The 49,946-nt window shown below is 46.9% G+C and carries 43 protein-coding genes and 1 tRNA gene; 27 read left to right on the forward strand and 17 right to left on the reverse strand.

Annotated elements, in window-relative coordinates:
- The first annotated feature begins 748 nt into the window (after positions 1 to 748).
- Positions 749 to 2,296 carry a 2-isopropylmalate synthase gene (locus AKL11_RS22290; protein WP_216636834.1) on the forward strand — a complete coding sequence of 516 codons (1,548 nt, stop codon included), beginning with the start codon at positions 749 to 751 and terminating at the stop codon, positions 2,294 to 2,296.
- Positions 2,297 to 2,582: 286 nt separating this feature from the next.
- On the opposite strand, the gene AKL11_RS22295 is transcribed toward AKL11_RS22290, so the two are convergent.
- A complete protein-coding gene (locus tag AKL11_RS22295) occupies positions 2,583 to 3,575 on the reverse strand; it encodes an IS30 family transposase (protein ID WP_067515034.1) in 993 nt (330 codons plus the stop codon).
- Positions 3,576 to 3,770: 195 nt separating this feature from the next.
- Between AKL11_RS22295 and AKL11_RS22300 the strand changes: the two genes are divergently transcribed.
- From AKL11_RS22300 to AKL11_RS22340, 8 genes are all read left to right on the forward strand, one after another.
- Positions 3,771 to 5,273: an Rcat domain-containing protein gene (locus AKL11_RS22300; RefSeq protein ID WP_157673725.1), complete on the forward strand. Its 1,503-nt coding sequence runs from the start codon at positions 3,771 to 3,773 to the stop codon at positions 5,271 to 5,273.
- A gap of 125 nt (positions 5,274 to 5,398) precedes the next feature.
- A complete protein-coding gene (locus tag AKL11_RS22305; protein WP_067522168.1) occupies positions 5,399 to 6,280 on the forward strand; it encodes a uracil-DNA glycosylase family protein in 882 nt (293 codons plus the stop codon).
- A 57-nt stretch (positions 6,281 to 6,337) separates the two neighbouring features.
- Positions 6,338 to 6,799 (forward strand): ribosomal protein S18-alanine N-acetyltransferase, encoded by a 462-nt coding sequence (gene rimI / locus AKL11_RS22310; RefSeq protein WP_067522170.1) that lies wholly within the window; start codon positions 6,338 to 6,340, stop codon positions 6,797 to 6,799.
- Positions 6,800 to 7,103: 304 nt separating this feature from the next.
- Complete coding sequence (locus tag AKL11_RS22315; protein WP_067584849.1) at positions 7,104 to 8,114, forward strand: GIY-YIG nuclease family protein; 1,011 nt, start codon at positions 7,104 to 7,106, stop codon at positions 8,112 to 8,114.
- 488 nt (positions 8,115 to 8,602) lie between these two features.
- Complete coding sequence (locus AKL11_RS22325) at positions 8,603 to 9,910, forward strand: NCS2 family permease (RefSeq protein ID WP_095210630.1); 1,308 nt, start codon at positions 8,603 to 8,605, stop codon at positions 9,908 to 9,910.
- 50 nt (positions 9,911 to 9,960) lie between these two features.
- Complete coding sequence (trmA, locus tag AKL11_RS22330; RefSeq protein WP_342669739.1) at positions 9,961 to 11,088, forward strand: tRNA (uridine(54)-C5)-methyltransferase TrmA; 1,128 nt, start codon at positions 9,961 to 9,963, stop codon at positions 11,086 to 11,088.
- A gap of 71 nt (positions 11,089 to 11,159) precedes the next feature.
- Positions 11,160 to 12,326, forward strand: coding sequence for a hypothetical protein (locus AKL11_RS22335; protein WP_067522176.1), 1,167 nt, complete (start codon positions 11,160 to 11,162; stop codon positions 12,324 to 12,326).
- 172 nt (positions 12,327 to 12,498) lie between these two features.
- Positions 12,499 to 13,074, forward strand: a complete 576-nt coding sequence (locus tag AKL11_RS22340; RefSeq protein WP_216636835.1) for a SanA/YdcF family protein — start codon at positions 12,499 to 12,501, stop codon at positions 13,072 to 13,074.
- Position 13,075: 1 nt separating this feature from the next.
- Here the strand turns inward: AKL11_RS22340 and AKL11_RS22345 are convergent, their stop codons facing one another.
- The 4 genes from AKL11_RS22345 to AKL11_RS22360 form a co-directional block, all read right to left on the reverse strand.
- The gene (locus tag AKL11_RS22345) at positions 13,076 to 13,783 is read right to left on the reverse strand and encodes a CpsD/CapB family tyrosine-protein kinase (RefSeq protein WP_095210632.1); all 708 of its coding nucleotides are present in this window, start codon (positions 13,781 to 13,783) and stop codon (positions 13,076 to 13,078) included.
- Positions 13,780 to 16,314 (reverse strand): SLBB domain-containing protein, encoded by a 2,535-nt coding sequence (locus AKL11_RS22350; RefSeq protein WP_095210633.1) that lies wholly within the window; start codon positions 16,312 to 16,314, stop codon positions 13,780 to 13,782. Before AKL11_RS22350 ends, AKL11_RS22345 begins: the two co-directional genes overlap by 4 nt.
- A gap of 17 nt (positions 16,315 to 16,331) precedes the next feature.
- The gene (locus tag AKL11_RS25410) at positions 16,332 to 16,658 is read right to left on the reverse strand and encodes a hypothetical protein (protein WP_157673726.1); all 327 of its coding nucleotides are present in this window, start codon (positions 16,656 to 16,658) and stop codon (positions 16,332 to 16,334) included.
- A gap of 220 nt (positions 16,659 to 16,878) precedes the next feature.
- Positions 16,879 to 17,211 (reverse strand): STAS domain-containing protein, encoded by a 333-nt coding sequence (locus tag AKL11_RS22360; RefSeq protein WP_067522182.1) that lies wholly within the window; start codon positions 17,209 to 17,211, stop codon positions 16,879 to 16,881.
- 268 nt (positions 17,212 to 17,479) lie between these two features.
- On the opposite strand from AKL11_RS22360, the gene AKL11_RS22365 reads away from it, so the two are divergent.
- The 11 genes from AKL11_RS22365 to AKL11_RS22415 all read left to right on the forward strand — a co-directional run bounded on the left by AKL11_RS22365 (position 17,480) and on the right by AKL11_RS22415 (position 30,573).
- A complete protein-coding gene (locus AKL11_RS22365) occupies positions 17,480 to 19,552 on the forward strand; it encodes a putative bifunctional diguanylate cyclase/phosphodiesterase (RefSeq protein ID WP_067522375.1) in 2,073 nt (690 codons plus the stop codon).
- On the forward strand, positions 19,545 to 20,660 hold the full coding sequence (locus AKL11_RS22370; RefSeq protein WP_067522184.1) for a glycosyltransferase family 4 protein: 1,116 nt from the start codon (positions 19,545 to 19,547) through the stop codon (positions 20,658 to 20,660). Before AKL11_RS22365 ends, AKL11_RS22370 begins: the two co-directional genes overlap by 8 nt.
- Before the next feature lie 5 nt (positions 20,661 to 20,665).
- Complete coding sequence (locus AKL11_RS22375) at positions 20,666 to 22,096, forward strand: lipopolysaccharide biosynthesis protein (protein ID WP_067522186.1); 1,431 nt, start codon at positions 20,666 to 20,668, stop codon at positions 22,094 to 22,096.
- Between the two features lie 9 nt (positions 22,097 to 22,105).
- Positions 22,106 to 23,503: an O-antigen ligase family protein gene (locus AKL11_RS22380; protein ID WP_067522377.1), complete on the forward strand. Its 1,398-nt coding sequence runs from the start codon at positions 22,106 to 22,108 to the stop codon at positions 23,501 to 23,503.
- 53 nt (positions 23,504 to 23,556) lie between these two features.
- Positions 23,557 to 24,279 (forward strand): acyltransferase, encoded by a 723-nt coding sequence (locus tag AKL11_RS22385; RefSeq protein WP_067522188.1) that lies wholly within the window; start codon positions 23,557 to 23,559, stop codon positions 24,277 to 24,279.
- Positions 24,272 to 25,396: a glycosyltransferase gene (locus AKL11_RS22390; protein ID WP_067522191.1), complete on the forward strand. Its 1,125-nt coding sequence runs from the start codon at positions 24,272 to 24,274 to the stop codon at positions 25,394 to 25,396. Before AKL11_RS22385 ends, AKL11_RS22390 begins: the two co-directional genes overlap by 8 nt.
- 373 nt (positions 25,397 to 25,769) lie before the next feature.
- Positions 25,770 to 26,126: a hypothetical protein gene (locus tag AKL11_RS22395; protein WP_157673727.1), complete on the forward strand. Its 357-nt coding sequence runs from the start codon at positions 25,770 to 25,772 to the stop codon at positions 26,124 to 26,126.
- Positions 26,116 to 27,618, forward strand: coding sequence for a GumC family protein (locus AKL11_RS22400; protein ID WP_067522195.1), 1,503 nt, complete (start codon positions 26,116 to 26,118; stop codon positions 27,616 to 27,618). Before AKL11_RS22395 ends, AKL11_RS22400 begins: the two co-directional genes overlap by 11 nt.
- Positions 27,615 to 28,706, forward strand: coding sequence for a glycosyltransferase (locus AKL11_RS22405; RefSeq protein WP_067522197.1), 1,092 nt, complete (start codon positions 27,615 to 27,617; stop codon positions 28,704 to 28,706). Before AKL11_RS22400 ends, AKL11_RS22405 begins: the two co-directional genes overlap by 4 nt.
- A complete protein-coding gene (locus tag AKL11_RS22410) occupies positions 28,703 to 29,920 on the forward strand; it encodes a glycosyltransferase family 2 protein (RefSeq protein ID WP_067522199.1) in 1,218 nt (405 codons plus the stop codon). The genes AKL11_RS22405 and AKL11_RS22410 overlap by 4 nt, the downstream gene beginning before the upstream one ends.
- Before the next feature lie 11 nt (positions 29,921 to 29,931).
- Complete coding sequence (locus tag AKL11_RS22415; RefSeq protein WP_067522201.1) at positions 29,932 to 30,573, forward strand: sugar transferase; 642 nt, start codon at positions 29,932 to 29,934, stop codon at positions 30,571 to 30,573.
- 5 nt (positions 30,574 to 30,578) lie between these two features.
- Here the strand turns inward: AKL11_RS22415 and AKL11_RS22420 are convergent, their stop codons facing one another.
- Together AKL11_RS22420 and sctC are read right to left on the reverse strand one after the other, a co-directional pair.
- Positions 30,579 to 31,487 (reverse strand): gluconeogenesis factor YvcK family protein, encoded by a 909-nt coding sequence (locus AKL11_RS22420; protein ID WP_067522203.1) that lies wholly within the window; start codon positions 31,485 to 31,487, stop codon positions 30,579 to 30,581.
- Positions 31,488 to 31,570: 83 nt separating this feature from the next.
- Entirely contained in the window at positions 31,571 to 33,694 is a 2,124-nt protein-coding gene (gene sctC / locus AKL11_RS22425) for a type III secretion system outer membrane ring subunit SctC (protein ID WP_067522205.1), read from the reverse strand.
- A 234-nt stretch (positions 33,695 to 33,928) separates the two neighbouring features.
- On the opposite strand from sctC, the gene AKL11_RS22430 reads away from it, so the two are divergent.
- From AKL11_RS22430 to sctV, 3 genes are read left to right on the forward strand one after another with little or no spacing between them, the layout of a single operon-like run.
- Positions 33,929 to 34,324, forward strand: a complete 396-nt coding sequence (locus AKL11_RS22430) for a hypothetical protein (protein ID WP_067522207.1) — start codon at positions 33,929 to 33,931, stop codon at positions 34,322 to 34,324.
- 12 nt (positions 34,325 to 34,336) lie between these two features.
- Complete coding sequence (locus AKL11_RS22435) at positions 34,337 to 34,630, forward strand: hypothetical protein (protein ID WP_067522209.1); 294 nt, start codon at positions 34,337 to 34,339, stop codon at positions 34,628 to 34,630.
- A 46-nt stretch (positions 34,631 to 34,676) separates the two neighbouring features.
- Positions 34,677 to 36,758: a type III secretion system export apparatus subunit SctV gene (gene sctV, locus AKL11_RS22440; protein WP_067522211.1), complete on the forward strand. Its 2,082-nt coding sequence runs from the start codon at positions 34,677 to 34,679 to the stop codon at positions 36,756 to 36,758.
- A 95-nt stretch (positions 36,759 to 36,853) separates the two neighbouring features.
- Here the strand turns inward: sctV and AKL11_RS22445 are convergent, their stop codons facing one another.
- Both AKL11_RS22445 and AKL11_RS22450 read right to left on the reverse strand, forming a co-directional pair.
- The gene (locus AKL11_RS22445) at positions 36,854 to 37,369 is read right to left on the reverse strand and encodes a GNAT family N-acetyltransferase (RefSeq protein WP_067522213.1); all 516 of its coding nucleotides are present in this window, start codon (positions 37,367 to 37,369) and stop codon (positions 36,854 to 36,856) included.
- Positions 37,370 to 37,690: 321 nt separating this feature from the next.
- Positions 37,691 to 38,425, reverse strand: coding sequence for a copper homeostasis protein CutC (locus AKL11_RS22450; protein WP_067522215.1), 735 nt, complete (start codon positions 38,423 to 38,425; stop codon positions 37,691 to 37,693).
- Positions 38,426 to 38,712: 287 nt separating this feature from the next.
- Between AKL11_RS22450 and glpD the strand changes: the two genes are divergently transcribed.
- Positions 38,713 to 40,218, forward strand: a complete 1,506-nt coding sequence (gene glpD / locus AKL11_RS22455; protein WP_067522218.1) for a glycerol-3-phosphate dehydrogenase — start codon at positions 38,713 to 38,715, stop codon at positions 40,216 to 40,218.
- A gap of 32 nt (positions 40,219 to 40,250) precedes the next feature.
- Here glpD and bamC read toward each other — a convergent pair whose 3' ends face one another.
- Both bamC and dapA read right to left on the reverse strand, forming a co-directional pair.
- Positions 40,251 to 41,396 carry an NlpB/DapX family lipoprotein gene (gene bamC / locus AKL11_RS22460; protein ID WP_157673728.1) on the reverse strand — a complete coding sequence of 382 codons (1,146 nt, stop codon included), beginning with the start codon at positions 41,394 to 41,396 and terminating at the stop codon, positions 40,251 to 40,253.
- 26 nt (positions 41,397 to 41,422) lie between these two features.
- A complete protein-coding gene (dapA, locus tag AKL11_RS22465) occupies positions 41,423 to 42,298 on the reverse strand; it encodes a 4-hydroxy-tetrahydrodipicolinate synthase (protein WP_067522379.1) in 876 nt (291 codons plus the stop codon).
- A 252-nt stretch (positions 42,299 to 42,550) separates the two neighbouring features.
- Between dapA and AKL11_RS22470 the strand changes: the two genes are divergently transcribed.
- Complete coding sequence (locus AKL11_RS22470) at positions 42,551 to 43,078, forward strand: peroxiredoxin (RefSeq protein WP_067522222.1); 528 nt, start codon at positions 42,551 to 42,553, stop codon at positions 43,076 to 43,078.
- 36 nt (positions 43,079 to 43,114) lie between these two features.
- Here AKL11_RS22470 and AKL11_RS22475 read toward each other — a convergent pair whose 3' ends face one another.
- Both AKL11_RS22475 and AKL11_RS22480 read right to left on the reverse strand, forming a co-directional pair.
- Entirely contained in the window at positions 43,115 to 44,185 is a 1,071-nt protein-coding gene (locus AKL11_RS22475) for an AI-2E family transporter (RefSeq protein WP_067522225.1), read from the reverse strand.
- A gap of 14 nt (positions 44,186 to 44,199) precedes the next feature.
- Entirely contained in the window at positions 44,200 to 44,430 is a 231-nt protein-coding gene (locus AKL11_RS22480; protein ID WP_067522227.1) for a sulfurtransferase TusA family protein, read from the reverse strand.
- Between the two features lie 197 nt (positions 44,431 to 44,627).
- Between AKL11_RS22480 and AKL11_RS22485 the strand changes: the two genes are divergently transcribed.
- Complete coding sequence (locus AKL11_RS22485) at positions 44,628 to 46,088, forward strand: M48 family metalloprotease (protein WP_095210635.1); 1,461 nt, start codon at positions 44,628 to 44,630, stop codon at positions 46,086 to 46,088.
- Positions 46,089 to 46,252: 164 nt separating this feature from the next.
- Entirely contained in the window at positions 46,253 to 46,594 is a 342-nt protein-coding gene (locus tag AKL11_RS22490) for a hypothetical protein (protein ID WP_067522229.1), read from the forward strand.
- Positions 46,595 to 46,681: 87 nt separating this feature from the next.
- Here the strand turns inward: AKL11_RS22490 and nadA are convergent, their stop codons facing one another.
- From nadA to queE, 4 genes are all read right to left on the reverse strand, one after another.
- Positions 46,682 to 47,719 carry a quinolinate synthase NadA gene (gene nadA, locus AKL11_RS22495; protein WP_067522231.1) on the reverse strand — a complete coding sequence of 346 codons (1,038 nt, stop codon included), beginning with the start codon at positions 47,717 to 47,719 and terminating at the stop codon, positions 46,682 to 46,684.
- 194 nt (positions 47,720 to 47,913) lie between these two features.
- Positions 47,914 to 47,989: transfer RNA gene (locus tag AKL11_RS22500), tRNA-Lys, on the reverse strand.
- 81 nt (positions 47,990 to 48,070) lie between these two features.
- Positions 48,071 to 48,760 (reverse strand): 7-cyano-7-deazaguanine synthase QueC, encoded by a 690-nt coding sequence (gene queC / locus AKL11_RS22505; protein ID WP_067522233.1) that lies wholly within the window; start codon positions 48,758 to 48,760, stop codon positions 48,071 to 48,073.
- Between the two features lie 16 nt (positions 48,761 to 48,776).
- Positions 48,777 to 49,415 carry a 7-carboxy-7-deazaguanine synthase QueE gene (gene queE / locus AKL11_RS22510; RefSeq protein ID WP_067522235.1) on the reverse strand — a complete coding sequence of 213 codons (639 nt, stop codon included), beginning with the start codon at positions 49,413 to 49,415 and terminating at the stop codon, positions 48,777 to 48,779.
- Positions 49,416 to 49,946 lie beyond the last annotated feature (531 nt).

Genomic DNA, 49,946 nt, shown 5'->3' on the forward strand with positions numbered 1-49,946 from the left:
CAAAAAATGATCTGTAATTATACGTCTTGAATCGTTTTTCGTTTCATGCTTTGGATCAATTTATCTGCTCATTTAGAACCGTATGTTTCAAATGAGTTTTGGTTTATTAAGGAAATAGGCTGGACAAGTGAGAATGTAATTAGCAATGTAGATTACAGAACAGCTACCATTTACATCTCCAGAATACTTTCGAGCCAGCTGAGCCAGGCGACAAAACAAGCACTGCTATCTATTGTTTAAAGCTGGTCGGGTCTGTCGGCCTATAAGAAAACACCATAACGGCTTATAAGACCTTCTGTATATGAAACAAGCCAGAGGCATTACCAGCTGGTTAGATCGTCAGCTGATAATGCCTCTGGCTTTTAAAAATGATGGCTTCAAAATGCAATCCGCCTTGTTACCTTCTAACTAAGCCTATATAGTACAATTACCTAGCCAATCTATGTATCACAACTCCCAAGCGAGATGGGCACGATGAACAGGCAAAACCGCAGTAACCCAACAAAAGCAACCTTAATGGGCTTTCCCAGCCTGCCCAGACAACGCTTTGCCCCTGTTCGCCTACTACTCCTACTGCCTTAGGGCATATTAACTTTTTATCTCCCAGACAACGGCCTGATGGCCAGACAGCAACGTCCTTCTTCTGAAGCGCTTTGCCCAGTCGTGTGCTGCTCCTTCATATCGCATCGAAGCGGCATATAAGAACAAAAAACAATCAGCCTTTCCGATTAAAGGGCAGGGATAAATCATGAACAATAATCAAGTCGTTATTTTCGATACCACGTTGCGGGATGGTGAGCAAAGCCCCGGTGCTGCCATGACCCGGGATGAAAAACTGCGGATTGCCAGAATTCTGGAAAAACTGCGAGTGGATGTAATCGAAGCCGGTTTTGCCATGGCCAGTCCCGGTGATTTTGAAGCAGTAAAAGCCATCGCCTCAACGATTACCGAAAGCACCGTTTGCAGTTTATCCCGCGCATTGGAAAACGACATTGATCGCGCAGCGGAAGCGTTGAAACCAGCCAAGCGTGGGCGAATTCATACGTTTATCGCCACATCGCCCATCCATATGAAATACAAGCTGTGTATGGAGCCGGACGATGTGATCAAACAGGCAGTGTTTGCCGTTAAACGCGCCAGAAATCATATTGATGACGTGGAATTTTCCTGTGAAGATGCGGGTCGTTCCGAAATAGACTTCTTGTGTCGCATTATTGAAGCCGCCATCAATGCTGGCGCTACCACAATCAACATTCCAGACACCGTTGGTTATGCTCTACCTCACCAGTTTGGCGACACCATCAAAACGCTGATGGAACGGATTCCCAATGCTGACAAAGCCATTTTCTCCGTGCATTGTCATAACGATTTAGGACTGGCAGTGGCCAACTCCCTGTCTGCCGTGGTGAATGGTGCACGACAGGTGGAGTGTACAATCAATGGTTTGGGTGAACGGGCAGGTAACGCTTCGCTGGAAGAGATCGTGATGGCCATGCGTACCCGCTCCGATGATTTGGGCGTGACCACCGGCATTGATACCACTCAGATTGTGCCAGCATCTCGCCTGGTGTCGTCCATTACCGGCTTCCCGGTGCAACCCAACAAAGCCATTGTCGGTGCCAACGCTTTTGCCCACGAATCTGGCATCCATCAAGATGGCATACTGAAACATCGGGAAACCTACGAAATTATGAAGGCGGAAGATGTAGGCTGGAATACCAACCGGCTGGTGTTGGGCAAACTGTCTGGCCGAAATGCCTTTAAAACCCGCATGGAAGAACTGAGCATTAGTTTTGATACCAAGGAAGAACTGAACGAAGCCTTCCAGCGTTTCAAAGTATTGGCGGATAAAAAATCCGAAATCTACGACGATGACCTGCAAGCTCTGGTCAGTGATGTGCGCAGCAGCAATGAACTGATTGAGAAATACAAACTGATCGCCTTGAACGCTGGCTCCAACATGGGGGAAACCCCGGAAGCACGATTAACCCTGTTGATCAATGGCGAAGAGCAGGAAACTGCCAGTGCTGGCGACGGTCCTGTGGATGCCATTTTCAAAGCCATTGAGAAATGCGCCAACTCCGATGCCAAACTGGTACTGTATAACGTCAGCGCCATTACCTCAGGCACCGACTCTCAAGGTAACGTGAGTGTTCGGCTGGAGAAAAATGGTCGCATCGTCAATGGCGCTGGTGCAGATACTGACATTGTTATCGCTTCTGCCAAAGCCTACATCCATGCGCTGAACCTGCTGGAAGCAGAAAGTGCCAAGGCGAATCCGCAGACTGGGCCTTGATTCAATACTGGTTCCCATGCCTTGCGTGGGAACGAGATGTGTGTAGTTTTGCGACACCCTCTCCGATCGGTAGCCCATGTGGTTGCCGACTGATTGTCATCAAAGCCCTATTTTTTCGGGAATCCTTTCAGAATTACCGACCTCCTGGGTTTTGCGAAAACCCCACTACGAATGGAATCCGATACTCTTCTTCACACAAATACAGAGCTATGCATTCCCACACGCGGGAACGAGGCATATACGCTTATTCCAAAAATGAAACTTTTTCTTTTCAAATAGCTTGAATTCAAGTAATAAATACATAACCCATAACTTTTCTTACATCAATCCCAGTTAACTCTTTGAAAGCCTCATAAGGTGTTTTGTAGTCAAGGCATTTTCTAGGTCTATTATTCAGCTTATCAACCGCTATGATGACTTCTTTTTCTGTAACGTTATTAAGCTCCATCGACTTGGGGAAATACTGCCTGAGTAGCCCATTAGCATTCTCATTCTGACCTCTTTCCCAAGAGTGATACGGAGCAGCAAAGTAACTGTCACACTTCAACGCTTTGGCAACCTCTTCATGCTGAACAAATTCTTTTCCATTGTCGTACGTTATGGTTTTTACAAACTTTTTCAAAGGCTTAAGCACACCGATCATCGCCTGTTTAACCGCTTTTGCTTTCTTTCCAGGCAAGGGAACAGCAAGACGAAGCTTGGTCTTWCGCTCATCCAATGTAGCGATTGCCCCTTTATGGTTTTTGCCAATTATGGTGTCAGCCTCCCAGTCGCCAACACGCTCTCTGTTGTTGACCACTGCCGGACGTTCCTCAATTCCAACCCGATTGGGTATACCGGTTCGGTTATGGGCTGAACCATACCTTTTCCTGTAGGTCTTTTTCTGGTGTCGTAAGTGCTTATAGAGGGTGCCTCCTTTACGTTTATCATCCGCTATATACTGATAAATCGTTTCGTGGTGTAGCTCAATTACCCCTTCTTTTTTAAGTCTTCCAGCCACTTGCTCTGGACTCAAGTCTGCACGGATATCATTAGCTATGCGTCGTTTAATATCATCCGTTAGCTTAACAGCCTTGGTTTTTTCCTGATGACGCTGTTGAGCCATACGGTGGGCCTGCTGGTGTCTGTAACCGCGTAACCCCTTGTTGCGCCCTAATTCCCGTGACAGGGAACTCTGATCGCGCCCAAGTTTTTGTGCAATTTTGTTTTGAGAAGTCCCATTTTTCAGTTCAATTTCGATATAATGTCTCTCTTCAGAGCTCAGGTGCTTAAAGGCCATCCGTGGCATCCTCTGTAGTGTTTAGTAGCTTTACAGAGTACACCTGAGTTCTGATTGAATTCAAAGGTGGCTCTGTAGCAACCCTGTGGTTACAGAGGTTATGCATTTATGATACGAATTCAGGTAGGACTAACAATTATCACTCATTAATAACAAGGGGTGACTCCGACAGTACAGGTTTCAAAGGACATAATTATGCCAACCCCATTTATTGATATTGATAGAAGGACAGCCTCCACCTCTAACCCATCTTCGCACCAGCTTCAAGGTAGCTCTCCACTCGGGCAGTGGCGAAGCATGAACACAACAAGGCACCGCTTCCCAAGTTCGGCCATACAAGGGCTAGAGGGGCACCAGAGTAATCAAGACGATCCTCTTCAGACAAGACGAGTTACCACCTCAAATCAGAGTCCATCCGGTTTTAATACAACCGATCAACATCAGAGTGACACAGACACCCCCGGCAGCTCACAACGCCTATCCCCAGCACCAACTGTGACTACAAGTCATTCTGAAAATACCCAGTGTGTCATTTGTTTTGAGGAAACCCAGGGGAGCATTGAAGATAGTAGAGAACATGCTGTCCCACTGGAGTGCTGCACCCCCACCAAATGGACTCACTTCAGATGTCTGAAGAATCAATTACAGAGCAGAGTCAAGGATAATGAACGACTGGCAGGAGAAGCAGAGCACCGCGGAATACAGTGTCCTGGCAGCACACCGGACCATCAACATACTGTCCCTTTTGATAAGATCAATATGTGGAAATTAGCAAAACATTACCCTGCAGCCGCTGTTGATGTTCAGAATTATGTCACCCGTTTTTTAAGTGCGAATCCGCGGAGTGATGATCAATTTATCCCGAAAGACATCACCTGCCCCAAGTGCGGTTTACAGAACCTGATTAACCTTGCCGATCCACAGCACAGCCGACCCATTATCTGTACCGGAGTCAAAAGTAATGGTGAAGATTGTGCAAACCACTACTGCCCACTCTGTTTTGAACCTCCTCATCCACAGCAGCCATGCAATAACGTATTACAAGTGGAAATTGCAGATTTAAAAGCAAAGTTGGATCTATATCTGCATGTGCGGCATGACGACTCAGCAGTCCACCCCTGCCCGCAGTGTGACGTTCCTCTGGAACGGCGAACCGGCTGCCTTCGAGTTAATGATGATGCCAGCCATGGCCCGACTCGAATCCGGCAAAGTCTTCAGGACCCCTGCCATCATGATGTTTGCTATAACTGCCTCAAACCCTGGTATATCAGTACACAAGATACAGATCCAGCCCGGCATCACACCTATGTCGTTTGCCCGGATAACAATCATCGATTAGAGGTTTACAACCGTAGAATTCAGGAAATAGCCGACCGACTGCAGCAACTGCACGTTGACACGGACAGTATATTTGCCAACATTGAGCGACAAAATCAGGCACAGCCTAATCAGCAAGCACGTTCACACAGCATCACCAGAGAGCAAACGATACGACTGTGCCGTATGACGCTAATGGGCTATACCGAAGAGCAATTTCAGGCATTGCCCGAGAACCAACAGGAGGCATTGATTTCAGACGCCAGTATTCTCGGCAAACTGGGACTACCTCCAAACTGGCGCATGTCTCCAGAGTCACTTGCCTACATGCCTCCAGAACAGATAAGAGCTTTTGACCAGCTTGGACTATTTAATCGTTGAATATGTGTTTACTATTTTTACCAGCCGTCTTTGAAGCTGCCGCCTTATTGAATAGTTAAGCAAATGAAATCATCCTTTCTGAGTGGTACTATTGCCAGTGATCATTGATTATTTAGAGAGCCACCATGCCCGGCGATGCCAACCCAACCACCTCATCTTCTATTGATGAGCAGTACGCTCACCGTGAGCAGTTGAGGCAGGGCTATCTGGATGCCATGGGTATTCAGACCTGGTATCCGCGGGTGCAACTACTCAATGCTCAGGCGCCGCGGCCTTTTGACTGGATTCAGGAAGATGTTCGTGCGCTGAAGAATGAGGCAGCAACATCCACAGAGCCCGTTGCTCAACACACCATCAGCCCAAGCCGCGAACCCACTCCGGATTACACCCCGACTCGAGCGGCGGATATTCTTGGTCAGTTTTTGCCGCCTGCTCCAGAGCAACCGGCCACTGAAGAAAAAGCCGCACTCACCAACACAACGCCGGAACCTGTCAAATCGGTCAACACTGTAGTCAGCAAATTCCGCCTGATTGTTCAGCCGGTCACGGATGAGTGCCTGGTGGTGGCGGAAATGCCGCATTCCGGACTGAATCAGTTCAGCCGCTTTCACCAGCGTTTGTTGGATGATATTTTGCGCGCATTAAATGTCACAACGGATCAGGCACCCACCTTTCGGGAATTCGTCTGGCCCATGGCCGATAATCGAGGGCTGTTGAGCCGGATGAATCAGGACGATCACTCTGCTGCTGATGCAGTTCGTGCGTTTCTCAACAATCAGTACGGATTATCTCGCCGACGCACTATTTTGTTGCTGGGGCAATCTGCCGCCCGATTTGTGCTGGATCCGGAAAAAGATTTCGACCACCTGCGAGGCATTCAGCAAGGCAACCAGCCGAATCAATATTTTGCTGTCACCTATGGCTTGAATGAATTGATGAAACAATCTGTTCTGAAACGGGAAGCGTGGCAGGATATTTCGCCATTGCTGACAATATCCCGTACTTAAAGACCAGTCGCCGTCATTTATCACCTGCCTTTTTTGTTCACCTGATTGCTGTTATTTATGACCACATCCCCACTTACGTTCAGAGCCATACAAACCAGCGATCTTGATCAAGTTGATCAGATTGAACAACGCTCCGCAGAACACCCATGGCGTAGAGCGCATTTTGCCGACAGTTTGACGTCGGGTTATCGCTGCATATTAGTTGAACAAAATCAGCACCCAGTGGGACACTGCATTATGATGATTGCAGCCGGTGAAGCCAGCATTTTGATTTTGACCATAGATAAAAACAGTCAGGGCAAGGGAATTGGCAAGCAGCTGCTGCAACACATGATTATGCAGGCCGGCCAATCGGGCTGCGACACGCTGTTATTGGAAGTGCGCAGGTCAAACCACAGAGCATTCAATCTCTACCTTAATGAAGGCTTCAGCGAAATCGGCGTTCGCAGAAATTATTACCCCACCAATAACGGTTCTGAAGATGCCATTGTAATGGCTATGGATCCATCACTTTACTAAGAAGCTGTTCACAATCTTTCTGCGAGCTGCAAACAATCATGAACAGTTTCTGAGATACTATCGAGATAAATGGCAAACAAGGAATTACGCCTAGTTTGCTTACGCTCCAGCACGTAGTAAACGACACTTTGATCATATTTGCGCAATGGGGCTTCGCCTTCCCAGCATCAAGTTTATTAGCATTCTCAAATATCGTTTTCCATCGTTAAAAAAAACTACAAAATACGAGCTTTCCCCCCCTGCACAGCGGAAATTAGATCGGTATAATCCCGCCCCTGTATCAGTCTTAGCTAGGTTACGAACGTTGATTATCTTCACTGTCACCAACAAAACCACCTCTCAAGTCTATGTTGGTTCTACCCGCAATGACCTGATAGACCAATGGGAAAAAATGGTGGCTGCTGCAGCCGAGCAGAACATGGACTACCCGCTGTACCAGGAGATTCGCATCCACGGTCGTGATGGTTTCGTCGTAGAAGAGTGGGACTTTGTTGAAGATCGCAATGAACTCATGCAGCTGGAACAGGAAGCCATTGACTCCCTGAACGCCAGAAGTCTGCGCGGCTATAAAACCAGTACCGTTAAAATTCAGCCGAAGAAGAAAACCCGTGTCAGAAAATCCAGCCTGGAAAAAGAGCTGGCGACACTGCTAGTGGACTCTGACGACGAGATCGATGCCTTCGAAGATCTGGACATCGGCGGCAAAAAAGAGAAAACCGAACAAACGACGACAACCGTTCAAACACCGGTGGAAACACAGCCACAAACAAATACGGTTAAGCCAACGTCAATCCGGCTGGAAACCACCACAATTGAGCAGCCAAAGCCTGAACCTGTGAAAATCGCTGAGGAAGCCATTATTCGCCCGGACACCGGCTCTCAGGTGAACGCCGTTGTGCAGATGAACGACATCTGTCTGAGTGATGATATTTCTGCCCAGCTGGCGGCTATCACCGCAGCGGCTAATGCAGTTCTGACTGGCGAAGGGGATGCCGTTGAACTGTTGAAGAGCAAACCGGTTGTACAGGAAGTAGTAAAGGAAGACATCACCGAAGGCCTGGCCGAAGCTACAGCTGTCGTTGAGGTGGTTGAACCGGTCAAAGCAGCACTAGAAGTTGCAGCACCAGAAGTGGTGGTTGAGCTTAACCCAAGAGAAAGGCGCATCCGCGACGCCATTGAGCGCCACCGGAAAGTGCGCGCTCAAAAAAATACCGCCAGCCAAACCAATGACCGCCAGCATCTTGAACAACTGCTGGCAGAACTCAATACCCGCGCCATGGGAATGACCAATTCCTCCATCGCCGCTGTCGCCTGATCCGTTTTCCTTCCTATACTGGTGTTTATGGACGACATAAACACCAAATCAACTTCGCACTTCCCAACTGAGCTCTCCAAAAAGCTCGGTAAAACCTGCAATACACTTCAGAAACTGGAACAGCGCATGGCGCTTATTGCTCACAAAAGTCAGCAAATCGCTTCTGAAATGAAACGTATTCGAGAACAGCTTCCTCCGATCAGAACGAAAACACACCAATAAAAAGTTAATCACAAATTCTGTGGATAACTCTGTTAGTGCCTTCAGGAAAACCCTCAACACCTGACAAACCATAGCCCGCTGCAAATCTGCTTATTTTTTAACCAAACCCAGAAAATGCCATAAAGAAAAAATAATTATAAAAATCTATTTTAATTCTCCAAAAACAACTATATATTTCGCGTTTTTCTAACCGTCCGATCAGACAAAAAATCTGAACACCGCTTCAGATTTAACGAACGCAGTACTGATAAAGGCAAAGGTAATTTATGTTCAGCAGGGACTTCCTGGAAAACTACTTTGAGTTAAAAGCCAATGGTACGACCGTCAAAACCGAGGTTATTGCCGGTTTAACCACGTTCATGACCATGGCCTACATTCTCGTGGTCAACCCGTTGATTCTCAAAGATGCCGGCATGGATTTCGGCGCGGTGTTCACGGCTACCGCCCTGTCTGCCATTATCGGCACCCTGATCATGGCCGTTTGGGCCAAGCTGCCTTTTGCTTTGGCGCCAGGCATGGGTCTAAATGCCTTCTTCGCGTACGGCGTTGTGCTGGGTATGGGGTATTCCTGGCAGATGGCGCTGACTGCAGTGTTTCTGGAAGGCATTATCTTTCTGGTGCTGACGGCGTTTAATGTTCGGGAAGCCATTGTTAACAGTATTCCCCTCAGTCTGAAGAAAGCGGTATCCTGCGGTATTGGTTTATTCATTGCATTTATCGGCCTGCAGAATGCCGGTATCGTTGAAGCCAATCCAGCAACGCTGGTTTCCGTTGGCGAGCTGACCGACCCAAAGCCCATGCTGGCGATGATTGGCATCCTGGTCACTGGCCTGCTGCTGGTGAAAAAAGTACGTGGCGCTCTGCTGATCGGTATCATTGCGACCACCCTGATCGGTTTCCCTCTGGGCGTAACTTCCATGCCGGATTTCAGCAATGGTCTGACACCACCGGATATTTCACCCATTCTATTCCAATTCCAGTGGGAGCACGTGTTCACCACGGATATGGCAATCATCCTGTTCACCTTCCTGTTTGTGGATATGTTCGACACCGTTGGCACTCTGGTTGGCGTTTCCACCAAAGCCAATATGTTGACCGAGAAAGGCGAAGTGCCTAACTGCAAACAAGCGCTGTTTGCCGATGCCGTTGCCACCACCGCGGGTGCATGCCTCGGTACCAGTACCGTAACAACCTTTGTTGAAAGCGCTACCGGCGTTTCTGAAGGTGGTCGTACTGGCCTGACAGCGTTGGTGGTTGCCGGCCTATTCCTTGTAGCTTTATTCCTGTCACCACTGTTTCTGATGGTGCCGGGTGCAGCGACGACGCCTGCGCTGGTTCTTGTAGGGCTGTTTATGTTGTCGCCCATCAAAGAAATTGATCTGGCCGATTACAGCGAATCCATCCCGGCATTCCTGACGCTGCTCTTTATGCCGCTGACCTACAGCATCGCCGAAGGCATTATCGTGGGTATTCTGGCGTACATTGTGTTGAAAGTGCTCAGCGGTAACTATCGCCAAGTGTCTGTTGCCTCGTTTATTGTGGGCATTCTCTGCCTAGCCAAGATCGTAATGTAATGACGTTCTGACAATCCGCACTTCAACTCCCTTTCGATACGGCTCATAATATGAGCCGTTTTTATTTGATGCCCGGTACCATGTCCTTAGCAGCAGTCCAACCCGAACGATATGAAGAGCAACTGGCCCAGAAAGCCAGCATGGTTCGCAATGATTTTTCCCATTTCCAGATGCCTGAACTGGAGCTATTTCGCTCCAAACCACAGCATTACCGGATGCGTGCAGAGTTTCATGTCTGGCATGAAGGGGATCACTGCTACTACTGCATGTTTAACCCGGAAACCAAACAGCGTTTTGAAGTGACTGAATTTCCCAGTGGTTCAAAAACCATCAACCGCTTGATGATGCCGCTGATGGAAGCCATCATAGCCAGTGATCACATGAAAAGACGGCTGTTTCAAGTAGAGTTCCTGACCACACAAACAGAAGAAGCTCTGGTTTCACTGATTTATCACCGTCAACTCAATGAAGAGTGGCAACAGGAAGCCCGCGCGCTGCAAGAAAAGTTCGGTATTAAACTGATTGGCCGGGCCAGAAAACAGAAACTGGTGCTGGATCAGGATTTTGTCACCGAAGCACTGACGGTCAATGGCGAAGCCTTCCGCTATACCCAGGTGGAAAACAGCTTCACTCAGCCCAATGCCGGCATTAATGAACAAATGCTCACTTGGGCCAGCACTATTTCCAGAGAGATCACCGCGCAACAACCTGGCGATTTGCTGGAGCTTTACTGCGGGAACGGGAATTTCACCTGTGTACTGGCAAAACATTTTGACAAAGTGCTGGCTACGGAGATTGCAAAAACATCGGTCAACTCCGCCCGGGCAAACTTCGGCCTGAACCAGATAGAGAACGTGCAAATCGCCCGCCTTTCCAGTGAAGAGTTTACTCAGGCCATGAATAAGGAGCGAGAGTTCCGACGGTTAAGTGAGATTGATCTGGATAGCTATCAATTTTCAACCATTCTGGTGGACCCACCAAGAGCCGGCCTGGATGAAGGCACCGAAAAGCTGGTGCAGCGATTCGACAATATTCTGTACATTTCCTGTAATCCAGAGACGTTGCGGAAAAACCTGTCAACCATTTGCCAGACCCATACCATTGAAAAAACGGCACTTTTTGATCAGTTCCCCTACACTCATCACGCTGAAATGGGCGTTCATCTAAAGCGTAAATAAGCCCGACCATGCTCCCCGGCAATCACCTACCTTGAATGTAATGTTCAAGGAAGTTCACCGGGGTAGTCACAGTGAAGAACTCAATTTTTAAAGCCTGCACACTCGCCATTGCTTTTCTGATCAGTGGCCTTTCCATGGCCGCCCAATATCATCAGGACGGCTACATCAAAACCTCCGTACTTTTTGTCGCCTATGACGAGAGTGAAGCCAGAGCCTTTCTGCAAATTCAGGAGCAGCTGAAACGGGCGGGAGTCTCCTACCGGGTTGTGGCCATGGGTAAAGCCGTGCAGTTTTTCCGCAACGATCCGGCGTTAATTGATGAAGGTCGATTAATTCACAATGATGGCATCAGCGACAATCGCAATCATAGGGTAAACCACAAACTGGTTTACAACGTGCTGGATCGAATCAATGTCCGGATTCTTTATACTGGCATGTCCAGCCGGGCTCAGGCTCAGTTTGCCAACGTGGCACAGCTTGAAGGTGCCAAGATCATTGCCTTTTACAATGGCCTGAACACATTCGATCAAGCGTTGCAGGTTAAGCCATTTTTGGATGAAATCCGATACGCTGATGAAGTTCATGTTCCAAGTAAGACGATTGGCTCAAGCTTCAAAGATTTTGCCCGCAGCAAAGGCGCCACCGTAAAAATTACAGGGTTACCCGTACTTGAAGCGGACATGAAGATGCATAAAGACATCGACACCCGACAACTCCGAAAAACTCTAAAAATCAAGGCTAGGCAGAAGGTTGCGCTCTTTCATGGCGGCTACCACAAGCACTACCCTGCCGCTTTAAAGACCTTTCTTCACACGACCCGAATGATGCCAGAAACCCTTTTTCTGGTGACTTTTGACCCTAGATTAAATGGTACGCTGGAAGAAAGCCTGATCAATGCCATTGCCGGAGAAAATGTGCACTTGCTGCACGATGGAAACTATCCCGATGCGGCTCTGCGCTCCATATCCTCCACAGTGATTGTCAACAGTGTTAAAGACGCCATTACTGCCAGTTTTCATGGTAAGCCGGTTATTCTCATGAACATTTCCGGCATGGAGGTCAGTGATCAACAAGTCGCCATGCAGGCAGCCTCGCCGGACGAGTTAGCCAAGTGGCTGTCCTCAAAAAGATCCTCAAAAAGAACAGCCACTCCGACCCAGGATATTCCAACCAATATGGATCAAGCCATTCTTGCCCAGATTATTTACGCCCTGCGGAGAATGGCAGAAGAAAAGTAAATTATGCCTCCCTGTTCTTTATGATTTAAGGACAATGTGGTCTACTCATAATGTGACGGATTTGCTTTGAAGGCCTGCAATGGGTGCTCTAAAACCCACTTTTTCGATGCTTGCAAAAACGGCTGTGTTGTTCACGGCCATACTTAGCGCTCTCATCGTTATTTGTAATCTAGTGATCACCATTTCAACGGATGATGCGCTCTATAGCAATATAAAGTCACTTCCCCATAACGAAGTGGGCGTTTTGCTGGGCACCAGCAAATACTCCCGACAAGGCGGTGTGAACGACCATTATCGTCTGCGGTTAAATGCTGCTCTCACACTGTATCAAGCCGGTAAAATCGACTACATCCTCATCAGTGGTGATAACGCAACTCGTTACTACGATGAGCCCAGCACGATACGCCGAGATCTCTTAAAGCTGGGAGTTCCTCCAGAAAGGATTTATCGCGATTACGCTGGCTTCCGCACTCTGGATTCCGTTTTGCGCGCTCATCACGTTTTCGATCTGGAAAATTTCACCATCATCTCTCAGGCACCCCACAATCAAAGAGCCCTGTATATTGCACGTAATCATGATATCGATGCGATCGCTTTTAATGCCGGGGAAGGAGAAGCATCGGATTTAACCAATAAAACCCGGGAAATCCTAGCTCGGGTACTGGCTGTAATGGAAGTGCATTTATTGAATAAAGGACCAAAATTTCTGGGGCCACAGATCGAAATAGGCGTTACACCGCCAACTTGAATTACAGTTGTATGTTGAAAAAAGAAGACCGCTTGATATATCGACGAACTTTCTCCATGGTGCCTGGAAACCATTTATCCAAGCGGTAAGTTTCCCGATAAATTTCATCGACCATCATTGGATTTTGATAGTCATTGAACACAACGCCCACTAGTGACACATCATTCTGAGTCAAACGATCCAGCGCTGTTTTGAACTGAGTTTGCTGCGTGACACCGGCCATGACCATGAACACCGCACCATCGGCCATTGCGCAAACAGTTTCTGCAGGAATATTATTACGGTTACGGGCATTGACCGGAGAGGTATCAAAGATCACCGCATCGTAATTCTCCAGCCAGTGCTGAATCAGTTTGCTCATGGTGGCAATATTTCTGAAACGAAGTACGTCGCTGTCACAGGGAGCGGGGAGTACATCCAAGTTCAGATCATTCGTTCTCATAATGTTTGCATCTGCAGACTGTGCTGTCGGAAACCAGTCTGTGTGCTGACGTCCTGAAATATCACCCAATTCAGGGTGCAGTATATTCACTTCCACCAGCAGGGTCTTCTTACCATCCAACTCACTGCGCTTGCTCAATGCATAAGCCAGAGTGCTGCATCCTTCACCGGGGTTTGCTGCCGTAATCGCCAGTGAACGCATCCCTTTGCCCAGGCTGTTGCTGTAGATCTCTTCTATTTCAAGGTAGTTAACTGGCAGCTTAATCATGGTGTAAACCATCCCAGGTTGGTTAGCAGTAACAGCACGTTTAGTATCCCTCCGGTATCGGTCACCAGACTATTAAAACTACGCCAGTTAGACTGGGATACCTCCGGAACAAAGATCGTATCTCCAGCTCTTAGCACTGGCAGACTCTCTCCGTCCGGATCTTTCATAAAATCCACCAGATCAAATGTGCTGGCACGACTCTCTTCACAACAGGAATTATTTACTATCAGAATTTTTTCGATATAAGCGGTTTCATTTGGACCTCCCGCTTCCGCCAGTAAGTCGAGAATGGTCATATTCGCGGTGAATTCATAACGTCCGGAAGTCGCCACGGCGCCCATAATTCTGACGGTATCTTCCGGCTCCTGTTCCGTCCATTTACGGGTTCGGGATGCAATGAAAATAGTATCTCCGGACTTTACTTTCGGCAGCAGGCTTTCATCGCCGGTTTCAAAAAAGGTCAGTAAATCTACCTTAGTGACCCTGGGTATACCCTCATTTCGATGAATGACCCTGATGCGGCTTAAATCAGCTTCCTTATTAGGGCCTTCCGCTGCAGAAAGAATGTCTAAAAAACCAAGATTTTTATTAAATGCATAGCGTCCTGGCTGAATCACTGCCCCCATAATATAGATCGAGTTTTCTTTAGGGAGCTTGACCCAGTTAGCGTTATTATCAATGGGGGAATCCGGAAGTTCAGGAATAACCAAGGTACTCCCACCCTTTACAACGGGTAAATCACTCCAATCACCGCCCTGCTCCATAAACTCCTGCATATTAAACTCAGTGACGATTCGTTCGTTATCAGGACCAGGAGTGATAATTTTAATATGAGCAAGATCGGCTCTTTCTGCAGGACCGCCCGCATTACCAATATAATCGATAAAATCGACAGTTTCTGACCATTCATATCGTCCTGGTTTAATGACAGAACCGAGCACCTTAACCGACTGAGATGTGGGTGTTCTGAACCATGATGAATCTTCATTCGCCGGCTTCTCAGGAAAGAATATGGCATCGCCAGACTTAATCGTGGGGACTACTTCTACCCGCCCCTCGGTAAAAGCCTCCAGATCAAAAGGGACGACCTCGCCGCTTCTCCTGAGAATCCTGACGGCCGTTATGTCTGCATAACGATTAGGGCCGCCCGCATCTGAGATTACATCGAGAAAGCTGACATCTTCAGCCGTCTCAAATGATCCTGGTTTTTGTACCTGCCCCATCACATAAACCCTTCGGGGGCTCGCTGATATGGAATCAACCCGTATCGGAACATATACTGTTGCACCAGGCAGTAACTCTGGCAACTCATCGACGGAGCCGCTATCAAGGTATTTTTTGAGGTTAAACATGATCGGTTCACTACCTGAAAGGACGCGTATTTGCTCCACATTGGCGTATCGCGTAATACCCCCACCTTTCAGCATGGCATCCAGAACATTCACACCCTCCTCATAGCCAAAACTGATGGGTTTGATCACTTCACCAAAGACTTTAATAACCTCTCGGTCAGAAATAGAATCTACCTCTTTGTCCTCAAGTGATTTCAGGGGCTTGCCGTGAATATTGCTGAGTTCTGGTGTTGACGGTACAAAAATCTCATCCAGTGACCGAAGGTTTGGCAGGACCTTTTCATCGCCAGTATCAAGATATTTTTTGAAGTCAAACGTGATCGTTTCCCCGTCTCTTCGCAACTGCAAACGACTTAGCAGCGCTCCATCCACAAAGCCACCAGCCTGATTAATGGCAACCTGAATATTGCCGTTACCGGGCAACTCGACATCTCCGGGTTGTTCGACAAAACCAAGCACCGTCACTAAAAGGCGCTTTTCTTTTAAACGGATAGTCAGTTTATCCAAGCCAAGGAATATTTCAGACATCCTTCTGACAATGATTTTTTCAGCCTGTTTCAGCATTAACCCTGCTATATTCAGCTGCCCAATCTCCGGAAGCCGGATAACTCCAGCCCGATCAATTAGAAATTCTTTGTTAAAGCCCTCTTCCCCGGGTAATTCGATAAACAGCACATCGCCGGATTGCAGTTCATAATCACTGAATTTATTCTCTTGCTCCTGAGCTCCACGCTCGATGCTTTGTGAATCCCCATTAGGAACCACTCTTTCTTCTAATAGCTCTTGTAGTTGAGATTCGGTTGATACAGTATCTTCCTCTTTTGAAGACTCCACTCTGACAGAGGCCTTTGTCAGTGAAACAATAACAACATCTCTTTCCTCAAGGACGACGCGTTTATGGCTCTGGCTATTTGAAGCAATATTGAGACCGCCACGAATCACCTGGTACTCCGCCTCAAAGGCATTCCTATCAAACAAGTTGTGGGCATTTTCCAACTGCTCAACCGTTCCACCGACAGACACAGCATACTCACCGGGAGACTCAATATCCCCCATCACGACAACCTTCATCAATTCACTGGTAAAAACAGGGGAGGAAAAGAAAATGCAAAGCAAAAAAACCCTTAAACCGTGATTCACGGCTTTAAGGGTTTTCTGATTTGCACAAGGCATTATCATTACCGACTCCAACCTATTTACGGTAAACTTTCAGGCTTCGCCCACCTGCCCAATCCCAACAAAGACTCTCTTTTGTTTATCCAATTCGGCCTGGCTTTCTTCCGAAGAACGTATTGCAGCGGACAACCTGTGGTTTCCAGCTGATTTTCAAGTCTTATCCGGAGACCATCCAGAGATACGAAAGTCTCTTCCAACCTTTTTAAAGGCTCTACTCGCAACTGAGCATCCAGCGCCAATCGAATTTGCTGATGCTCTTGCTTGAGGAATTGCATCCTGCCAGGTAGGCAGTGCTCTCCACCGACCCTTGCCAATGCCTGATAACGGCTTTCACTAATTCTCAACAACTCGACCAACTCACTCTGGCTAAGATACTCCCCCCTCGATTCCCTCCTGATTTTCAGGCTGTGTTCTCTTTCTGGAGGTGCAGGCCATAAGGGTGCACATGCTGAAACAACAGGCACACTCAAGAAAAAAAGTATTTTTATACTTCTTTTAAAAAAGGTGTAAAAACCATCAACTTTTTTAATCTCTACCAATTAATCTTTCCCAATTAATCTTTCCCAATTAATGCTTCCCAAGATATTCTTCAATACTTTCATATTGCTTGATCGCTTGACTGATCCTGAGCATTGTCAATAATTCGTCAGTCTTACCATTAACGCCAAGCAAACCAAGATTCCGACTATCCATTCTCAGTCGCTTATAAAGAAAAACTAACGCACCCACTCCAGAGGAATCAATTTTACCCATTTCACTCATATCAATAAGCACATCACCGGCACCATCCTCAATCAAACCTTCAAAATACTCTTTAATATCATTCACCGTCCCTGAATCAAAATCATCATGTAATTCAACCACATGACAATCATTCGATTGATAAGTCGAGTAATCCATCACCCATTACCTCAATATCCATAAACATCCAATTAAAACAATCTCCACATAAAATCAGACTAGCCAATCAAAATTTAAAAAACGGCAATCAAAAAATAAATGACGGAAAGAATTATATTTACCCAACCAATAAAACAATCAACAATTTATTAAAAACAAAACCTATAGTTAATTAACAAGACATTTAAGAAGTTAAGATAAAACTTATTCAGACCTCATGACGTGCCCAAGCATTTCTGAATAAATGGCGGAAAGATCATTTCACCTTATGGATACGAAAGAAGGCACTCACGGTCAATCACAGCTTTCCCACCAACTGCTGAAAGTGGTTTTGCTTTGTGCCTGCCTTCTTGGCGTGCTCCTCAGTCTTGTTCAAGTATTTATTGAAGCTCGCCAGACCAGTATCGCCATTGATAAAAGAGGTCAGGAAATTCTGGCCATGATCCATGAGCCTGCTCATAAGGCATTGTCGCGCTTTGATAATAAGATGGCTCAGGAAATCTTGAACGGCGTGATGGAAGTATCATCCGTTCAGGCTGCAGCCATCAGGCTTGAAGATCAATCACTGCTGGCCAGAACGGAAAGACCTTTATCCCATTCCCGCTATCGCCTGCTGACCGATGCCATTTTCACCCCTATAAGAACGTTTCGACACTCAATGAGTGCAGACTCACATGCCCCATCCGCTTCAGGTGAAGTGATACTATATTTTGATACGGCTTATGAAGGAAAGTCGTTTGTTCAACGCTCGGTCACTATCGTTCTGGTGGGTTTGGTCCGCGCGATTACCATGGCGCTGGTATTATTTTTCATTTATTCCACTTTACTGACCAAGCCATTGAACCGACTTATCTTTCACCTCACAGGCATCAACCCTGAACACCCCGGTAAGGCGCAATTACCCATCCCGAAAGGACACGAAAAAAATGAACTTGGCCTCTGGGTGACCACCGCCAATAAGTTATTACATTCCATCGATAAACATTACAGCCTGCGACAGAAAGCAGAAGAGCGCATTATGCGCCTTTCTCAATACGATTATCTGACCCGACTTCCTAATCGACGTTCTCTGCAAAAGCATCTGAACCAGCTCATTAAAAAAGCGAATAGCAACGATAGCATGGCGGTGATCTGCCTGGGTCTGGACGATTTCAAATCCCTGAATATTCAGTTGAACTTCAATGCGGCAGAACACGTACTGGTAAAACTTTCCGATCGCTTAAGAAACCATGTCAATAACGCAACCTATCTGGGTCGGCTGGGAGAAGATCAGTTTGCCATTATCCTGACAAATGTGAGCCAGCCTTATGAAGCGGCCGAACTGACTCAGTCCCTGCTGCAGGAATTTGAAAAACCGTTTGTAATTAATGACGAATTTCTTACCGTCACTGCCACAGCCGGTATCACTCTGTTTCCTAATGATGGGGACAATGTGGATAAACTACTGCAGCAGGCCGAGTTTGCCATGATCATGGCGAAGTCCCGCAACCGCAACCGTTACCAGTTTTATATAGCCACCATCGACAGTGACATCCGTCAACGTAAACGGTTGGAAATGGATCTGCATCAGGCGCTTGAAAATCAGGAACTCAGTCTGGTGTATCAACCACAATTCAGCTGTGAGAATGGTGAGCTGGTCGGTATCGAAACATTGATTCGCTGGCATCATCCTGACAGAGGTTTAATCTCTCCTGACCTGTTTATCCCCATGGCCGAGCAAAGCATGGATATCATTCCCATCGGCAACTGGGTACTGGAAACAGCCTGCCATCAGTTAAAGCAATGGCAAAACAGTGGCTACCATGGGCTGCGAATGGCCATCAACCTTTCCGCCGTCCAACTTCAGGACCCCGATATCGTTGACCGGGTGATTTATCTGCTGAACAAGTACCAGTTTTCCCCGGATGCCCTGGAGCTTGAGGTCACCGAAACCTTCATCATGGAAGATATTGAGATCGCCAAACTGCAATTGAATCAGTTAAAGAGTTTAGGTATCACCCTGACACTGGATGACTTCGGCACTGGCTATTCTTCTCTGGGGTATTTGAAACAATTCCCCTTCGATAAAGTGAAAATTGATAAGTCTTTTATCGAAGGGCTGCCAGAACATAAAGAAAATGGCGCCATTGTTGATGCCATTATCCAGATAGGCAAAAGCTTTGGCATGCTCGTACTGGCGGAGGGTGTCGAGACCCTGGAACAGGAACTTTGCCTGAAAGAAAAAGGCTGTCAGGAAGGACAGGGTTATTACTACGGCAAACCACTGCCTGCAGACGCTTTCATCGAGCACTTAACTAACCTCGACGTATTGCCAAGGATACCTGGGAGAGCCAATGGTTGATCAGCCAATTGTTCTGCTCTTGGACTCACGGCAACCTGGTGGGATTGAGAGTCATGTTTTTCAGCTGGCCAGCGCACTTAAACGCAATCGCTGGCCCATAGAAGTCTGGTTTTACCGACGATATTCAGTACTCCACCCCCTTGAAGTAGAACTCAATGACGCCGGCGTGAAGGTTAGATATCTCAATGGCACACTCCGCGAACTGAACAAAACCATAAAAGACACCCGCCCTCTGGTTCTCCATACCCACGGCTACAAAGCAAACACCCTTGGCAGGGTGGTAGGCCTAATCAATAGAATCCCCGTTGTCTCAACATTTCATAATGGTGACCGGGGCACCGGAAGAGTTCGGCTCTATACCCTGCTGGATGAACTGTCTTCAGTGCTTTCTCAAAATATTATTGTGAATAAAGAGATGGTTCGCCGATGGATTCATCGTCCGATTAAGCTCAGTAACTTTATTCAAATTCCGGAAAAACAGCTCCACTCGGGACAGGCTGTTGCCTTTGTGGGTCGACTGAGTCACGAAAAAGGACCGGATCTTTTTCTGCAACTGGCCAAGCATCAACCGATGCTCTCCTTTCATATGTATGGCTCCGGCCCTATGGCCTCCAAGCTGAAAGAGCAGGAAGTCAGCAATGTTGCGTTTATGGGACAGGTGACTTCCATGAACACCCATTGGCGGGATATCGGTTTGCTTTGCATCACCTCACGGGAAGAAGGGCTACCAATGGTGGCACTGGAAGCCATGGCCAACGGCATTCCAGTCATCAGTTTTCCATTGGGTGGACTGCCAGAGCTGATTACTCAAGGTTACAACGGTTGGACAACACCACCTGGCGATTTAACCGCCATGAGCAGTCTTGTGCAGTTCTGGATGTCGCTGCCTGAGGTGGTGAAACTGCAACTGAGCCAGTCGTGCCGGGATACGATTTCCCGAGAGTATTCTTCACGCACCATTGTACCGGGCATTTTGTCGGTCTACCGGCAGGCCATCGACATCAAGGGACAACCGGTACCGGAACTTTTTTCTAAGCAAACACTCAAAAATTCGGTCAGCCACCAACCGGACAACACGCTTCCTCCCACGTCATCCACCCACGGTTAGGTTTTATGGATACTGGTCGCCACGTTATCAAAGGGTTAAAAGCAGGTGCCGTGCTCAGGCTTTTGGCTCAGGCATTCACCTGGATCAATACCCTGATTCTGATACGACTGCTCACGGAAGATGATTATGGTCTGATGGCCATGACCATGGCGTTTATCGGCATATTCGCCCTGATGGGCGATCTGGGCATGGGGAAAACGCTGATTCAGGCTGAAAGCCTGAGTCCTCTGAAACTTCGCCAAGCGTTCACCCTGAACCTGATATCTGGCTTGACCTTCTTCTGCCTTTTTTATTTTTCGGCGCCGGTCATTGCCATTTTTTTCAATGAACCACAAGTAACATTCCTTATTCAAGTGGCCGCCTTACAGTTTTTGATTCTGATTTTTCATACCCTGCCCAGCGCTTCAGCCAGTCGCGACATGCTGTTTAAAGAGCGGGAAAAAGTTCAGTTTTGGGCAACGCTGATGACCAGTGTTTTGACTCTGGCAATGGCAGCTGCCGGCTTGGGTATCTGGTCGTTAATTTGTGGCCACCTGTTTATGCGATTGGCATTAACCATTGGCTTTAACAAAATTTCACCCTGCTGGGCCTGGCCGACACTTAACTTTCATCAACTGTCGTCTTTGAGCACGTTCGGAGGCATCACCACCACCAATGACCTGCTTCGGTATTTTTTTCATATCTTTGGCAACCTGAGTATCGGACGACTGCTGTCTAAAACAGAGTTAGGTATTTTCTCCGTCGCCCGAAATCTGGCCAACCTACCCAGTGATAAGATCGGTGAATTAGTGAATCACATTGGCCTGTCCTCCCTTGCCAAGCTGCAAAATGATCGAGGATTCGCGGGGCTGTATTTGCAGAAATCCATCCAGCTGGCAGGTCTGATTTTATTTCCGGTCTACTTTGGCTTGTGTGCAATAGCACCGGACTTTATTCCGCTGGTGCTGACGGATAAATGGACGTCAGTCGTCGTTCCTTTTCAGATCCTATGTCTCTCCAGCCCATTTCGCTTGCTCACCGAGCTGCTCTCTACCGGCGTGACGGCTATTGGCAAGCCTGGCTTAAACAGCCGAGCTCTGTTCTACACACTGATGACTTTACCCGTATTTATTGGTGGTATTCAGTTTGGTGTTGAAGGTGCATGCTGGGCATGGCTCGGTATCACTCTCTTCAGTTTTGCCTGCCATTTGCGACTTATTCTCCCGGAATTCAAGGTTCGTACTCTTACCATACTCGCTTGCCTGTTTCCGGGATTTTTATGTTCAGCCGTTATGCTCGCAGGCCTGTTATGGGGAAGAAGCGAAATTACTCAGTCATGGTCTGCACTGGCTTCGATGTTCACGATTGGCAGCGCTGGTCTTTTAATTTTCATATCGATGCAGGTTGTTTTGTTCCGCCCATTTTTTTTCAAAACCCTTCTGTGGTTAAGGCACTAGGTGGTTAATATGCAGCTACCCGGTATCGAGCGACTCTTTCTCAACCGTTACCAAACCATCACCGTTGCCGCCTATTGTCTACTGGCTGCACTGCCTGCCGTGATAATGCCTCACCCTCTGGCATTAATGCCTCTGGCCGTGATTCCTCTGGGAATGATTTTTTTACTGAAAAAACCGTTTGTGGTCTGTCTGATCTTTATACTGTTTTCTTTTTTCCGATTGCATGAAGTGATCCCCCAATTAACGCCTCTTAAAATCCCTTTATTAACCGCCTTGGGTTCTTATTTTGTATTGGCATGGCACATCATCCTGACCCAGAAAGTAAAAGTCTACTGGCGGCAAGAACACTCAAAGTTTGCCCGTTTCTTTTGCTGGGTGGTGGTTGGTATCGCATTTTCCAGCTTTCCCCCCTCATCCTTTGAAAGCTTTACCAGCGTCTATATGAAAATCGGAATCATGGTTCTGGCCATATCATGGTTGATGACGGAGTACTGGCACTTCAAATTGACTCATTTGCTAATCATCTGCTCTGGATTAATTGTGGGTGGCGTCACACTTTATAACAACGCCAATGGTATCGGGATGGTGGAAGAGACCCGTGTCACCATCCCCGGTACCAGCCTCGGTGACCCAAACGACCTTTCTCTGGTACTGAGTTTTCCCATGAGTTATGCCGTGGCGGTCGTTACCACAAAAGGTACCGGACGATTTCTGACACTGCTGGGGCTCATCGGCATTGTGGTTTTCGTAGCATCCATTCTGGCCACCCAGAGCCGGGGTGGCTTGCTGGCAGTTCTGGCGGTCTTTGGCATTTTTGGCCTGCGCATCATCAAATCAAAACTGCTGCTGATGAGTATTGGCAGTTTCGCTATCGTTGTCTTGATGGCTGCGGCGGGCATTAGTGATCGTAAATCCGGCGGAGCCCAGGAAGAAGGCCTTGATGAATCCTCCATGGCCCGTATCCATGCGTGGGAAGCGGCATTTAATATGGGGCTGCGCAATCCGATGACCGGCGTTGGGTTATCGATGTATCTGGATAATTATTGGGATTATGCCACACACAGCCGTTCAGAGGGCAAGGCTCACGTTACCCACAGCACGTGGTTTCAGGTGATGTCCGAATCCGGCTTCGTTGGATTTATTTTATTCATCGGGATGCTGGTTGCCATCTTCCTGTCCATACGACGGTCATTGGCCAAACTGGATAAGCAACAGGAATCGCCGGATTACGATCCCCATATGTCAGCCATTGCCGTTGGCACCTATGCGGGGCTGGCGGGATTTTGTGCTTCTGGTTCATTTTTGAGCATGGGATTTCTCTGGCCCGTTTATATTATGACAGCCATCAGTATTGCCATCGCCCAATATATGGATACTCACCACACTTCTAAAAACACAATAAGTTAAAACTATATTTACTATTGATGGAATTAAAACCGGGTTACAAAGGAAGCACCCCTATGATTAGCAGCCTTAAAGTACGAATAAAAAATAGCAACTTGCCTTTAGCAAAGTTAATCACTTCCAGCGGTTTGTTCATTCGATATTTCACCTTTCCAACCATCAAGCCATTACACGGGGGGCTCTATTGGCTGCACAAGTCAGTCATCGGGCTGACGGGTTATCTGCTGCGTACTTTTTACTGGACACCTCTGTTCAAATCTCAACTCATCAATGACCCAAAATACCTTTACCTTTTTTCAGGAATGCCTCTATTGCTAGGCAACTTTCAAATCTCCATGGGCGATCATTGTCGAGTTTCTGGTCATACAACCTTCTGTGGCAGAAGCTCACCATCCCCTACAACACTGATCATTGGAAACAATGTAAGTATCAATTGGCAAAACGAAATTCTTGTCGGCAATCGTATTGTCATTGGCAACAATGTCCGCCTTGCCGTGAAAGTCCGCCTTGTTGGTTACCCCGGTCACCCAGTTGATCCGGTAGATAGAGCTAACGGTATGCAGGACACACCTGACCAAGTCGGCGATATTATTCTAGAAGATAATGTCTGGCTGGGTGCCGGGGTCTCGGTCATGGGCGGTGTCACCATTGGCGCGGGAACCATTGTCGCCACCGGCAGTGTAGTCACTAAAGACCTTCCTCCGGGTGTTCTGGCAGGTGGCATACCGGCCAAAATCATTAAAAAACTACCGGTAGGATCAGAGGCTTCCCATGACTGACTTTGTTGTTTTTGGGGAAGACTGGGGCGCCTTTCCCTCCAGCACGCAGCATCTTATTCGACATTTAATGCCCAAGCATCGAGTTATCTGGGTTAACTCCATTGGCCTTCGAGCACCAAAACTCACCTTCAGGGATACTAAACGATTATTCCTTAAAGCGTGGTCAATGTTCCGCTATAACCGTCAAAGACCTAAATGTCACAATGACGCAAAGAACCCTTACATCATTGAACCTCTTGCCCTGCCATTCCACCAATTCAGAGTTGTACGAAAACTGAATCAATACTTGTTATCACAACAGATTAACAAAGTAATTAAGCAACAGGACTTTAGCCAGATCACCCTTTTGATATCACTGCCCACCGCTGCTGATTTAGTTGGCTGCTTTGGGGAAAAGAAAATCATTTATTACTGCGGTGATGATTTTGAAGCCTTGGAGCACGTGGATCACCAACCGGTCTCTCTATTGGAACAAGAACTGGCGCACAAAGCCGACCTAATTGTGACAGCCAGTCAGAATATTGCAAAAAAATTCCCTGCCCATAAAACCGTAGCCCTACCTCATGGCGTCGATTATCAATTATTTTCCACACCCACTGATGCACCCAAAGATACGCCAAACTCGGGGTATGTGGCTGGTTTCTATGGAACCATCTCTTCCTGGATTGATACCGAATTATTATCAGCTACTGCCAAAACCATGCCTCAGTGGCAATTCGTTCTGATTGGTCATGTCAAAGTGGATATTACACTGCTGAAAGACCTCCCAAATGTGCATTTCCTGGGTTTTAAGCCTCACCACGAACTTCCTGCGTATGTCCAACATTGGGATGTTGCGCTTCTGCCCTTTCAAAGGAATCCGCAAATTGAAGCTTGTAACCCGCTGAAGCTGAAAGAATATCTGGCTTCTGGAACACCGGTAGCTGCCACCCGATTTCCCGCTGCTGAAGAATACCAACACGCCATTGCGATCCAATCACCGGGAGAGGATTTTTCCAACGTCATTACCCGAGCCTATTTACAACAGAACAAGGCGGCATTCCGACGCCAACTAGTTGCAGATAAAACTTGGCAACACAGAGCTGACCAGCTGGAAGACCTAATAGAAAAACAGTGACTACACTTACAATAATGCATGATAAATAACTGTTTTGTTGAAAGTTTCATCAAGCGCTTTATCAAGAATGTATCAATAAAGGATGGCATTAAAAAAAGAGTGCCATTAAAACAGTCACCTTTATTTATCTCAGCAGGTTCTCTGTCGTCATAGACAGAAAATCGTCTGTTCTGGATGTTCACACAGACTTCAATGTTTTCAAGTGACTAATCATTCAGGAAATCAAGTGGCCAGAATGAATGGATTCAGACAACTCACCTTGGTATGTACCTTAATGGTAACCGGTTGCCAGACATCGCCTGATTTCCAGGAATTGATGAGAAGAGAGCAAGCAAAAACAACGCTGAAAAAGCCCAACGGTGTTATCCATCAAATGCAGGCTGCCGCAGGATTACCCACTGCGGAAAATGTCTATAAACGTCGTTTATCCCTAACATTCCAACCTGACGAATTAACAGCCAGCGAGCAAAATGCTCAGCTGATCCATTTTTTCCTCAGTTCGTTACCAACCAGCATGAGATTAAGTGTTGTTATTTCCGTTGCCCCCTCTTCAGCAAAAGAACCGTTTAAAACATTGAAAGATTCATCCACCCGATTGCAAAGCCTTAAAACGATCTTACACAGTTATACGCCTCATATTGAGTTGGTATATCAGCCAAGCATGACAATTGATACTGCCGGCATTCACGTGACGGGTATCCCTGTTTCAGGAGCACCCCATGTCCAATGAAATCCTGAAAAACCTGTTTAGACTGCTCAATGCTGGCTGGCGTCGGCGATACACTATTTTCATTCCGGTACTGATCATGCCGATGGTTGGCGTTTTCGTCAGTTTCATTGCGCCAAAATACTACGAAGCCCATACCACTATTCTGCTGCAGGACACCACAGCACTGAATCCGATTCTGGAAGACTTTTCCGTTTCAACCAATCTGGAAGAGCGACAGTTAGCCCTGAAATTACTGTTAAAAAGCCGCAAAGTATTGAAAGGCGTTGCCAATGCGGCCGGCTTTATTGATGAAACGTCTTCCCGTGAAGACGTTGATGAAGCCATCGACGAACTTTCCCGTTCTCTCTCTGTAGTATTTGGTGGCGAACTGATCAAAATCTACTACCGAAGCAAACGCAAAACTGACATTAAAGAACTGCTCACCAAAGTGACAAACCACTTTCTGCATCTGGTTCAGGCACCGCAAAAATCCTGGCAATCGGCTTCAACTGAGTTTTTGAAGGAACAGGTGGAACTGCGCCATCAGGAACTCTCCAAATCAGAGTTAAAGCTGTCTTCCTACAAAGCGGAATACGCTCTGGAGCTTCCGGAACTTCATAAAGCAAACGTCACCCGTCTTGCGGAGTTACGTCAGTTATTGATGGAAAAAGAAACCGAACTGGCCGGGGCACAGGCCGCTATGACGGAGTTTAATGGCAACCTCGCACAAACCAACCCGGTCATCGGCAAACTGGAGGAACGGATTATCAATATCCGAACCCAGCTGAGCATGTTGCGCTCCCGGTACACTGAGAAGCACAGTAAAGTTCAGGCAACCGTTCGGGAGCTGGATCGGTTGAAATCAGAACGCCAAAGAATGATTTCCGAAAGCAGTAAATTGAAAACAGAAGATATCCAGCGACTCTGGAATCTTGCAGCGTCCACCCCCACCGTCGCTGGAGAGAGTCAGCAGGGGCAGACCACGATTCTTGCGTCACAGTTACAAGCCGTTCAGGAAGCCAAGGCAAAGGTGACGAGTCTGAAGAATGAGGTTAAAAACATCAAAAACCAAGCCACTCACCTTCAGGAAAAAGTACAAGAATTTGCCACTATCGAACGGTCGCTGATCGAACTCGAGCGAGATTTCACTATCAAGCAAAAACTTTACGATGATTTTCTCAATCGCTATGTGATGGCACAAGTCACTGCCGACCTTAGCGTCTATGAAGAAACAGAAAGAGTTAAAATTATTGATGAGCCGTTCAACCCAAGCAGCCCGAACCAACTGCCCACCGCGCTGTTTGTTGTTGCTGGCTTATTTGCTGGGCTTGGCATTGGCACCGGCTTAGCCGCCATTGCAGAAATTTCTGATACCACGTTACGTTTGCAAGATACCATTGAGCGCATATCCGGCATTCCGGTACTTGCCAGAATTCCGGCTGTGCCAGAAGCCCCCGCTCTGATCTACGATGCTGGAAAAGATGGATTCAATGATGGAGAGGCAGCTTCATGAGCAAACCTTTAGTCATTGCACAGATCGTTCAGCACCTTGCTCCCGGCGGCATTGAAACCATGGCGATTCAGCTTCAACACCATGCTCAAGATGACGACACTGTCCACATCATCAGCTTGCAGGGTAGCCAATCAGTATCCATTAACGCCTGGGATAAATTAGCCACTCTTCAGAATATTCACTTTCTGGATAAATCCAGTGGCCTTAGCCTGAAAACCATTCTGCAATTGAAAACGCTCTTGAAAGAATTGCAGGTGGATATTGTGCACACACACCACACGGGGCCTCTGATTTATGGTGGCATCGCAGCAAAGCTGAGCCAGTGCCGACATATCCATACAGAACATGATGCATGGCACTTGAACCATAAAATAAACAGGCTGTTGGTAAGCAGTTGTTACCATCTTCTGCAGCCAAACGTCGTCGCTGTTTCAAAGCTGATCGCTTCTAAAGTGGAGAAGCTTACCGCTTACAGAAAACCTGCTGTAATTTTTAATGGGGTTGATACCAAGCTCTTTTCTCCAGATAGCCAAACCACAGCCAGAGAACAACTATGCCTACCAGAAAGCGCCACCATCATTGGCTGCGCTGCACGCCTAACGGCAGTCAAATCCCATGATCTATTACTCAACGCGTTAACAGAACTCCCTGATTCAGTGCATGTTGCACTGGCTGGAAATGGCGAACGAAAAGAAGCGCTGCATAATCTCACCAACCTCTTAGGCCTTGAAAAGAGAGTTCACTTTTTAGGCAACCTCGACAACATGCCCGTATTTTATAATGCCATTGATGTTTTTTGCCTGACTTCACGAAATGAAGGGCTTCCCTTTTCTCTGCTGGAAGCTCAAGCCTGCCAAAAAGCTGTAGTCGTCACAGATGCTGGCGCCTGTCGAGAAGGAGTCGATAAAGAGAGTGGTTCAATTATCGCTATTGATCATTATGAAGGCTTAGTTCAGGTGCTCAGAAAACATACACAGCTTTCCACCCCTGTCGGTACAGCAGCATCAGCAAGAGCCTTTATTGAAAGCACCTTTGGTCTGACCAGAATGATCAATGAATATCGCCGTCTTTATCTGGAGGCATCATGACAAATCAGATACTGGTTTCTATTTTCGTGCTGTCCGTAGCCATTATTAGTTACCACTATATTATCTATCCAGTATTACTGTCTTTTATTAATATCACCCGTTATTCATTGCCAAAATACTTCCATCGCAATTACATTCCCTCGCTCAAAGATGAAGCCTTACCTTCCATACACATCATTATCCCCGCCTACAATGAAGAGCGTTATATCAAGGATAGAATTCTCAACCTGGCCATTATCGATTACCCAGAAGATCGATTTAAAATATCCGTGATATCCGATGGCTCAGAGGACGATACCTACAGGGCAGCACTTAATGCAGCATCACTTCCTGAGTGTAAACATCTGAATATTGACATTCACGCTCTGGAAGAAAATATTGGCAAAATCGCTATCATCAATCAGTTTGCATCTTCACAGAATTCAGACATTGTCGTCTTATCAGATGCCTCGGCAATCACATCTATCAACTGTCTTCTGATTATTGCTGCGTACTTCCAACAAGATAAACGTATTGGCGCTATCTGTGGTAACTACCAATTTGTTCCTGCACAAACTTCAGGTGAGCAAGCCTACTGGAACTATCAACGTAGAATTAAAATACAAGAGAGTATGCTGGGTTCAACCATTGGCCTGCACGGTGCATTTTATGCCTTTAAGAGTGAACTTTTTCAGACTATTCCCCATGACACTATCAACGATGATGTCATTTTGCCGCTCAGCATTATTCGTCAAGGATTCAAGTGCCTTTACGACCCAAGACTGATTACCATTGAACTGGAATCCTCCTCAGACCAGATGAATTTTCAACGTCGCATTCGAATTGCGGCGGGAAATTTACAGCAGTCCATTCGGAACATGGATCTTTTATTGCCCAGACATAGACGATTCGCCTTCAATTTTTTCTCTGGAAAATTCCTCAGACCCTTCATCCCACTGTTACTAATTTGTAGCTTTATATCCTCAATTCTATTAGCGACAGAATACCTGTTTTTCTTGTCAGTTATTTTTATCCTGCTAGCCCTGACCACAAGTACTTTATATTACTTACTGATAGACTCTCAACCGGATAGCAAAATTGCGAAAACGCTGTTTTATATTGTGGCCGGCCATATTGCCATGACCCTCGGGGTTTTCAGTTACGCATTTCATTCGCCCCATAAACGATGGCGAAAAATAAAAAGTTCACCCCGTCTTGAAGAACCTCGTACTTAAGGAGTGTACTTATGCATCAAAAGCGCTACGTTCATCCCATGTCAGCGGTGGGAAAAAGATTCTCAGATATTTCCATCGCAGCGATTGGGTTAATCTTTGCACTTCCACTCTATCCATTAATTGCTCTGGCTATTCGTCTCGATAGCCGCGGGCCTGTTTTATATCACCAGATTCGAATTGGCTACCAACAAGACGACTGTGTCTGTTTGTTCATGATGCACAAATTCAGAACCATGAGAGACAATGCGGAATGTGAAACGGGCCCAGTATGGTCGCCCAGAGATGATCCAAGAATTACCCGGGTCGGCCAGTTTTTAAGAAAAACACGCTTGGATGAACTGCCACAATTATGGAATGTACTAGCGGGTGATATGTCGATCGTCGGGCCGCGTCCTGAGCGCCCCGGCATATGCAATAATCTTGACCATGAAATTCCGTTCTACTCCGAGCGCACATTTGATGTGCTGCCAGGCATCACAGGACTTGCGCAAATTAATACCGGTTATGACGAAACGCTGGATGATGTCAAAGCCAAAGTTGCCTACGATCATGCCTACGCGCTTGCACTCAGTAATCCATGGCTGTGGCTGAAGATGGACTTTTACGTAATGTTCAAAACCATGCTGGTGATGATTACCGGTAAAGGGCAATAGCCTGATCACCTGATAATGGACATCGCCAGTTGATCAAGGCTTAACCTGAGGGCTTCGATATTATGAACCCCTTGCTTAAAACCATCCGATAGCGGTGCCACCAAGGTATCACAGCGCAAACCTTCAGGTGCTTGATGCTCCTGAGGCCATAGAACAACATCTGGATACACCGCCGTCATTTGAAACATCCAGTCCAGCGTTTCGTTAACTGACATTCTACCCACTGAAGATGCCTCCTGATTGATATTTGCCACAAACACTTTCAGTGCTTGACTCTGATTGATCGCTTGAGCAAATTCCGGAATAAGCAGGGCAGGTAAAACGCTGGTCATAAAACTACCTGGCCCCAGAATAATCATCTCGGCATCACGCACTCTCTCTATCGCTTCCGAAGTCGCCTTGATCTCTGGTAACAACAATAATTTCTGGGGAGTATCACTTAATCCATCGATCGTACATTCTCCCACTATCTCCTTTTCGTTTGAAACCGCACCCAGTCTTGCTGGCTCTTCTGACATTGGAATAAGCTCAGAAGACACATCCAGCATTTGCCGAATTAAATTGACTGCATCCATTGGGCGGACACACATTTGATCCATAGCCAGAAGAATCAGGTTACCCAGGACATGACCATCCAGCTCACCGCAACCTTTAAAACGATACTCAAAAAGAATACGGGACAAAGCAGGGCCTTCTGCGCACATCTGGTTCAGGCAATTTCTTAAATCCCCCCAGGCAATACAGCCGCTGGCATCCCTGAGTCGACCAGTCGAACCACCATCATCCGTTGTTGCCACAATGCCTGTTAAACGCTCTTCAAGAAAACCGAGAGAGACCATGACTCTTCCAAGACCATGGCCGCCACCAATGGCCACCACCCGTTGCAGTTGATAGAGGGCGCTGATTGATTGCATGTTTAATTCCGGAACGATGAAGAAAAGCGATGATAAGTCAGATGATGTGCTACACAGCCATCGTCTGACTTATCAGGTTGAGCTTAAGTCTGGGTAATACCAATGATTCTGGGAGTGATAAGAAACAAGCGAACCTGCTTATTTTTTGTCGTGCTCTGGGATCGGAACAGATGACCAAGGATAGGAATATCACCCAGTAATGGTACTTTTGAAGAGAGTTTCTGATCACTCTCTTTATAGAACCCGCCCACCAGCAAACTTTCCTGTTCACTGATGATCGCTTGAGTATTGATTGAGCTATTCGTTGTGGTTGGCAGGCTGGACACTTCCTGTGATGTCTGGGCACCATCCTGAATATTCACACTCATGTGAATACGACGCCCATCATCTTCATTGACGATCCGAGGGGTGACCTGAACAACCGTCCCTGAGGTAACCGGGAAGAGTTCGGAATCCTCATTACTTTCCACTTTCACATAGAAGGTACTGCTGCTGTCCAGAATCGCTTCCAGGTTATCCAGAGTCAGAATGGAAGGCCTGGAGATAACCTTGGCCTTACCCTCGTCAGCCAGCAATTTCAGTGTCGCATTAAACGACCCTAAACCTCTGGAAAGAATCGTTGTATAGCTTGGGCTCTCGATATCACCAGGAAATGCGTCAAATGAAACATTTGTATCGCTGCCACTGCCCGTATTATTCCATTGAACGCCCAGGGCTCTGACATCCTGAGTATTAATATCAATAATCGACACACTGATCTCAATCTGCGAAGACGGCTTATCAAGAGAAGCGATGAGTTCTTCATACATCGGCATTTTTGCTTCAAGGTCGTGAACAATCACCGCATTCAATCTGGGGTCAGCATTGATATAAATGTCTTCCGCAACTGCTCCAGCATTGAGTTGCATGCCAGCACCTTTCACTGCTGCCGGCATCATTTCTTCTCCGGCTCTGCTGACACTGGCAGCCGGTGGCAGTGTTGGTGAGCCCACGGCTTTCTTCTCAACCTGAGCTACACCACCACCGTGAATAATATTTTGCAACAGGGTAGCAACGCCGGGAACGGTCAACTCCTGACCTCGGAAGGTGAACGACTTATCCGTGGCCCAGGCGTATTTAAGGGGAAAGGTTTTCACTGTCAGCTTACTTTTCTGGCGATCACCTTCTTTATCATCCAGCAATGTCGCCGTTTCGGACACCAGTTCAATATAACGAGGAGGGCCAGAAATAAACACCAAGCCTTCTCCCTTTTGCTCTTTCCAGAAAAAACGACCATCCCAGATACCGATTTTTTTCAACGTCCGTTTGAATTGATCAATACCCATGTAATTCAAACTGATGATTTTCTGGATAGCAGCACTACCGTCATAAACAAATAGACTGTGTCCATCGAAATACCAGATAAAACCAAAGACATTGGAGAGATGGTCCAAAAAGTCCACGGGCGTCATTGGGCCAATCTTACCGTTTACCTGCCCCTGAACTTCATCCGTAATTACAATCGGCATATAGTAACTGCCCGCGAAATTTCGGAGCACATCCCTCAGACTGTCCCCATTGCCGAAATAAGCATATGGACGAAGGCCGAAGGCCGACAGTGCTGGAGATTCATCATCGCCAATTTCATCTTCTTGTGGTTCTTTCCTTACTGTTTTGGCGGTTTCTACAGAAAATCCAATTTTTCCATTTTTCTGGGTAGCTCCACTCTGTGAATTATTTCCTACGCTATCCTTCGAGTTTCCCCTCTGCGTAAAGTTGTAATCCAAGTCAGACTGAAATGGGTTCTCTGACTCAGAGTTAGAGATCGATACATCCATTTCTTTACCTGAAAATCGAGTAGGCACTCCTAACCTGGCCGTTGTTGTCACCTGAATAGGCTGGCTTTCACCCACAGCATTCGGGTACTTTTCTGCATCTAATGGTTTGACCTGATCGTAAGGAATGGGATCCGGGTTCTGTAAAGCAATTTCCGAGGGAAAATAAATAACCTGTCCAGGCCTTAATATCTGAGTTAAATCCAGCTGGTTATAGTCCGCCAGTTCATTCACTTCAAAACCGTAACTGCCCGCAATTAACTCAAGAGTTTCATTGGGTCGAACCACATGCTTTCGAGTTTGAGGTTCTTCAGAAGACCAATTGGCCAGGGTCGGGATTGTGATCGCCAACAAAAAAGTAAGTGGTGCCAGGGTCCTTCCTGTAAAGCCCATCAGACGCGTGCCTCCATGCTCATGTCTGTTTCAGCTTATTCAACAGCCCTTAATGAATAGATGCTTTGAAATTCCGTTATGTGTCAATAAATATACAATCTATTCAGTCTATCGGAAAATAAACTCAATTAACCAGTATTTCGTCAAAAAAGTAATAAACGTTAACCTAACCGCTTGAACTTTCAATTATCTATCCGATGCTAACTAATGCTTTTAAGATGATGAGGCAGAGCTATGACTCCAGTGACGTTTGGTAATGGTATTACGGGTATTTCAAGGGTCCAGAACTCAACAAATGAAACGGACTTTCCAAAATCAAAATCTTCTCTGAAACCTTCCGGCAAAAAAGTAGTCGACCATACTTGGAAGGCTCTGGATATGAACAAAAGTCTTGCCCAACAGGAATTAAAATTTGCAACCAATATTCCTGCAGCTATTGTTCATGCCTCCCCTGAAGAACATTACCGGCTTACTAGGCAGGCAATCAAATCTTTGGCTGATTATCTGAACAAAGAAAAACAGAATAAGAAAAAAGCCAAGGCTATTCAGGGCGCTCTTGATGTCATAGAACAAGCAAAAGAAGACAGCGAATACCTGATGATGTGCCGCAATGTACTGATTGCCAGCTAGAGGAACCAAACCATGGAAAAGCCCCTGCAGACCTGGATGCTGTGTCAGGCATCTTATTACATCGAGTACATGCAACCGAAAAAGTCGATTGCCCTGCTGGAGGCACTCGAGTCCATGACCCCGGAAGATCCAGATGTGTACCGCATGCTCAGCTACGCCTATTTGCAAGCAGATCAACCTGAAGATTCACTTCGTGCCGCCGATAATTTTCTGCGATATACGCCGCCCGGCAGTGATGTAAGGGCAATCAATTGGATTAAAGGAAGAGCCCTGCTCAAGAAGCGAAAGTCAGCAGTAAGCAACTGATTTTCAATACCTTTGTCAGCTCTTCCACAGTGATGGCATACCTAACATGGCACAACTGTTACCCGGGCTGAACTTAGGGGGACGTAACGATTTGGTACTGGCAGCCTTGCTGGTATCGGTCATCGCACTCATTATCCTTCCCATGCCCACCTTTCTGGTGGATTTTCTGATTGCCCTGAACATGGGCATTGCAACCATACTTTTGATGACGTCTATCTATTTGAAGTCACCTCTGGAATTTTCATCATTTCCCGGCGTGCTTCTTATTACCACACTGTTTCGACTGTCATTATCCATCACCACCACACGTCTGATTCTGCTGCAAGCAGATGCTGGTGAAATTGTTTATACGTTTGGTAGCTTTGTGGCGGGTGGCGACCTGGTCGTTGGTGTGGTTCTCTTTTTGATTATCACCATTGTTCAGTTTTTGGTTATCACCAAAGGCTCCGAGCGGGTTGCAGAAGTGAGTGCCCGTTTCTCTCTGGACGGCATGCCTGGTAAGCAGATGAGTATTGATGCTGACTTACGGGCTGGCGCCATCGAGATGGAGGAAGCTCAGAAACGAAGAGAGCTTGTTACCAAAGAAAGTCAGCTGTTTGGTTCCATGGATGGAGCCATGAAGTTTGTTAAAGGTGATGCCATTGCCGGCTTAATCATCATCTTCGTTAACATCACCGCTGGTGTTGCGATTGGCACCAGTAACGGTATGTCCAGTGGCGAAGCACTGCAACTTTACGCCATCCTCACCATTGGTGATGGTCTGATTTCCCAGATCCCCGCTCTTTTGATCTCCATTACTGCGGGCATCATCGTTACCCGTGTTTCCAACGAGGAAGCAAAAGATCTGGGTAACGAAATCGGCGCTCAACTGACTGATAAACCAAAAGCGCTGATGGTTGGTGGAACACTGTTACTGGGATTCGGTATTGTCCCCGGTTTTCCAACGCTGACCTTTTTAATTCTTGCAGCCCTTATCGGGGGCGGTGGCTTTTATCTGTTTAAGAAAGCTGAAAAGAAAAGAACTTCTGAAGAAGATGGCGGCATACCAGCAATGGCTGCAGCCACAGAAAAGCCGGGAGAAGCAAAATCCAGGCTGGATCAGCAAGAAGAATTTACCCAGACATTACCACTGATCATTGATGTACCAACGTCTATTCAGAACAATCTGAACACCACGTCGCTGAACGAAGAGCTGCTCAAGGTCCGTAAATCCCTTTATATGGATTTGGGTGTACCTTTCCCGGGCATCCATCTTCGCTTTAATGATTCAATGGAAGAAAACACTTACACCATTCTTTTACAGGAAGTACCGGTGGCCGCAGGTCATTTCAAACCAGGGTATTTATTCATTCGGGAAACCGATGATCATTTAGACATGCTGAAAATCCCCTATGAAGTTGGCGAAACCTTCCTTCCCAGTCTGGATTCTCTATGGGTTTCCGAGAGCCAGCGCGACAAGCTGGAACGCAACAATGTGAACTTTATGGATTCCCCAAAAATCATGACCTACCACCTGGCTCATGTTTTGAAGAAATACGCGGAAGACTTTGTGGGCATTCAGGAAGCGCGCTACCTGCTTGAGAAAATGGAAAGCAGCTTCGGCGAGTTGATCAAAGAAGTACAGCGCCTCTTGCCTGTTAATAAAATCACTGAGATCTTCCAGCGACTGGTGTCTGAAGATATTTCAATCCGGAATCTTCGCTCGATACTTCAATCACTGGTGGTATGGGGGCATAAAGAAAAAGAAGTGGTGCAGCTCACCGAATATGTTCGCTCATCACTGAAGCGTTATATCAGCTACAAATACTCCAATGGCAAGAACATGCTGCCAGTGTATCTACTGGATCAGGATGTGGAAGACACCATTCGTTCCGGTATTCGTCAGACCTCTGCAGGTAGCTATCTTGCCCTTGACCCATCGACCTCTGCCCAGTTTGTAGAGAATGTGAAAAATTCCGTGGGCAAAATAGGTCATTTGGAACACAAGCCTGTGCTGATCACATCGATGGATATTCGCCGCTATGTTCGAAAGCTACTTGAACTTGAGATTTATGACTTAGCGGTTCTTTCCCATCAGGAATTGACTGAAGAAATTACGGTTCAACCCCTGGGTCGTATTTCACTGTAATCGATTTATTGAGCATAAAAATAAAGCCGCCGGGATATTCCCCTGCGGCTTTATTTATTCGCTTTTATTAAGAAACCAGAATTAACGAACTAGAATTAACGAACCAGGGCAAACACCAGCTGATCAATAAACTGATCATCTTTGTAAACATGCTTTTTCATAACACCTTCCAGTTCAAAACCACACTTTTCCAATACTTTTCTTGAACCTGGATTTCTGGCCTGAACGTCTGCATAAATACGAACCAGCCCCATTTCATCAAACGCATAATTGGTAACATAGGAAAGTGCTTTGGTCATTATGCCTTTTCCCCAATGATCTTCGGATACCCAAAAACCAATCTCCGCGCCGAAACGATGAACATCCAGCTGAACCACAAACCCAATTTCACCAATGGCCTCACCATTATAATCAATGGCAAACCGGGTTTTGGTTTCATGCTCTTTCACATGCTGAACCCAGGCTCTGGCATGTTCAATGGTATAGGGATTCGGAAAGGTGTCCCTTAAATATTGAGAAATCTTGGGGTTGTTACCATGATTAGCGAGAGCAATGGCGTCTCCATAAAGAAATCTTCTGAGACAGTAACCGTTACCCAAATCAATATGCATATTTTTTTCCTGATATCAGCTATCAGGTAGGACATCGGCAATAGAAATAAAGGCTTTATTCGTTTAAATCGAATAACAAGCACACAATGATTATTGCCTGAATGTAACCAGTAAAGCTGAAAGTAAGTATTATCGAATCCTTATGTATTGCTTTGAATAGTCTCAAAAGCTAAATCCATGAATATGAATGCCAGTATAATACGCATTCTGTGTTTTTCCTTTTATCTATATAACTTACTGTCTTTCTGTCCTTGAAATCCAATTAAGAGGCATAAAAGTACTGTTGAAGAATAATCGTACCAGTACTTTTATTTGATTGGTTCAGACCAGCGAGGTTAATGTCTTACGAAGTAATGAGACCTTTTGTTGACTAACCACATCGCTCTCCAGTACGGCACTGTAGGTGTGCAAAGAGAAGTGCGCATTGATTCTAATCAGCGCTCTGGATATCTCCGGCGCATTCTGTAGATTCACGCCACCACCAACAACCAGCTCTATTTCACCATGGGCGTGACGAAGCATGTGTTCCAGGCAATTAAGGCCGTCATAAGCCGTCCCTGCCTTCCCCCAGGGGATGCCCGCTGTTAATACACGATCAATGCCCAGCTCTATCAAATCATCAAGACCGTTTTGCCAATCAGTAATGGCATCAAAAGCGCGGTGAAATGTGATCTGCATGCCTCTGTCTTTGGCTTTACCCACTAATCGGCGACAATGTTCCTTATCAATTTTCCCAGTATCAGGGTCAAGAACACCGATGACCACACCATCAGCCCCAGCATTACCGGCATCTGAAATCTGTTTTTCCATAAGCCGAACGGTCTCGGCATCATAAAAGAAGCCTCCCGGCGTGGGACGAATCATAACCATCAGCCCTGCTCGATCGACAAATGCCCTGCGAGCTACTTCAATATGACTCACCGGTGGCGTTAGACCATCATTAGCCATATCCGAACACAGCTCGATACGGCTTGCACCACCCTGCCATGCAGCAGAGACAGATTCCAGGACAACTGACTCACTTTGACTGTGGACGCAAATTTCTACGGGTATCATTGAATATCCATTCTTGAATAAACAGAACAGCTTCAAAGCTGCAATTTAACGCGTTTCAGTGAATCTTATCGCTATCCGACACATCAGCACAGCCCAAATGTATAAGCACCTGACCATTAAAACCTAACTTGCGCCGATACCGTTTATGGCGAGATTGATATCTAATGCCATATAGTTATTCGAAAAGGAATATATATGTTCGTAAACGAAAACGATGTTAGTATAAAAGTTCGATTACAATAAACCAACCAGACAACATCTGGCGTCTAAAACACGGGAGCTGTTTCATGACCCCTCACTCACAACCCTATGACTTGCTCATTATTGGTGGAGGTATCAATGGTGCAGGCATAGCCGCAGATGCGGCTGGCAGAGGGCTGAAGACGATCTTATGTGAACAGGGTGATCTTGCTTCAGCAACATCCTCCTCAAGCAGCAAGCTTATTCACGGCGGGTTACGGTATCTTGAACAATATGAATTTCGTCTTGTGCATGAATCATTGGCGGAACGGGAAGTATTACTTAGAAAAGCGCCCCACATTATTAAGCCCCTCAGATTTTGCCTGCCTCACGAACGGCATCTCCGCCCTGCATGGATGCTGAGAGTGGGCCTGTTTTTATACGACCACTTGTCTAAACGGGTAACGCTGCCTGCGTCAAAGAGCATTTCATTCAACACCAATAGTCCTTTGGTCAACAACATCACCAAGGGCTTTGAATACTCCGACGCCTGGGTAGAAGATGCACGATTAGTGGTTTTGAACGCCATGGACGCCCACAACCGTGGTGCAACCATTTTGCCCAGAACTCGCTGTATTGAAGCCAAGCGGCAGGGTGATTTATGGCAGGTGACACTTCAGGACCAAACCAGCAAAGAAGTCACGACAATATCCAGCCGGGCATTGGTCAATGCGGCAGGTCCCTGGGTTAATCATGTGTTTGATAAAGCTCTCCATGAAGCCGCTCCAAATAATATCCGCCAGATTCGTGGCAGCCATATTATCGTTCCTAGGATTCACGACCAACCTCAGGCTTATATCCTTCAGAATACCGATGGACGAATCGTGTTTGTTATCCCCTTTGAACAAGATTTTTCATTGATCGGCACCACGGATGTGGAACATAAAACCAGCCTTGACCATATCTCGATTTCAGATGATGAAAAACAATACCTGATCGCTGTCGTCAACAAATACTTCAAGCAGAAGATTGATAAGGCTGACATTATCACCAGTTATTCCGGAGTTCGCCCATTATTAGATGACGATGCGGACAACCCTCAGGCCATCACCCGGGATTACACTCTGGAGCTCGACCATTCAAATAACCAACCTCCTCTGCTATCCATCTACGGCGGTAAAATCACCACCTATAGAAAGCTTGCGGAAGCCGCGGTCAATAAGCTCAGTCCTTTCTTTAACGAGGAAGGAAAAACCATTAGCCAATCCTGGACAGCAGATGCACCTCTGCCCGGCGGGAATTTCGACAGCAAAGAATTACTGAGCCAGAAACTAACGACTGAATATCCATGGTTGCCGGATTCACTCAACCAGCGTCTTGTGACAAATTACGGCACGCTTTGCTACAAAATCTTAGGCAACGCAGAATCTATTAAAGATTTAGGCGAACTGATTGGTTCAGACCTTTACGAAAAAGAAGTGGGCTATCTGTTTAACAGTGAGTGGGCTCGAACCGCCGAGGACATTCTCTGGCGGCGGAGCAAGTTGGGATTACGGTTTTCTAAAAATGAGATAAGAAGCCTTGAACAGCTGCTCAACACTTTAAATAGCTGATTACGCAAAAGCAGGCTGACGCCTGCTTTTTATCAGAAATTATCCCAAACCAAATTTAACAACTTCAGAGTGATATCTTCTGGCGCTGACGTGTTTACATTTTTCTCGACTGAGAGTTGTACCACTTCCGCATAATTGCTAACCCGAAGCGTTAGACGGTTCTCATCTGCCTGGTTTTCGCTTTCCTCTTCATCACTGCCGAACAGGGTAGACCAGAAACCTTTCTCTTCTTCCAACTGCTTTTTAGTCGTCAAGTCTTCAGAAAGATAAAAAAGGCCAGCCGAACGGTTACGATCCAGTACACTCAATCCCGCTTTATCAAGAGCGCTACCAACAGAGTCCCAAACCCGGGCAAAGGATACGCCACGAATAGTCAGAACCGGGTTGCCATTGCCATCCTGAGTGATTTCCGCCTGAGAGCTCAGATCAATGCTTTGCGCCTGAAGAGACACAGAAGAATTCACTTCAGCTTTCGCAAGATAAATTAAGAGCTCTGCAAGCACCTCGTTATCCAGCTTTTGGCTGCGCTCGTCTTGATTATCCCATTGGGATGGTACATTTTCCTTGTCTTTCTCCGACAGCGGACGCCCCTGATGATAAACATACACTTCAGAAGAATCAGGCTTAATACCGGACTTTAGTTCAAAGCGAAAACGGTCTTCCATTGAGCCAGCGTGATCAGCGCCAAAGAGTTTACCCAGAGTTCGGTACAATACGCCTTGGTTCTCGGCATTATTAAAGTCCGTCCAACCGGTTTCAACGGTGCCTTTCACAGGATTCTTAATAACAACATTGACTCCAAGGCTGTTCACATAACCCACAACACCAGGCCATACTTCTGCAGGTGCTTTGTCCACAGCCAGCCATTCCTGAGTGCCACTGCGCTCCAGACTGTAATTCTCGCCTTCTTTCAGCATCAGGCGTTGGGAAGGTCTGGGGACGTCAAATTCTTTGCCCAGATCTTCATGGGGCTGGCTGATATCAGGAATCACCAGAATATCCCCAAGCAGCACACTGTCGCCGCCTTCTGGCAATTTAACCGGCTCTGTCACGCGAGCTTCTGTGTAATCACCGGAGCGATCACGCAAATAACCTTCCTGCCCAAATGGATTGGCACAACCTGTCAGGGTAACAACCCCCGCCAGGAGCCACAGGCCTGAACGAGTATCCTTTAACAATTTACTATTCCTTAAGGCTGAAACCATCAAATTAAACCTGCCTGTTGTAGCGCACTTTTCACTGCCGAATGATGGCTTTCGGAAAGCGGCGTTAACGGTAAGCGAATGCCAGGCTGAATCATGCCCATTTCCTGCAGCGCCCATTTCACAGGAATCGGGTTGGCCTCCAGGAATAGGTTTTTGCTCAGGGCATCAATTTTTGCATTGAGCTGTTCCGCCGTTGAACGGTCACCGGCAATAGCCGCAACACACAAATCATGCATGATTTTAGGCGCCACGTTGTTTACCACAGAAATCACACCATTGGCGCCCTGAAGCATCAGCTCCATACCTGTGGCATCGTCACCGGAATAAATAGCAAAGTCATCACCGCAAAGCTCACGAATCTGCGTGCCACGTTCAACAATACCCGTCGCTTCTTTCACGCCAACAATATTATCCAGCTTGCTGAGCCTGCCAATGGTTTCCGGCAGCATATCCACAGCGGTTCTACCGGGCACGTTATAAAGAATCTGCGGTATGGCGACTGACTCTGCGACGGTTTTATAGTGCAGATATAAGCCTTCCTGAGTGGGCTTATTATAATAGGGTGTGACCAGCAGACAGGCGTCCACACCCAGCGCCTTCGCTTCTGCGGTTAAATGAACAGCTTCAAGAGTTGAATTGGCACCGGTTCCGGCAATCACCGGAATACGTCCATTCACCTGAGCTACCATGCGTTTGATCGCTTCACAATGTTCCTGTACTGTCAAAGTAGCCGACTCACCAGTGGTGCCTACCACCACGATGCCATCGGTTCCCTGGTCGATATGATGTTCAACCAGCGCGCTCATACTTTCCCAGTCCAGTTCGCCATTGCTGTGCATGGGCGTGACAATCGCCACCAGGCTCCCGGTAATCATCAGTTCACTCCTAAAGGCATAATCTCCGGTAATGTTACTCATGCCCTCACGCATTCACAAGGTTAAAACCAGACTTCGCAAGGCTCACGTAGTAAAAGTTTTCGTTTGCTTAATTTTTATTGCAAACCTGCCTTTTTCTGATTGATGGTTTAGACTGTTCTTCTGAATTACATAATGAGAGCAGCTGAGACAAAAGGTCAGAGCAAGCACTGACCTGACGCAACAGCCTCACACGACTAAGGATAAAAAAGTATGAGTGTAACCCTTGGCCACCCTGTTCCGGACTTTACCGCCGAGGCGACCAGTAATACCACGGTAAAACTCTCTGACTTGAAAGACCAAAAAGTGGTGCTTTTCTTCTATCCGAAAGACAACACTCCAGGCTGCACCAGTGAAGGTCAGGCATTCAGAGATCTTTACGAGCAATTTCAGGCTTCTGACACCCTGATTTTTGGTGTATCCAAAGATGGCATGAAAGCCCATGAGAACTTTCGTGCAAAGCATGATTTCCCCTTTGAGTTGATCTCCGACCCGGACGAAGAACTGTGTAAACTGTTTGACGTGATCAAACTCAAGAAGTTGTACGGCAAAGAGTACATGGGGATCGAGCGGAGTACGTTCCTGATCGACAGCAACGGCACCTTGCAACACGAATGGCGCAAAGTTCGCATCAAAGGTCATGTAGAAGATGTGTTGCAGGCCGCCCAGATGGTAGACACCCAGGCAATAGAAGCCGAGGTGGCTGAAAGCAGCTCTGAAAGTAAGAATGAAGATGAGTAATCAAGACGCCTGAACTTTCTGTTGAGCGGGGTATCGTTATCCCGCTCCAGCATCCATCTCTTCCACGGTCGGCCAGGCATTCATTACGGCTTTCAGTAACGTTGCCAGTGGTATCGCAAAAAAGACGCCCCAGAATCCCCAAAAACCACCAAATACCAATACCGCAACAATAATCGCCACCGGGTGAAGATTCACTGCCTCAGAAAATAGAAGCGGCACCAGCACATTGCCATCCAGCGCTTGGATAATGCCATAACCAATCATCAGAATGACAAACTGATCAGTCGCTCCCCACTGGAAAAAGCCGATCACAGCAACGGGCAACGTTACTACCGTTGCACCGATATAAGGAACCACCACAGAGAAGCCTACCAAAACCGCCAGCAATGCCGAATAACTTAGCCCCAAAATGGCAAAAAAAGCATAACTGACGCCACCAACAATCATGATCTCCACGGCTTTTCCGCGGATATAGTTAGCAATCTGCCCATTCATTTCATCCGCCACCTGATCAATCAAACGACGGCGTCTTGGTAAAATCCCCGCCATCCAGTGCAGTAACTCATCCTTATCTTTTAGAAAAAAGAACACAAGAATCGGGATCAGAATAACATACACCAGCAGTGCCAGAATGCCCGGCAGCTTTGAAATAGAAAAAGAAAACGCCCATTGCCCAATATCGGCCAGATGCTGATTGATGGTCGTAACCACCAGAGCCACCTGATGTTCGGATACAAATCCCGGGTACACCTCTGGCAAGCTTTTCAGCAGCTGCAACCCTTCACGAACCATATTGGGCAATGAGTTAAGCAGATGCGTTACCTGCTCCCAGATCAAAGGCATCACGACAAAAATAACTAAAAGGAATGCGGTAAAAAAACCGGAAAACACGACATTGACCGACAACGTATGAGATAACTTTTGCCGCTCAAGCCAACTGACCAGCCCTTGCATCAGGTAGGCCAGAACCAGCGCTGCCAAAGCTGGCGCCAGCATCCTTCCCATCGTGAGGATAACGGTAAACCCGATGATCAATAGAATCAGCAGAACCACCGCTTCCTGATCGGATAAGTACCGGTGCAGCCAGCCTTTCAAAACTTTCAGCATGAATGAGTCCCTTTTTATTTATGCATCACGGTGTGAATGAATACACCGTCTTTTTCCTCGCTGGCCAGTAACTCATGACCACTGATATTGGCAAAACTGGCAAAGTCCCGAACCGAGCCGGGGTCCGTTGCATAGACCTTGAGTACCTCACCAGGCTTCATGCTGTTCAACGCCTGCTTGGCTTTCAACAGGGGCAAAGGGCAATTCAATCCTTTCAGGTCGAGCTCCTGATCCACATTTTGCATACTGCGATTTTCTCTAAACTATTTACCTGCTTCTTACCAGCTTTCTATTAAGAAGCGTCAAAAGTGTGTAAGAACTTTAGAGGATAAAATGACAAAAAAGTAAGATACACGGCTATAGGCTTTTACAGGTTTTTAATGACGTTTGCATAATCGTTCATGATAGAGTGTACCGCAGATCACAGGAGTATGGATATTCTATGAAGCAAGCGGGCTTACTGTCAGCCCTGATGCTGACTACAACGCTAAATCTGGTTCCGTGGCTGGCTCACGCCAATCCACTGAACCTGCCTGCCCTGGGGGATACCACTTCCGGCATTATTTCTCAGCAGGAAGAATATGAGCTCGGACGCTCATGGCTGAAAATATTACGCAATCAAACACCCATGGTCGCTGATCCGGAGTTAAAGCATTACCTGGAAAGCCTGACCCACCGTCTTTCTGCCGCCAGCCAGCTCTCTGATCACCGACTGATTCCACTGGTTATTGACAGTACGGTACTGAATGCCTTTGCCGCCCCCGGCGGTATTGTTGGTGTGAATACCGGTTTGTTTCTGCACGCTGAAACAGAGCCTCAATTTGCCGCGGTGCTCGCTCACGAATTAGCCCACCTCAGCCAGAGACATTATGCCCGTAATGTGGAAGAAGCTCGTAATCAGAGCATTCCCACCGCGGCGGCACTCTTAGGTTCTATTCTGATTATGGCCACCGCAGGTGGTGATGCCGGTGCGGCAGCGCTGACATCAACAGTAGCCGGTATGCAAAGTGCACAATTGCGCTTCAGCCGCCAATTTGAAAGAGAAGCGGACAACCTCGGTATTTCTACGCTGGCCAACGCAGGGTTTGATCCACAGGCAATGCCGGCCATTTTCGAACAGATGAACAAAGCCAGTCGCTATGGCAGCCGTCCTCCAGAATTTCTGTTAACGCACCCGGTAACAGAAAACCGGATTTCCGACTCCCGGGCGAGAGCCGATCAGATGTCTGCTCGGAAAACGGTAACAAACGCTGGCTCACTGAACTATCAATTGATGAGAATGCGGGCAGCTTACATCAGTAGCAATAACATCCATGAAATGGCTCGCCAGCTCAGCAAAGAAGTCACGGTTGCAGCAGACAATGCGCCAGTAGCAAGCCGCTACGGGCTTGCCCTTGCTTCGTTGAAAGCCCGGGACTTTAATACAGCAGAACAACAGACCAACTGGCTACTCCAGCATTACCCTGATAACCCACATATGGTTCTATTGAAGGTGCAGTTGGAATCTGAAACCGGTAAAGGCACGCAGGCTCTGGAACGTATCAATCAGTTACTGAGTATTAACCCGGGCAGTTACCCTTTACAAGCCGCCAAAGCAGAAGTATTTCTCAAGCAGCAAAATTACACAGAAGCCAGGAATACCCTGCTTAACTTGAGCCGTTCAAGGCCAGAAGACCCGGATATTTGGTTCGAACTGGCAGAAGTTCAGGGATTAGCAGAGGACATTATTGGCCTGCATCAATCCCGAGCCGAATATTTCTTTCTGAATGGCAATATGGATGATGCCATCAAGCATCTGCAATACGCGATGAAAATGGCAGAAGATAACTTTGCTCTGAAATCCAAACTACAACAAAAGCTCAGCAATATCCGCGATTATCGCCAAAAACTGAAAAACTCCTAAACCTATCGGTGAGCCGTATTTTTGCGGCCCCTTACCTTTATATTCTTAATAATAAACACCATAGATCTTTATAGCGCTTAAAGTTATAAAAAATAACCGTTCACTCCAGAAACAATGCCCTTCAAGCCTATACTTAATTAAATCTTGAAGAAGGAGGTCTCAGGATGAATACGTTCACCATTGAAGGTTGGAAGAAAAAACCCGGCGCATTTAGTCCAACGCCCATCAACAATTTGCACTTCCGCATTAATGACCACTATCATCTTCTCCTGGAGCAGGCTGAAGAGAGCTTACTGGACAGTGACAAGGAAGACGTCATGTTCGCCATTGATATGGAGACCATGGAGCTCCAGCTTCCCAGAGAGTGTGGATCACTGGCGGATTGCCAGCTGAGAGTTTATCTCAGCCAGCAAAGCCAAAGGGGGCAGTTCCATCTAGTAGCTCATTGCGCTGAGGACAACAGCTTGGTGTATTCCAACGCAGTGATGATTGATCAGCTGGGATAAAAGTCATTTCTACAAAAATGCCTCCCGTGAACAACACGGAAGGCATTTTGCAGTGGAACATCGAGTTTGAGCTGCTGAGATTAAGAGCTACTGAGATGCCGTAAAATCCAGCATTCGCTGAAGGGGCCTTAGCGCATCAGTGCGCAGCTCATCACTGACCTCAATCACATTGAACTCGCCTGGAGACTCCAGACACTCCAACAGCGCATCCAGCGTATTCATTGCCATCCAAGGGCAGTGCGCACAACTTTTGCAGGTCGCACCACTGCCCGCCGTTGGCGCTTCTAAAAACTGTTTATCCGGTGAGGCCTGCTGCATTTTGTAGAAAATCCCACGATCCGTGGCCACAATAAATGTTTTATTTGGCATCTCCTGAGAAGCTTTCAGTAGCATGCTGGTTGAACCCACCACATCAGCCACTTCAACCACCGACTGCGGAGACTCCGGGTGCACCAGAACAGCAGCGTCCGGATAGACCTGTTTTAAATCCAGAATACCTTTGGCCTTGAACTCCTCGTGGACAATGCAGCTACTGTCCCAGAGAATCATATCCGCGCCGGTATTTTTCTGGATATAAGCACCGAGGTATTTGTCTGGCCCCCAGATTATGGATTTTCCTTCAGCATCCAGATTTTCCACAATATCCAGTGCACAACTTGAGGTCACTACCCAATCGGCACGGGCTTTCACCGCAGCGGACGTATTGGCATAGACGACCACTTCACGATCTGGATGTTGGTCGCAAAACGCAGAAAACGCATCAGCAGGGCAACCCAAATCCAGAGAACATTCCGCCTCCAGGGTCGGCATCAGAACCTGTTTTTCCGGGCTGAGAATTTTGGCAGTCTCCCCCATAAAACGAACACCTGCGACCACAAGCGTCTGGGCATCATGACGTGCACCGAAGCGTGCCATTTCCAGAGAGTCCGCAATGAAACCGCCGGTCTCATCGGCCAGCGCCTGAACGACAGGATCTGTATAATAGTGGGCAACCAGTACTGCGTCTTTTTCCTTGAGCAGGCTTTTGATTCTGTCTTTTTTAACTTCCGTCACTGCCGAATCCATCGGCACCGCCGTTTGTTTTAAATGGCCCTGAACGAGCTCCCTATCTATCACTGCATTCATAAAGCTGGCATCCGGAATAGCAGCACTCAGCTCTGGAGTGCTCTGTCACCTGTCTACAGAGGCACAGGCAATGCCTGCAAATCCTTACTTGAACAGCCTGTTGGCTGAAAACAAAAGCGAAGTCTAACACACCGTAGAAAAGTCAGCAGCTTGAATGAAAAATTAGGACAATATGAAGAAATACAAAGCAGAGATGGTGGGTCGTGTAGGATTCGAACCTACGACCAATTGGTTAAAAGCCAACTGCTCTACCAACTGAGCTAACGACCCATGCCGGAAATTATACGTGGAGGAGCTTGTATTACAAGTACCGATTTTTAACTATATGACGACACTGTTCGTAGCCCATACTCAGCCTTGGTATAGCGTTGGATCATCCACGCCAGCTTCCGCAAAACCTCTCTTTCGATACGTACAACTGTCACAGATTCCACAGGCAGCACCTTGAGCATCCGCCTGATAACAGGAAACGGTAATACCATAGCCCACGCCTAACTGATCACCGGCGACGATAATTTCGCCCTTGGTCATGGTCAGAAGCGGTGCATGGACTTTAAAACTATCGCCCTCAACACCAACACGGGTTGCAAGGTTAGCCAGTTGCTCAAAGGCTTGTAAGTATTCAGGCCGACAATCCGGGTAGTTGGAATAGTCAACAACGTTCGCACCTATAAAGATATCTCGAGAACCGAGAACCTCCGCCCAACCGAGCGCCATCGAAAGAAAAATCGTATTTCTTGCCGGCACATAAGTAGAGGGGACAACGCTGTTTATTTCTTTTTCGGGATCGTCAAAATCCGGTACATTCATTGTTTGATCCGTGAGCGCGGAGCCGCCGATATCCGTTAGCCCAACCTTCAGAACCTTATGCTCGATAACGCCCATCGCGTCAGCCACACGCCTGGACGCTTCCAGCTCTGAACGATGCCGCTGACCATAATCAAAGCTGACGGTGAAACAATTAAAGCCCTGCTCTTTCGCCATTGCCAAAACAGTTGTGGAATCAAGACCACCGGATAATAGAACTACCGCTTTTTTCATTTGTTATATCTCTATCTCAGACACCAGATTTATCACCCCAGATAATTCGATGCAACTGTATTTGAAACCGCACTGACAGGCGATCTTCCAGAATCCAGCCTGCCAGTAGTTCCGGGGAAAGCTGGCCACTCACTGGGGAGAACAGGACATCAGAAACTCTTTCCGACAGCCCGAATTCAATCAGTTTTGATACTGACCAGTCATAATCTCCCCGATCAGCAATCACAAATTTGATCTGGTCTTTATTATCCAGCAGGCTGATATTTTCATACAGGTTTCGGTGGGACTCACCAGACGCAGGGGGCTTAAGATCCATCACCTTCACCACTCGAGAGTCAACATCATCAAGCGCAAATGCGCCACTGGTTTCCAGAGATACTTCGTAGCCTTTATCCGCAAGCATTGACATCAACTGCTGACACGCCTTTTGCGCCAAGGGCTCGCCACCCGTTACCGTCACATAACCCGGGTTAAACTCATCCACCTGAGCAACGATGTCCTCAAGGCTCATCAAACTCCCGCCTTTAAAGGCGTATTCGGTATCGCACCATGTGCAACGTAATGGACATCCGGTCAGCCGAATAAACACCGTCGGCAATCCCGAAGTTCTGGTTTCGCCTTGCAGGGAGTAGAAAATTTCTGAAATTCTTAGCATTAACGTTACAGCCAGAATAATGCTATAGGGTCTGTTGACGCTTCGTTACGCGCTCAGCGGATCAGGGCGCCTAGGCGCAGTGCCGCAGGAATGTTCATTACCTTTCAAGGCGCTGGAACAACGACATAGGAGCGCCCTTTATGCCCTCGGGTATGATCCGCCCTTCGGGTGACTCAGAAAAATGCCATCCACTTTGTCAGGCTTGTTCGACGTAGAATGACTACGCACGTCACAAGCCTTTCGCGCGGTTGACATTTTTCTGAGTCACTGAGCACGCAACGAAACGTCAACAGACCCTAGCATTGTGTGATTATTCAGCGATATTGTAGGCGGTTTAATGATCAATAGCACCCTTGTTAATGGTGCTGATGCTTTTAGCACATAACGAATAAGGATAGATTGCGCTTAGCCGCAATCTTATCCGGTTGTTGCACAAGCCCGGATTGATTTCTGGTGAGGGTGGTCTATAGAAGTTTTCTTTTTTGGTGGCGATCAAATCAGAGCGTTTATATTGAACTCTCTTTATTCAGA

The sequence above is a fragment of the Endozoicomonas ascidiicola genome, assembly GCF_001646945.1.
GTDB lineage: Bacteria > Pseudomonadota > Gammaproteobacteria > Pseudomonadales > Endozoicomonadaceae > Endozoicomonas > Endozoicomonas ascidiicola.

Coding starts and splice junctions, on each gene's coding strand:
- AKL11_RS22290 (WP_216636834.1), top strand. CDS start 749: ATGAACAATAATCAAGTCGTTATTTTCGATACCACGTTGCGGGATGGT.
- AKL11_RS22300 (WP_157673725.1), top strand. CDS start 3,771: ATGCCAACCCCATTTATTGATATTGATAGAAGGACAGCCTCCACCTCT.
- AKL11_RS22305 (WP_067522168.1), top strand. CDS start 5,399: ATGCCCGGCGATGCCAACCCAACCACCTCATCTTCTATTGATGAGCAG.
- rimI (WP_067522170.1), top strand. CDS start 6,338: ATGACCACATCCCCACTTACGTTCAGAGCCATACAAACCAGCGATCTT.
- AKL11_RS22325 (WP_095210630.1), top strand. CDS start 8,603: ATGTTCAGCAGGGACTTCCTGGAAAACTACTTTGAGTTAAAAGCCAAT.
- trmA (WP_342669739.1), top strand. CDS start 9,961: ATGAGCCGTTTTTATTTGATGCCCGGTACCATGTCCTTAGCAGCAGTC.
- AKL11_RS22345 (WP_095210632.1), bottom strand. CDS start 13,783: ATGATTAAGCTGCCAGTTAACTACCTTGAAATAGAAGAGATCTACAGC.
- AKL11_RS22350 (WP_095210633.1), bottom strand. CDS start 16,314: ATGATAATGCCTTGTGCAAATCAGAAAACCCTTAAAGCCGTGAATCAC.
- AKL11_RS22360 (WP_067522182.1), bottom strand. CDS start 17,211: ATGGATTACTCGACTTATCAATCGAATGATTGTCATGTGGTTGAATTA.
- AKL11_RS22365 (WP_067522375.1), top strand. CDS start 17,480: ATGGATACGAAAGAAGGCACTCACGGTCAATCACAGCTTTCCCACCAA.
- AKL11_RS22370 (WP_067522184.1), top strand. CDS start 19,545: ATGGTTGATCAGCCAATTGTTCTGCTCTTGGACTCACGGCAACCTGGT.
- AKL11_RS22375 (WP_067522186.1), top strand. CDS start 20,666: ATGGATACTGGTCGCCACGTTATCAAAGGGTTAAAAGCAGGTGCCGTG.
- AKL11_RS22380 (WP_067522377.1), top strand. CDS start 22,106: ATGCAGCTACCCGGTATCGAGCGACTCTTTCTCAACCGTTACCAAACC.
- AKL11_RS22385 (WP_067522188.1), top strand. CDS start 23,557: ATGATTAGCAGCCTTAAAGTACGAATAAAAAATAGCAACTTGCCTTTA.
- AKL11_RS22390 (WP_067522191.1), top strand. CDS start 24,272: ATGACTGACTTTGTTGTTTTTGGGGAAGACTGGGGCGCCTTTCCCTCC.
- AKL11_RS22395 (WP_157673727.1), top strand. CDS start 25,770: ATGCAGGCTGCCGCAGGATTACCCACTGCGGAAAATGTCTATAAACGT.
- AKL11_RS22400 (WP_067522195.1), top strand. CDS start 26,116: ATGTCCAATGAAATCCTGAAAAACCTGTTTAGACTGCTCAATGCTGGC.
- AKL11_RS22405 (WP_067522197.1), top strand. CDS start 27,615: ATGAGCAAACCTTTAGTCATTGCACAGATCGTTCAGCACCTTGCTCCC.
- AKL11_RS22410 (WP_067522199.1), top strand. CDS start 28,703: ATGACAAATCAGATACTGGTTTCTATTTTCGTGCTGTCCGTAGCCATT.
- AKL11_RS22415 (WP_067522201.1), top strand. CDS start 29,932: ATGCATCAAAAGCGCTACGTTCATCCCATGTCAGCGGTGGGAAAAAGA.
- AKL11_RS22420 (WP_067522203.1), bottom strand. CDS start 31,487: ATGCAATCAATCAGCGCCCTCTATCAACTGCAACGGGTGGTGGCCATT.
- sctC (WP_067522205.1), bottom strand. CDS start 33,694: ATGGGCTTTACAGGAAGGACCCTGGCACCACTTACTTTTTTGTTGGCG.
- AKL11_RS22430 (WP_067522207.1), top strand. CDS start 33,929: ATGACTCCAGTGACGTTTGGTAATGGTATTACGGGTATTTCAAGGGTC.
- AKL11_RS22435 (WP_067522209.1), top strand. CDS start 34,337: ATGGAAAAGCCCCTGCAGACCTGGATGCTGTGTCAGGCATCTTATTAC.
- sctV (WP_067522211.1), top strand. CDS start 34,677: ATGGCACAACTGTTACCCGGGCTGAACTTAGGGGGACGTAACGATTTG.
- AKL11_RS22445 (WP_067522213.1), bottom strand. CDS start 37,369: ATGCATATTGATTTGGGTAACGGTTACTGTCTCAGAAGATTTCTTTAT.
- AKL11_RS22450 (WP_067522215.1), bottom strand. CDS start 38,425: ATGATACCCGTAGAAATTTGCGTCCACAGTCAAAGTGAGTCAGTTGTC.
- glpD (WP_067522218.1), top strand. CDS start 38,713: ATGACCCCTCACTCACAACCCTATGACTTGCTCATTATTGGTGGAGGT.
- dapA (WP_067522379.1), bottom strand. CDS start 42,298: ATGATTACCGGGAGCCTGGTGGCGATTGTCACGCCCATGCACAGCAAT.
- AKL11_RS22470 (WP_067522222.1), top strand. CDS start 42,551: ATGAGTGTAACCCTTGGCCACCCTGTTCCGGACTTTACCGCCGAGGCG.
- AKL11_RS22475 (WP_067522225.1), bottom strand. CDS start 44,185: ATGCTGAAAGTTTTGAAAGGCTGGCTGCACCGGTACTTATCCGATCAG.
- AKL11_RS22480 (WP_067522227.1), bottom strand. CDS start 44,430: ATGCAAAATGTGGATCAGGAGCTCGACCTGAAAGGATTGAATTGCCCT.
- AKL11_RS22485 (WP_095210635.1), top strand. CDS start 44,628: ATGAAGCAAGCGGGCTTACTGTCAGCCCTGATGCTGACTACAACGCTA.
- AKL11_RS22490 (WP_067522229.1), top strand. CDS start 46,253: ATGAATACGTTCACCATTGAAGGTTGGAAGAAAAAACCCGGCGCATTT.
- nadA (WP_067522231.1), bottom strand. CDS start 47,719: ATGAATGCAGTGATAGATAGGGAGCTCGTTCAGGGCCATTTAAAACAA.
- queC (WP_067522233.1), bottom strand. CDS start 48,760: ATGAAAAAAGCGGTAGTTCTATTATCCGGTGGTCTTGATTCCACAACT.
- queE (WP_067522235.1), bottom strand. CDS start 49,415: ATGCTAAGAATTTCAGAAATTTTCTACTCCCTGCAAGGCGAAACCAGA.